At 72.8% G+C, this 48,246-nt stretch carries 51 protein-coding genes and 2 rRNA genes (2 of these 53 running past the window's edge); 28 read left to right on the top strand and 25 right to left on the bottom strand.

The features are described from left to right. Together J2S44_RS06255 and rrf are read left to right on the top strand one after the other, a co-directional pair. Window positions 1-1,818, top strand: a 23S ribosomal RNA gene (locus J2S44_RS06255) (it extends 1,258 nt beyond the left edge of the window). A gap of 82 nt (window positions 1,819-1,900) precedes the next feature. Further along, a 5S ribosomal RNA gene (gene rrf / locus J2S44_RS06250) occupies window positions 1,901-2,017 on the top strand. Window positions 2,018-2,064: 47 nt separating this feature from the next. On the opposite strand, the gene J2S44_RS06245 is transcribed toward rrf, so the two are convergent. After that, complete coding sequence (locus J2S44_RS06245; protein WP_310409775.1) at window positions 2,065-3,033, bottom strand: helix-turn-helix transcriptional regulator; 969 nt, start codon at window positions 3,031-3,033, stop codon at window positions 2,065-2,067. A gap of 97 nt (window positions 3,034-3,130) precedes the next feature. Between J2S44_RS06245 and J2S44_RS06240 the strand changes: the two genes are divergently transcribed. The 10 genes from J2S44_RS06240 to J2S44_RS06195 all read left to right on the top strand — a co-directional run bounded on the left by J2S44_RS06240 (window position 3,131) and on the right by J2S44_RS06195 (window position 11,517). Next, the gene (locus tag J2S44_RS06240; RefSeq protein ID WP_310409774.1) at window positions 3,131-3,496 is read left to right on the top strand and encodes a nuclear transport factor 2 family protein; all 366 of its coding nucleotides are present in this window, start codon (window positions 3,131-3,133) and stop codon (window positions 3,494-3,496) included. A 48-nt stretch (window positions 3,497-3,544) separates the two neighbouring features. Then, window positions 3,545-3,907, top strand: a complete 363-nt coding sequence (locus J2S44_RS06235) for a hypothetical protein (protein WP_310409773.1) — start codon at window positions 3,545-3,547, stop codon at window positions 3,905-3,907. A 34-nt stretch (window positions 3,908-3,941) separates the two neighbouring features. Further along, window positions 3,942-4,580 carry a nitroreductase family protein gene (locus J2S44_RS06230; protein ID WP_310409771.1) on the top strand — a complete coding sequence of 213 codons (639 nt, stop codon included), beginning with the start codon at window positions 3,942-3,944 and terminating at the stop codon, window positions 4,578-4,580. An 85-nt stretch (window positions 4,581-4,665) separates the two neighbouring features. Then, entirely contained in the window at window positions 4,666-5,703 is a 1,038-nt protein-coding gene (locus J2S44_RS06225) for an iron-siderophore ABC transporter substrate-binding protein (protein ID WP_310409770.1), read from the top strand. After that, window positions 5,700-6,737, top strand: coding sequence for a FecCD family ABC transporter permease (locus J2S44_RS06220; protein ID WP_310409769.1), 1,038 nt, complete (start codon window positions 5,700-5,702; stop codon window positions 6,735-6,737). Before J2S44_RS06225 ends, J2S44_RS06220 begins: the two co-directional genes overlap by 4 nt. Then, window positions 6,734-7,768: a FecCD family ABC transporter permease gene (locus tag J2S44_RS06215; RefSeq protein WP_310409768.1), complete on the top strand. Its 1,035-nt coding sequence runs from the start codon at window positions 6,734-6,736 to the stop codon at window positions 7,766-7,768. Before J2S44_RS06220 ends, J2S44_RS06215 begins: the two co-directional genes overlap by 4 nt. Further along, a complete protein-coding gene (locus J2S44_RS06210; RefSeq protein ID WP_310409766.1) occupies window positions 7,765-8,571 on the top strand; it encodes an ABC transporter ATP-binding protein in 807 nt (268 codons plus the stop codon). Before J2S44_RS06215 ends, J2S44_RS06210 begins: the two co-directional genes overlap by 4 nt. A gap of 56 nt (window positions 8,572-8,627) precedes the next feature. After that, window positions 8,628-9,458: a helix-turn-helix domain-containing protein gene (locus tag J2S44_RS06205; protein WP_310409765.1), complete on the top strand. Its 831-nt coding sequence runs from the start codon at window positions 8,628-8,630 to the stop codon at window positions 9,456-9,458. Between the two features lie 81 nt (window positions 9,459-9,539). Beyond that, window positions 9,540-10,391, top strand: a complete 852-nt coding sequence (locus J2S44_RS06200) for a helix-turn-helix domain-containing protein (RefSeq protein WP_310409763.1) — start codon at window positions 9,540-9,542, stop codon at window positions 10,389-10,391. A gap of 1 nt (window position 10,392) precedes the next feature. Next, window positions 10,393-11,517 (top strand): acyl-CoA dehydrogenase family protein, encoded by a 1,125-nt coding sequence (locus tag J2S44_RS06195; protein ID WP_310409762.1) that lies wholly within the window; start codon window positions 10,393-10,395, stop codon window positions 11,515-11,517. A 48-nt stretch (window positions 11,518-11,565) separates the two neighbouring features. Here J2S44_RS06195 and J2S44_RS06190 read toward each other — a convergent pair whose 3' ends face one another. After that, entirely contained in the window at window positions 11,566-12,078 is a 513-nt protein-coding gene (locus J2S44_RS06190) for a hypothetical protein (RefSeq protein WP_310409761.1), read from the bottom strand. After that, window positions 12,075-12,665, bottom strand: a complete 591-nt coding sequence (locus tag J2S44_RS06185) for a CDP-alcohol phosphatidyltransferase family protein (RefSeq protein ID WP_310409759.1) — start codon at window positions 12,663-12,665, stop codon at window positions 12,075-12,077. The genes J2S44_RS06190 and J2S44_RS06185 overlap by 4 nt, the downstream gene beginning before the upstream one ends. Window positions 12,666-12,828: 163 nt before the next feature. Between J2S44_RS06185 and J2S44_RS06180 the strand changes: the two genes are divergently transcribed. The 5 genes from J2S44_RS06180 to J2S44_RS06160 all read left to right on the top strand — a co-directional run bounded on the left by J2S44_RS06180 (window position 12,829) and on the right by J2S44_RS06160 (window position 18,308). Next, window positions 12,829-13,095, top strand: coding sequence for a hypothetical protein (locus tag J2S44_RS06180; protein WP_310409756.1), 267 nt, complete (start codon window positions 12,829-12,831; stop codon window positions 13,093-13,095). Further along, window positions 13,092-15,083 carry a S9 family peptidase gene (locus tag J2S44_RS06175; RefSeq protein ID WP_310409754.1) on the top strand — a complete coding sequence of 664 codons (1,992 nt, stop codon included), beginning with the start codon at window positions 13,092-13,094 and terminating at the stop codon, window positions 15,081-15,083. The genes J2S44_RS06180 and J2S44_RS06175 overlap by 4 nt, the downstream gene beginning before the upstream one ends. Next, window positions 15,056-16,567 (top strand): sensor histidine kinase, encoded by a 1,512-nt coding sequence (locus tag J2S44_RS06170; RefSeq protein WP_310409752.1) that lies wholly within the window; start codon window positions 15,056-15,058, stop codon window positions 16,565-16,567. Before J2S44_RS06175 ends, J2S44_RS06170 begins: the two co-directional genes overlap by 28 nt. An 11-nt stretch (window positions 16,568-16,578) precedes the next feature. Further along, a complete protein-coding gene (locus tag J2S44_RS06165; protein WP_310409750.1) occupies window positions 16,579-17,235 on the top strand; it encodes a response regulator transcription factor in 657 nt (218 codons plus the stop codon). 98 nt (window positions 17,236-17,333) lie between these two features. After that, a complete protein-coding gene (locus J2S44_RS06160) occupies window positions 17,334-18,308 on the top strand; it encodes a Clp protease N-terminal domain-containing protein (RefSeq protein WP_310409748.1) in 975 nt (324 codons plus the stop codon). Window positions 18,309-18,326: 18 nt separating this feature from the next. Here J2S44_RS06160 and J2S44_RS06155 read toward each other — a convergent pair whose 3' ends face one another. Genes J2S44_RS06155 through J2S44_RS06140 form a run of 4 tightly spaced genes read right to left on the bottom strand, consistent with a single transcriptional unit; the run spans window position 18,327 to window position 21,821 of the window. Then, the gene (locus J2S44_RS06155) at window positions 18,327-19,085 is read right to left on the bottom strand and encodes an ABC transporter ATP-binding protein (protein WP_310409747.1); all 759 of its coding nucleotides are present in this window, start codon (window positions 19,083-19,085) and stop codon (window positions 18,327-18,329) included. Continuing rightward, the gene (locus J2S44_RS06150) at window positions 19,082-20,101 is read right to left on the bottom strand and encodes a FecCD family ABC transporter permease (protein ID WP_310409745.1); all 1,020 of its coding nucleotides are present in this window, start codon (window positions 20,099-20,101) and stop codon (window positions 19,082-19,084) included. Before J2S44_RS06150 ends, J2S44_RS06155 begins: the two co-directional genes overlap by 4 nt. After that, window positions 20,098-20,838, bottom strand: a complete 741-nt coding sequence (locus J2S44_RS06145; protein WP_310409744.1) for a class I SAM-dependent methyltransferase — start codon at window positions 20,836-20,838, stop codon at window positions 20,098-20,100. Before J2S44_RS06145 ends, J2S44_RS06150 begins: the two co-directional genes overlap by 4 nt. After that, window positions 20,835-21,821 (bottom strand): ABC transporter substrate-binding protein, encoded by a 987-nt coding sequence (locus J2S44_RS06140; protein WP_310409742.1) that lies wholly within the window; start codon window positions 21,819-21,821, stop codon window positions 20,835-20,837. Before J2S44_RS06140 ends, J2S44_RS06145 begins: the two co-directional genes overlap by 4 nt. 91 nt (window positions 21,822-21,912) lie before the next feature. Between J2S44_RS06140 and J2S44_RS06135 the strand changes: the two genes are divergently transcribed. Next, window positions 21,913-22,629 carry a HEAT repeat domain-containing protein gene (locus tag J2S44_RS06135; RefSeq protein WP_310409740.1) on the top strand — a complete coding sequence of 239 codons (717 nt, stop codon included), beginning with the start codon at window positions 21,913-21,915 and terminating at the stop codon, window positions 22,627-22,629. 7 nt (window positions 22,630-22,636) lie between these two features. Here the strand turns inward: J2S44_RS06135 and J2S44_RS06130 are convergent, their stop codons facing one another. Then, entirely contained in the window at window positions 22,637-23,359 is a 723-nt protein-coding gene (locus J2S44_RS06130; protein WP_310409738.1) for a lysophospholipid acyltransferase family protein, read from the bottom strand. 191 nt (window positions 23,360-23,550) lie between these two features. Between J2S44_RS06130 and J2S44_RS06125 the strand changes: the two genes are divergently transcribed. Genes J2S44_RS06125 through J2S44_RS06110 form a run of 4 tightly spaced genes read left to right on the top strand, consistent with a single transcriptional unit; the run spans window position 23,551 to window position 26,786 of the window. Further along, window positions 23,551-24,039 carry a sigma-70 family RNA polymerase sigma factor gene (locus J2S44_RS06125; protein WP_310409736.1) on the top strand — a complete coding sequence of 163 codons (489 nt, stop codon included), beginning with the start codon at window positions 23,551-23,553 and terminating at the stop codon, window positions 24,037-24,039. Beyond that, complete coding sequence (locus J2S44_RS06120) at window positions 24,023-25,063, top strand: hypothetical protein (protein WP_310409734.1); 1,041 nt, start codon at window positions 24,023-24,025, stop codon at window positions 25,061-25,063. The genes J2S44_RS06125 and J2S44_RS06120 overlap by 17 nt, the downstream gene beginning before the upstream one ends. A gap of 5 nt (window positions 25,064-25,068) precedes the next feature. After that, window positions 25,069-25,944 carry an ABC transporter ATP-binding protein gene (locus J2S44_RS06115; protein WP_310409733.1) on the top strand — a complete coding sequence of 292 codons (876 nt, stop codon included), beginning with the start codon at window positions 25,069-25,071 and terminating at the stop codon, window positions 25,942-25,944. Continuing rightward, window positions 25,941-26,786 (top strand): ABC transporter permease subunit, encoded by an 846-nt coding sequence (locus J2S44_RS06110; RefSeq protein WP_310409730.1) that lies wholly within the window; start codon window positions 25,941-25,943, stop codon window positions 26,784-26,786. The genes J2S44_RS06115 and J2S44_RS06110 overlap by 4 nt, the downstream gene beginning before the upstream one ends. A gap of 77 nt (window positions 26,787-26,863) precedes the next feature. On the opposite strand, the gene J2S44_RS06105 is transcribed toward J2S44_RS06110, so the two are convergent. Beyond that, window positions 26,864-27,412: a TetR/AcrR family transcriptional regulator gene (locus J2S44_RS06105; RefSeq protein WP_310409729.1), complete on the bottom strand. Its 549-nt coding sequence runs from the start codon at window positions 27,410-27,412 to the stop codon at window positions 26,864-26,866. An 89-nt stretch (window positions 27,413-27,501) separates the two neighbouring features. On the opposite strand from J2S44_RS06105, the gene J2S44_RS06100 reads away from it, so the two are divergent. Next, window positions 27,502-28,239 carry an SDR family oxidoreductase gene (locus tag J2S44_RS06100; protein ID WP_310409727.1) on the top strand — a complete coding sequence of 246 codons (738 nt, stop codon included), beginning with the start codon at window positions 27,502-27,504 and terminating at the stop codon, window positions 28,237-28,239. A 296-nt stretch (window positions 28,240-28,535) separates the two neighbouring features. Here J2S44_RS06100 and J2S44_RS06095 read toward each other — a convergent pair whose 3' ends face one another. Continuing rightward, window positions 28,536-29,321: a class I SAM-dependent methyltransferase gene (locus tag J2S44_RS06095; protein WP_310409726.1), complete on the bottom strand. Its 786-nt coding sequence runs from the start codon at window positions 29,319-29,321 to the stop codon at window positions 28,536-28,538. A gap of 53 nt (window positions 29,322-29,374) precedes the next feature. Here J2S44_RS06095 and J2S44_RS06090 point away from each other — a divergent pair, with 53 nt between their 5' ends. After that, window positions 29,375-29,788, top strand: a complete 414-nt coding sequence (locus J2S44_RS06090) for a helix-turn-helix domain-containing protein (RefSeq protein WP_310409725.1) — start codon at window positions 29,375-29,377, stop codon at window positions 29,786-29,788. Here the strand turns inward: J2S44_RS06090 and J2S44_RS06085 are convergent. After that, window positions 29,748-32,759: an AfsR/SARP family transcriptional regulator gene (locus J2S44_RS06085; protein WP_310409724.1), complete on the bottom strand. Its 3,012-nt coding sequence runs from the start codon at window positions 32,757-32,759 to the stop codon at window positions 29,748-29,750. The genes J2S44_RS06090 and J2S44_RS06085 overlap by 41 nt on opposite strands. Window positions 32,760-32,993: 234 nt before the next feature. Continuing rightward, entirely contained in the window at window positions 32,994-33,428 is a 435-nt protein-coding gene (locus J2S44_RS06080) for a MarR family transcriptional regulator (RefSeq protein WP_310409722.1), read from the bottom strand. A 67-nt stretch (window positions 33,429-33,495) separates the two neighbouring features. Here J2S44_RS06080 and J2S44_RS06075 point away from each other — a divergent pair, with 67 nt between their 5' ends. Continuing rightward, entirely contained in the window at window positions 33,496-33,867 is a 372-nt protein-coding gene (locus J2S44_RS06075; protein WP_310409720.1) for a tautomerase family protein, read from the top strand. A gap of 171 nt (window positions 33,868-34,038) precedes the next feature. On the opposite strand, the gene J2S44_RS06070 is transcribed toward J2S44_RS06075, so the two are convergent. The 6 genes from J2S44_RS06070 to J2S44_RS06045 form a co-directional block, all read right to left on the bottom strand. Beyond that, window positions 34,039-34,950, bottom strand: a complete 912-nt coding sequence (locus tag J2S44_RS06070) for an RNA polymerase sigma factor (protein ID WP_310409719.1) — start codon at window positions 34,948-34,950, stop codon at window positions 34,039-34,041. Window positions 34,951-35,031: 81 nt separating this feature from the next. Then, on the bottom strand, window positions 35,032-35,595 hold the full coding sequence (locus J2S44_RS06065) for an NADPH-dependent FMN reductase (protein ID WP_310409717.1): 564 nt from the start codon (window positions 35,593-35,595) through the stop codon (window positions 35,032-35,034). A 310-nt stretch (window positions 35,596-35,905) separates the two neighbouring features. Then, on the bottom strand, window positions 35,906-37,174 hold the full coding sequence (locus J2S44_RS06060) for an ABC transporter permease (RefSeq protein ID WP_310409716.1): 1,269 nt from the start codon (window positions 37,172-37,174) through the stop codon (window positions 35,906-35,908). Further along, on the bottom strand, window positions 37,171-37,860 hold the full coding sequence (locus tag J2S44_RS06055; protein ID WP_310409714.1) for an ABC transporter ATP-binding protein: 690 nt from the start codon (window positions 37,858-37,860) through the stop codon (window positions 37,171-37,173). Before J2S44_RS06055 ends, J2S44_RS06060 begins: the two co-directional genes overlap by 4 nt. Further along, window positions 37,857-38,837 (bottom strand): efflux RND transporter periplasmic adaptor subunit, encoded by a 981-nt coding sequence (locus J2S44_RS06050; protein WP_310409712.1) that lies wholly within the window; start codon window positions 38,835-38,837, stop codon window positions 37,857-37,859. The genes J2S44_RS06055 and J2S44_RS06050 overlap by 4 nt, the downstream gene beginning before the upstream one ends. A 137-nt stretch (window positions 38,838-38,974) precedes the next feature. Continuing rightward, complete coding sequence (locus J2S44_RS06045; protein ID WP_310409710.1) at window positions 38,975-39,883, bottom strand: phosphatase PAP2 family protein; 909 nt, start codon at window positions 39,881-39,883, stop codon at window positions 38,975-38,977. Between the two features lie 110 nt (window positions 39,884-39,993). Here J2S44_RS06045 and J2S44_RS06040 point away from each other — a divergent pair, with 110 nt between their 5' ends. Together J2S44_RS06040 and J2S44_RS06035 are read left to right on the top strand one after the other, a co-directional pair. Further along, on the top strand, window positions 39,994-40,332 hold the full coding sequence (locus J2S44_RS06040; protein WP_310409708.1) for a PadR family transcriptional regulator: 339 nt from the start codon (window positions 39,994-39,996) through the stop codon (window positions 40,330-40,332). Then, window positions 40,329-41,720, top strand: a complete 1,392-nt coding sequence (locus J2S44_RS06035) for a hypothetical protein (protein ID WP_310409707.1) — start codon at window positions 40,329-40,331, stop codon at window positions 41,718-41,720. The genes J2S44_RS06040 and J2S44_RS06035 overlap by 4 nt, the downstream gene beginning before the upstream one ends. 89 nt (window positions 41,721-41,809) lie before the next feature. Here the strand turns inward: J2S44_RS06035 and J2S44_RS06030 are convergent, their stop codons facing one another. From J2S44_RS06030 to J2S44_RS06000, 7 genes are all read right to left on the bottom strand, one after another. Beyond that, window positions 41,810-42,565: an ABC transporter ATP-binding protein gene (locus J2S44_RS06030; RefSeq protein WP_310409705.1), complete on the bottom strand. Its 756-nt coding sequence runs from the start codon at window positions 42,563-42,565 to the stop codon at window positions 41,810-41,812. Next, window positions 42,558-43,481, bottom strand: a complete 924-nt coding sequence (locus J2S44_RS06025; protein WP_310409703.1) for an ATP-binding cassette domain-containing protein — start codon at window positions 43,479-43,481, stop codon at window positions 42,558-42,560. The genes J2S44_RS06030 and J2S44_RS06025 overlap by 8 nt, the downstream gene beginning before the upstream one ends. A gap of 82 nt (window positions 43,482-43,563) precedes the next feature. Next, window positions 43,564-44,373, bottom strand: a complete 810-nt coding sequence (locus J2S44_RS06020; protein ID WP_310409701.1) for an ABC transporter permease — start codon at window positions 44,371-44,373, stop codon at window positions 43,564-43,566. Further along, a complete protein-coding gene (locus J2S44_RS06015; RefSeq protein WP_310409699.1) occupies window positions 44,370-45,323 on the bottom strand; it encodes an ABC transporter permease in 954 nt (317 codons plus the stop codon). The genes J2S44_RS06020 and J2S44_RS06015 overlap by 4 nt, the downstream gene beginning before the upstream one ends. Window positions 45,324-45,334: 11 nt before the next feature. Beyond that, window positions 45,335-46,825 (bottom strand): ABC transporter substrate-binding protein, encoded by a 1,491-nt coding sequence (locus J2S44_RS06010; protein ID WP_310409697.1) that lies wholly within the window; start codon window positions 46,823-46,825, stop codon window positions 45,335-45,337. Between the two features lie 12 nt (window positions 46,826-46,837). After that, window positions 46,838-47,530 carry a DUF1684 domain-containing protein gene (locus J2S44_RS06005; RefSeq protein ID WP_310409695.1) on the bottom strand — a complete coding sequence of 231 codons (693 nt, stop codon included), beginning with the start codon at window positions 47,528-47,530 and terminating at the stop codon, window positions 46,838-46,840. Between the two features lie 162 nt (window positions 47,531-47,692). Beyond that, window positions 47,693-47,893: a hypothetical protein gene (locus J2S44_RS06000; protein ID WP_310409693.1), complete on the bottom strand. Its 201-nt coding sequence runs from the start codon at window positions 47,891-47,893 to the stop codon at window positions 47,693-47,695. A gap of 271 nt (window positions 47,894-48,164) precedes the next feature. On the opposite strand from J2S44_RS06000, the gene J2S44_RS05995 reads away from it, so the two are divergent. Next, window positions 48,165-48,246, top strand: partial view of an RNA polymerase sigma factor gene (locus J2S44_RS05995; protein WP_310409692.1) — the start only. 473 nt of this gene lie beyond the right edge of the window; the window shows 82 of its 555 coding nt (coding positions 1-82); the start codon lies at window positions 48,165-48,167; the stop codon falls past the right edge of the window.

The following is a 48,246-nucleotide window of genomic DNA, read 5'->3' as shown; positions in this document are numbered from 1 at the left end:
TGATCGTGGATGGGTAGGGGAGCGTCGTTCAGCGGGTGAAGCTGCCGGGTGACCGAGTGGTGGACGCTGGACGAGTGAGAATGCAGGCATGAGTAGCGAATGAAGGGTGAGAATCCCTTCCGCCGGATGACCAAGGGTTCCAGGGCCAGGCTAATCCGCCCTGGGTGAGTCGGGACCTAAGGCGAGGCCGAGAGGCGTAGTCGATGGACAACGGGTTGATATTCCCGTACCCGCGAAGGAGCGTCCCTGCCGAACCTCACTGTGCTAACCACGTGAGTTACCGGATGACTTCGGTCTGAAGGTAACGAGCCTGGGATCCTGGTGGGTAGTAGGCAAGCGATGGGGTGACGCAGGAAGGTAGCTGAGCCCGGTGAGTGGTTGTGCCGGGGTAAGCGTGTAGGCCGTGTCATAGGCAAATCCGTGGCACATATAGGCTGAGACGTGATGCCGAGCCGATTCAGGTGAAGTCAGTGATCCTATGCTGCCGAGAAAAGCCTCTAGCGAGTTCCGAGCGGCCCGTACCCTAAACCGACACAGGTGGTCAGGTAGAGAATACCGAGGCGACGGGTGAACTGTGGTTAAGGAACTCGGCAAATTGCCCCCGTAACTTAGGGAGAAGGGGGGCCGGACGCGTGAAGCCACTTGCTGGTGGAGCGTGGTATGGCCGCAGAGAGCAGGGGGAAGCGACTGTTTACTAAAAACACAGGTCCATGCGAAGTCGTAAGACGATGTATATGGACTGACGCCTGCCCGGTGCTGGAACGTTAAGGGGACCGGTTAGCTCTTCGGGGCGAGGCTGAGAACTTAAGCGCCAGTAAACGGCGGTGGTAACTATAACCATCCTAAGGTAGCGAAATTCCTTGTCGGGTAAGTTCCGACCTGCACGAATGGCGTAACGACTTCCCCACTGTCTCAACCACAGGCCCGGCGAAATTGCAGTACGAGTAAAGATGCTCGTTACGCGCGGCAGGACGGAAAGACCCCGGGACCTTTACTATAGCTTGACATTGGTATTTGGGTTGGCTTGTGTAGGATAGGTGGGAGCCGGTGAAGCTCGGACGCCAGTTCGGGTGGAGGCAATCTTGAAATACCACTCTGGTTGATCTGGGTATCTAACTTCGGGCCCTTATCGGGTTCAGGGACAGTGTCTGGTGGGTAGTTTAACTGGGGCGGTTGCCTCCTAAAGGGTAACGGAGGCGCCCAAAGGTTCCCTCAGCCTGGTTGGCAATCAGGTGTTGAGTGTAAGTGCACAAGGGAGCTTGACTGTGAGACTGACGGGTCGAGCAGGGACGAAAGTCGGGACTAGTGATCCGGCACTTGCGTGTGGAAGCGGTGTCGCTCAACGGATAAAAGGTACCCCGGGGATAACAGGCTGATCTTCCCCAAGAGTCCATATCGACGGGATGGTTTGGCACCTCGATGTCGGCTCGTCGCATCCTGGGGCTGTAGCAGGTCCCAAGGGTTGGGCTGTTCGCCCATTAAAGCGGTACGCGAGCTGGGTTTAGAACGTCGTGAGACAGTTCGGTCCCTATCCGCCGCGCGCGTAGGATACTTGAGAAGGGCTGTCCCTAGTACGAGAGGACCGGGACGGACGAACCTCTGGTGTGCCAGTTGTCCTGCCATGGGCATGGCTGGTTGGCTACGTTCGGAAGGGATAACCGCTGAAAGCATCTAAGCGGGAAGCTCGCTTCAAGATGAGGTATCCCACCCACTTCGGTGGGGTAAGGCTCCCAGTAGATGACTGGGTTGATAGGCCGGAGATGTAAGCACGGTAACGTGTTGAGTTGACCGGTACTAATAGGCCGAGGACTTGACTACACAAACTTTGAAAGTATGCTCGCGTCCACTGTGTGATATCTGAACAAACAACCGTGAAGGTACCCGGTTAAGTTCATAGTGTTACGGCGGTTATAGCGAGAGGGAAACGCCCGGTTACATTCCGAACCCGGAAGCTAAGCCTTTCAGCGCCGATGGTACTGCACTCGGGAGGGTGTGGGAGAGTAGGACGCCGCCGGACTTCTTTTAATCAGGGCCACCCCTTATGGGGTGGCCCTGATGTGTTTTTCAGGCGCCGGCGGCCGTCGCGTAGTGGGCCGCCGTCGCTGCGGCGACGGCAGCGAGGTCGGCCCGGACCTCCGCCGGGGACAGCACCTCCACGTCCGTGCCGAACGCGAGCAGCGTGCGCGCGGCCGGCACCGCCGGGAACCGCAGCTCCAACTCCACCGGCTCGTCGCCCGCCCCGGCGGGGGCGGTCCCCGGGGCCAGCTCGGCGCGGTGCAGGAGCGTGAAGCGGGCCAGCGCCGCGGGCGCCACCCGCACCCGGACCGTCAGCCGGGCCGGGAACTCGTCCACCCGTGCCCGGAGCATGTCCCATTCGGCCGCGAGCGTGGTGTGCCGGCGGCGTACCGGCTGGTCGAGAAGGTCCGCGTCGACGATGCGGTCCGCGCGGTAGAGCCGCGGGTCGCCGTCCCGGTCCGCCACCAGGTACCAGACGCCGGCCTTCTCCACCAGGCCGTACGGGTCGACGACCCGGTCGGCGGGCGTGGACGCGGCCCCGGAGTGGTAGCGCAGCCGCAGCCGCCGGTCGGTGAAGACGGCCTCCTGGAGCGTGGACAGGTCGACGGACGACGCGCCGGTACGCCACCGGACCGGGTCGACGATGATCCGGCGCGCGACCAGGTCGGCCGCCTCCCGGTGCGGCGCCGGCAACGCCGCCATGATCTTGCGGAGCGCGGACCCGGCCGCGGCACCGAGCCCGAGGGAGGCGTGCGTCTCGCCGGTGAGCAGCACGAACAGCGCACGTGCCTCGTCCGCGGTCATCCCGGTCACGTCCGTGCGGAAGCCGGCCAGCAGCGCGATGCCGCCGTGCCGCCCGCGTTCGGTGTACACCGGGATGCCGGCCGCGGAGAGCGCCTCGACGTCCCGGAGCACGGTCCGCACGGACACCTCGAGGCGCCGCGCCAGTTCGGGTGCGGGCAGCCGGCCGTGCGTCTGCAGCAGCAGGAGCAGGGACAGCAGTCGGTCGGAGCGCATCGGCGTACCCCCGGAGGTCTGTGATCGGTAATACATGACGGACTGTGTCATGTATCCGCGGCAGGATCACTCCCGAACGCACGACAGAGGGAGAGACATGAGCGAGAACACCGCGATCGCCGAGGGCTACGCGAAGGCCTGGATGGCGCGGGACCTGGACGCCGCGATGGCCTACGTGGCGGCGGACGTCGTACTGGAGGCGCCGGCCGGGCGGTTCGAGGGCGCGGACGCGTACCGCGGGTTCCTGGAGCGGTTCCTGGGGTTGATGACGTCGGCCGAGATCACGGCGGTCTACGGCGGCGAGGACGGCGCGGCCGTGCACTACGTGACGGCGACGCACCCGGTGCCGGTGAGCCGCGGCTCGGACCGCCTGCTCATCCGCGACGGGCTGATCCGCGAGGTGGTGACGATCTTCGACCGGCTGCCCTTCGACCAGGTGAAGCGGGCGGCCGGGCGCGACTGACCGTGAGTGAAAGCGCGCGCCGGCCGGGTCGCACGCTACGTTGAGAAGGTGAAGCTGAAGTTCAAGCCCAGTCGGCAGATGGTGATCATCCTGGTGGTCGCCGCCGCCGCTGTGGCCTGGGGTCTGCTCGCCGGCCGCTCGCCGCAGTCGTCGGAGCCCGGCACACTGGACGACGCGGCGCGGCAGGCGTGCGCCGACTTCGCGGCCGGCCGCGACGCCGCGGACAGCAAGGGCCCGCGGCTGGCGCTGGCGGACAACGTGATGGCGTCCGCCCGGCGCACCGACAACTCCCGGATCGCGGACAGTGCCTCCGCGCTCGGCCGCAAGGCCAACAACTCCGACCGGGAGTGGGACGAGGCGGCGGACGGACTCGCCACCGCTTGTGCGGACGCCGGATGGTCCGCCGGCTGACTCTTCCGCCCGGCGGCAGGTCTATCGTGCGGGTATGGCCCTGCTCGATCTTGACCCTGACCAGCTGCTCTCCACCACCCGCGCGGTCCGCAAGCGACTTGACCTGACGCGCCCGGTGCCGGACGACCTGATTCGCGAGTGTGTCGCGATGGCGCTGCAGGCGCCGTCCGGCTCCAATGTGGTCACCATGCGCTTCGTGGTGGTGCGCGACGAGGCGAAGCGGCGCGCGATCGGCGACATCTACCGCGAGGCCTACGCGAACTACAAGGCGTCGCCCGCCTACCCGGGCAACCCGACCGGCGACCCGGAGCGCGATCGCGTCCAGGCCCGGGTGGCACGCTCCGCGGACTTCCTCGGCGAGCACATGGGTGACGCGCCGGTGCTGGTGCTGGGCTGTGTGGAGGCGCCGAACCGGGCGTACGCGGAGGCGAGCGTCGGCAACATCATGCCCGGGATGTGGAGCTTCATGCTGGCGGCGCGGGCGCGCGGGCTCGGCACCGCGTGGACGTCGATGCACCGGGCGCGCGAGCGCGACGTGGCGGACATGCTCGGCATCCCGTTCGACACCGTGGCGCAGGCGGTGCTGACGCCGGTCGCGTTCACCAGGGGCACGGACTTCAATCCGGCGCCGCGTCCCGCGCCCGACGAGGTCATCCACTGGGACACATGGTGATCACAAACCGGGGGTTGATCATGGCCGTACGCAGGGGAGGTGTTAGGTTAGGCATCCCTTAGTGAATGAGAGTGGAGTTCCCCTTATGCGCTCACACCGGTTCCTGGCCGGGGTCGTCGCCGTCGTGGCGGCGGTCGCCCTGACCGCCTGTGGGTCCGACAGCGAAGAGACCCCCGCGGCCGGCGGTTCCGCCGCTCCGGCCGGCGACACGTTCCCCGTCACGGTCACGCACGCGCTCGGCACCACCACCATTCCGGCGAAGCCGGTGCGGGTCGCGACCGTCGCGTGGGCCAACCACGAGGTCCCGCTGGCGCTCGGCGTCGTCCCGGTCGGCCTGGCCAAGGCCAACTTCGCGGACGAGGACGGCGACGGCTACCTGCCGTGGGCCGCGGACAAGCTCAAGGAGCTCGGCGGTACCGCGCCGGTGCTCTTCGACGAGACCGACGGCATCGACTTCGAGGCGGTGGCGAACACCAACCCGGACGTCATCCTCGCCGCGTACTCCGGGCTGACCCAGCAGGACTACGACACGCTGAGCCAGATCGCGCCGACCGTGGCGTACCCGACCACCGCGTGGGCCACGCCGTGGCGTGACTGGATCAAGCTGGAGAGCAAGGCGCTCGGCCTGTCCGCGCAGGGCGACGCGCTGATCACGCAGATCGAGGGCCAGATCAAGGCGGAGACCGCCAAGTACCCGGCGCTGGCCGGCAAGTCCGCGATGTTCATGACGCACGTCGACCAGACGGACCTGAGCAAGTTCAGCTTCTACACCACGCACGACACGCGTGGCGCGTACTTCGCGGACCTGGGCCTGACCACGCCGCCGAGCATCGCGGAGCTGTCCGGCACCACCGACCAGTTCGCGCTCTCGGTCAGCGCGGAGCAGGTCGACAAGCTCGCCGACGTCGACATCATCGTGACCTACGGCGACGCCGACATGGTCAAGAAGATGCAGGCCGACCCGCTGCTGTCGAAGATCCCCGCGGTCAAGCGCGGCTCGGTCGTGGCGCTGGTCGGCACGTCCACGGTCGGCGCGGCCGCGAACCCGACGCCGCTCGCCGTGCCGTACATCGTCGACGAGTACGTCAAGCTGCTCGCCGACGCCGCCGCCAAGGTGTCATGACGCTTCTCGCCAAGGAGCCGGACGTCGCCGTGGTGCGGCGTCCGGCCCGCGTCCGCATGTTCTGGTTCCTCGTCGCGCTGGCCGTGGTCGGCGTGGCGATGCTCGCGTCCGTCGCGTTCGGCTCCCGGATCGTCGGCTGGGACGCGATCGTGGACGGCGTCGCCGGCCACTCCGAGACGATCGACCAGGCCGCGGTGCTCAAGCGCGTGCCGCGTACGGTGCTGGCCGTCATCGTCGGCGCCGCGCTGGCGGTCTCCGGCGCGGTGATGCAGGGCGTGACCCGCAACCCGCTGGCCGACCCCGGCGTCCTCGGCGTCAACATGGGCGCCTCGCTCGCGGTCGTGGTCGGCATGACCACGTTCGGTCTGGCCTCCGCGGTCGGCGTGATCTGGGTGGCGATCCTCGGCGCCGCGCTCTCCGCGCTCTTCGTCTACGCGGTCGGCTCGCTCGGCCGCGGCGGCGCCACACCGCTGAAGCTGGCGCTGGCCGGCACCGCCACCACGGCCGCGCTGACCTCCCTGATCACCGCGGTCATCCTGCCCCGCGCGGACGTCTCCGACCGGTTCCAGGACTGGCAGATCGGCGGTGTGGGCGGCGGCAGCTGGGAGAACATCCGGCTGGTCGGACCGTTCCTGCTGGCCGGGTTCGTGATCTGCCTGCTCTCCGCGCGCCCGCTGAACTCGCTCGCGCTCGGCGACGAACTCGCCACCGGGCTCGGCGAACGGGTCGCGGTCGCCCGCGGCGTCGCGGCGCTCGGCGCGGTCATCCTCTGCGGCGCGGCCACCGCGATCACCGGCCCGATCATGTTCATCGGCCTGATCGTGCCGCACGTGTGCCGGCTGCTGATCGGGCTCGACCACCGCTGGATCCTGCCGTTCGCCGCACTGCTCGGCGCCGCGCTGCTGACCGTCTCCGACGTGGTCGGCCGCGTCGTCGACCGGCCGCAGGAGGTCGAGGTCGGCATCATCACCGCGCTGATCGGCGCCCCGTTCTTCATCTACATCGTCCGCCGGCAGAAGGTACGCGAGCTGTGAGCACCACGACACTCGAGGCCGTCACGCGCGGCCGGGTCCGCCGCGCCTGGCGCCGCCGTACCGTGTTGATCGTGCTCGGCGTCCTGGTTCTCGCCATGTACGCGGTCAACATCATGTTCGGCCGGACGTTCTACCCGCCGGACGACGTGCTGCGCGTGATCCTCGGCGAGACGGTCCCCGGCGCCACGTTCACGGTCGGCACGCTGCGGCTGCCGCGGGCCACGCTCGCGCTGCTCGCCGGCCTGTGCTTCGGCCTCGGCGGCGTCACCTTCCAGACCATGCTGCGCAACCCGCTCGCCAGCCCGGACATCATCGGGATCAGCTCCGGCGCGAGCGCGGCCGCCGCGTTCGCGATCGTCACGCTGGGGCTGAGCGAGACCGCCACCTCCACGTTCGCGATCGCGGCCGGGCTCGGCGTGGCCCTGATCATCTACCTGCTCTCGTTCCGGGACGGCGTCGCCGGCACCCGCCTCGTGCTGATCGGCATCGGCATGGCCGCGATGCTGCAGAGCGCCACCTCGTACGTGCTCTCCACCGCCTCCCAGTGGGACCTGCAGGAGGTGCTGCGCTGGCTTACCGGCAGCCTCAACGGCACCAGCTGGGGCGAGACCGTCCCGGTCGCGATCGCGCTGCTCGTGCTCGGCCCGGTCCTGCTCGGCCAGGGCCGCAACCTGTTCATGCTGCAACTCGGCGACGACATGGCGGCGGCGCTCGGCATCCGGATCGAGGTCACCCGGATCACGCTGATCATCGCGGCGGTCGGCGTGATCGCGTTCGCCACCGCGGCCTGCGGGCCGATCGCGTTCGTGGCGTTCCTGGCCGGGCCGATCGCGTCCCGCATCATCGGGCCGGGCGCGTCGCTGCTCGTACCGTCGGCGCTGGTCGGTGCGCTGCTCGTGCTCGTCGCGGACTTCGTCGGGCAGTACGCGCTGGAGATCCGCTACCCGGTCGGCGTCGTCACCGGCGTGCTCGGCGCACCGTACCTGCTCTACCTGCTCATCCGTACCAACCGGGCCGGAGGCTCGCTGTGACCACCGACCATTCGCTGCAGGCCGAGAACCTCACGCTCGGCTACAAGGAGCGCGTCGTCATCAACGATCTCGACCTGGCGTTCCCGCCGGCGAGGATCACCGCGATCGTGGGCGCGAACGCGTGCGGCAAGTCCACGCTGCTGCGCTCGATGTCCCGGCTGCTCGCGCCGCGCACCGGCCACGTCCTGCTGGACGGCCGCGAGGTGCACCGGATGCCGGCCAAGGAACTGGCCCGCACGCTCGGCCTGCTGCCGCAGTCACCGATCGCGCCGGAAGGCATCACGGTCGCGGACCTGGTCGGCCGCGGCCGGCACCCGCACCAGCGCATGCTGTCCCGCTGGTCCGCCGCCGACGACGTGGCGGTCGCGGCCGCGCTGGACGCCACCCACACCGCCGAACTCGCGGACCGGGCCGTCGACGAACTCTCCGGCGGCCAGCGGCAGCGGGTCTGGATCGCGATGGCGCTCGCCCAGCAGACCGACGTGCTGCTGCTCGACGAACCCACCACGTTCCTCGACGTCAGCCACCAGGTCGAGGTGCTGGACCTGCTCACCGACCTGAACCGGTCACGCGGCACCACCATCGTGATGGTGCTGCACGACCTCAACCTCGCCGCCCGGTACGCCGACCACCTCATCGCGCTCGCCGACGGCACCGTGCACGCGGCCGGCGACCCGGCGGACGTGCTCACCGAGGACTGCGTGCGTGCGGTGTTCGGCCTGGACAGCCGCGTCATCCCGGACCCGACCTCGGGCAAGCCGCTGATGCTGCCGCTCGGCCGGCACCACGTGATGCCCGAATAACGTCACCGCCGTCCCGCGGTACGCCGGAACGCCGCCGCCGAGCAAGGATTGGGCGCATGACCATCGAGTCCCTGCCGTCGCGGCGGCTGGCCGGCAGCGACGGACTCGGATGGCGGCGGGTACACGCCGGCCTCCACGACGACCCGGCCGAGACCGAGGCGTTCACCACCCGCGTCCCGGAACTGCTGCTGGTCCTGGTCACGGACGGCCGCTACCGGATCGAGAGCCGGCACGGGCGCACCTGGCACCGGGCCGCGTACCGGCCCGGCTCGATCGGCGTGACCGCACCCGGCAACCGCAGCGAGCTGCGCTGGCGCGCCACCGAGGCCGGGCCGATGCGGTCCCTGCACCTGCGCCTCGACCCGGCACTGCTGCCGGGAGACGGTTCGGTCCCGGACGCGCTGACGGTCGACGACCCGTACGTGACCGCGGCCGCGCGTGCACTGCACGACGCGCTCCGCGACGGCGCCCCCGGCCTGTACGCGGACGCGGTCGCCCAGGGACTGGTCGCGCACCTGGCGCACCGGGTCACCGCGACCGCACCCGAACCGGCCGCGGCCACCCCGCTCGGCGCCGCCGACCGGGACCTGATCGTCGAGTACATGCGCGCGCACCTGGCCGACGACGTGGCACTCGACGACCTGGCCGCGCTGGTCAACCTGTCCAAGTACCACTTCCTGCGGATGTTCGCCCGGACCACCGGCCTGACCCCGCACCGCTACCTGTCCCGGCTCCGCCTCGAAGCGGCCGCGGACCTGCTGCGCGGCGGCACGCTACCGGTCCAGCGGATCGCGCTGCGGTGCGGCTACGGCAGCCCCAGCCGGTTCGCGGCCGCGTTCCAGCGGGCGTACGGATGCACGCCGACCGCGTACCGGCGGGGAGCCTGACGCGGATCGGTCCGAGATCGGGAACGAGGACGGCGCCGAGGGCAGCCTGGTAGTTTCCGGGCCAGGCTGGATCGGCCGGTGATGACGGATCATTTCCGGGTGATCTCAGGTAACGAACTCGGTGCCGCTCTCCGGCGCTGGCGCGAGCGTGCGACCCCGCCGCCGACCAGGTTCGGCTCGGCGGGAGGTGCACGCACACCCGGCATGCGCCGGGACGAGCTGGCCGAGGCGGCCGGGGTGTCCGCGGAGTACATCAAGCGTCTCGAGCAGGGGATCGGGCGGCCGTCCGCCCAGGTGCTCAACGCGCTCGCCCGGGCGCTGCGCCTGTCCCACCCCGAGTACGAATACCTGTGCCTGCTCGCCGGGCACCTGCCGGTCCGGGTGGGCCGGGTGCCGCACGAGGTGGGCTCCGGTCCCCGGCACCTGCTCGACCGGCTCGGTGACGTGCCGATCTGTGTCCTGGACGCGGCCTGGACGCTGCTGGCCTGGAACGCGGCCTGCGAGGCGATGTGCGGCGTGTCGATGACGGCCGACGGCCGGCGGCGGAACCTGGCCTGGCGCGCGTTCACCGAGGGGGCCGAGCCGGCCTGGCAGTCTGCGGCGGAGCGGCGTTTCCAGCACGTGATCGTCGCCGATCTGCGGGCCACCGTGCTGCGGTATCCGGACGACGGCTGGCTGGCGGATCTGGTCGCGGACCTGCGGGCGGTCAGTGAGACGTTCGCCGCCATGTGGGAGTTGCGGGTCGACTACCGGGACCGGGCCAACCGGCTCACCACGCGTCATCCGGTCGCCGGGGAGTTCACCGTCGACTACGACGTCATGACGATCCACGAAGGCGACCTTCGTGCGGTCGTGTACACCGCGGAGCCCGGCACGACCGATGCCGTACGGCTGGCCGCGACCCGTTTGAATCTACCCTTGAGGACGAACTGACATGTTGCTGGACGCTGCTCGTAAGACGGTGCCGACGCTCGCGGAGAACGCGGCACGCACCGAACACGACCTGACGCCCGCGCCGGACAGCGTGGCGGCGGTACGGGCCGCCGGCCTGTTCGGGCTCGCGGTGCCGCGCGCGGCGGGCGGGTCGGAGGCCGATCTGCGGACCCTCGTGGAGGTGCTGGTCGAGCTCGGTCGCGGCTGCCCGTCGACGGCCTGGGTCGTCGGCCTGACCGCGGCGAACAAGAGCGTGGCCCGGCTGCTGCTGCCGGACGCGGCCCAGGCCGCTATCCTGGCCGACCCGGACGCGGTGTTCTGCGCCTCCAGCGGTTTCTCGCCGGGTAACCGCGGCGTGCGGGTGCCCGGCGGGCTGCGGGTCTCCGGGCGGTGGGGGATGGCGTCCGGTGCCGAGCTGGCGTCGTTCGCGATGGTCGGCGTGCCGCTGCCGGACAGCCCGGCGCCGGCGATGACCCTGGTGCCGCTGGCCGATCTGTCGGTGGAGCGGACCTGGCGCGCGGCCGGTCTCGGCGGTACGAGCAGCCACACGCTGGTCGCCGAGGACGTGTTCGTACCGGACGGCTTCGTGAGTTTCCCGGACCCCGCCGTACCGCCGCAGGGGCTGCCGCCGACCCCGCTGTTCACCGGCGGCCTGGCCGCGCTCGCCCCGATGATCGGGGCGACGCTCGGGGCGCGGGACCTGGTCGCGGACGCGATCTCCGGCGGCCGGGCGCCGTACCTGACGACCTACGCCCGGGTCGCGGACTCCCCGCTCGGCCGGCACTGGTTCACCGAGGCGCTCCAGCGCAGCGAATCGGCCCTGCGGCGTACGGTCCGGGTGGCGGACATCCTCGACGATCTGCCGCCGGGTGGGGAGCTGCCGGTCACCGAGCGGGTGGCGCTGCGCGTGGAGTTGTCGGCGGCCGCCCGGGAGTGCCGCGAGGCGATGGAGTTGCTGCTCGATCTGCACGGGGCGAGCGGTTTTGCGGAGGGCAACCCGCTCCAGCGGTTCTGGCGGGACGTCGCCGTCGGCACCCGGCACCCGTTCTTCACGCCGTACGTCCTGGCCGAGGACCACGGACGGATCACCTTCGACGTGCTGCCGGCCGTGTCGCTCGCTCTCTGAGGTGCGAGGTCCGCCGGAGGCAGCCCTCGACCGTTCGCCCGGGACGCATCAATGCCCGGGGAACGGCAACTCCATCAGTGCCTCCGGCGCCAGCGCGATCGCCACGAAACGGGCGCACCGGCCCGCCAGGCAGACCGTGGCGAACGTCGCCGTGGGCATCGGGCCGCGGCCGGCGTAGACGGTGACCAGCAGCAGTGGTGGGAAGCCGAGGAACGCGCTGGCGAACAGGATCGGTACGGCCTGGCGGGGGCGGTCGAGTGTCTGCATGACCACCCGGGTCCGGTCGAGCACGGCCCGGGTGCGTCCGGTGGTCTCCGCCGGGCGGGCCGGCACCTTCCGGGCGATCAGCGCCCGTAGGCGTGCGGACCGTACCGCACCCCGGACGGTGCCGAACAGCAGGAGTTTGCCGGCCGTCTGCCCGATGCCGGCGGCGATGCCGAGCGGTACCGGTGGTACGTCGGTGGCGGCGACCACGCCGATCAGGTACGGCTCGACCGGGGTGATCGGGAGGATCGCGGACACCGCGCCGACGATCAGCGCCGCGAGGACGGCCGCGATCATCGGGTCCGGGACACCAGTCGGGCCACCCGGACCATGGAGGCGATCTTGATCAGGGTCACGGCGGTGGCCAGCAGTGCCGGGTAGAGCGGGGACGGGGCGACCAGGACCAGCACGACCACGGCGGTCGTGTTCAGCACCTTCGCGGGTGGGGACCAGTTCCACCGGTAGACGCGGCGGTCGACCTCGGCGAAGTAGTTCGGCGAGACCAGTGACCACATCAGGAACGACAGGCTGAGCATCGTGTCGAGGACCATGAACTGGACGAGGAAGATGGCGAGTGGGACGACCATGGCGGGTTTCATCATGAGCAGCGCGGCCAGGCACAGGGACGTGCAGGCGCGGTCGCCGACGATGTCGAAGACGGCGCCGGCCCGGGTCTCCTGCTTCAGCCAGCGTGCCACCATTCCGTCCAGCGTGTCGCCGATCCAGTAGACCGCGTACGCGCCGATCAGCAGCGGCCAGCTGTGCGCGACGATCGCGGCCAGGGCCAGCGTGACCGCGCCGACGGTCCGGACCAGCGTGATCAGGTTGGGCACGGTGGTGAACGAGATGCCGGACCGGACGAGAGGCGCGGCGGTGTTGGTCACGTTTCCCCCTGTCCACGAGATGCTGACCGAGCGTAGCGGCAGGGTTCAATGCCGCGACGACGTGCCGGGCATCGCCTCGGCAGGCGGGTCAACTAAAGTCGCAGCGCGCGGCACGACTTCCCACCGACGCGCGCGGGGCGGCCCGATCGGCAGACTTTCCGGTATGACGTTCACGATCGTTCTGGTTCTCGGTGTGACCGGTGTCCTGCTGCTGATCGCCTCGGCGGTCCTGCACCGGCGCCCGGAGCCGGGCGGCGGGCACCCGGCGGCCGACCCGGTGACGTTGCGTGCGGATGTCCGGGCCGCGCTGGACGCCGGGGCGGACGCGCGGGCGGTCCGGCTGTATCGGGAGCGGACCGGCGCCGGGTTGCTGGAGGCGCACGCCGAGGTCGCTCGGATCGCCCGGGAAAGTGGTAGTAACTATCCATGATCGCGGATTTCGAGAATCTCGGCACCTACGTGGCGTCTCCCCGGATCGGTGGGTTGCGGCTGTCGCCGGACGGCCGCCGGATCGTGGTCGGCGTCGCCACCCCGGACCCGAAGAAGAACCGGTACGTGACCGCGCTGTGGGAGGTCGACCCGGCCGGTGACCGTCCGGCCCGGCGCCTGACCCGCAGCCGCGCCGGCGAGTCCGCCGCCGGGTTCACGCCCGACGGTGACCTGCTGTTCGTGTCGTCCCGGCCGGAGCCGGACGCGACCGAGGGCGGCGAGGAGACCGCGGCGCTGTGGTGGCAGCCGGCCGGTGGCGGTGACGCGCGGGTGGTGGCCCGGCCGCCGGGCGGTGTGCGCGGCGTGGCCGTCGCGGACGACGGCGGCCTGGTGTTCGGCTCCGCGCTGCTGCCGTCGTCCACCGGCGTCGAGGACGACGAGGAGCGCCGGAAACGGCGCACGGACGCGGGCGTGACCGCGATCCTGCACGACGAGTTCCCGGTCCGGTTCTGGGACCACGATCTCGGTCCGGCCCGCACCCGGCTGCTGGCCCGCGCGGACGTCGAGCAGGGCGACCTGCGGGACCTGACCGGGCACGTCGGCTACGCGCTCGACGACGACGCGAGCTGGGACCTGAGCCGGGACGGGCGCACGCTGGTCTCCTCCTGGACCGTGGCGGTGCCGCACGGCGGGCACCGGTCGACCGTGGTCGCGATCGACGTGGCGTCCGGTGAGCGACGCACGCTCGCCTCGGCCGAGCACCTCGAGTTCGACGCGCCGCGCCTGTCGCCGGACGGGACCCGCGTGGCGGTCGGCGTGCACCGGCGGACCACGGCGGACGACCCGGGCGACGCCTGGCTGGCCGTGGTGCCGGTGAGCGGCGGTGCGGTGCGCGACCTCACGGAGCACTGGGACCGCCGCCCGCACTCGGCCCGCTGGACGCCGGACGGTTCCGCGCTGGTCGTGGCCGCCGACGACCTCGGCCGGGGCCCGCTGTGGCGGGTCGACGCGGAGGACGGCCGGGTCACCCGACTGACGCCGGACGACGCCACGTACACGGACGTGGAGGTCTCGCCGGACGGCCGGTGGATCTACGCGTTGCGCGCGACCATGGACACGCCACCGGCGCCGGTCCGGGTGCCGGCCGACGGCGGGGCACCCCAGCCGCTCCGGAGCCCGGTCGAGGCGCCGGAGGTGCCGGGACGGCTCACGGAGGTCACCGCGACCGCGGCGGACGGCACGCCGCTGCGCGCCTGGCTGGCGCTGCCCGCGGACGCCGGCGAGGAGCACCCCGTGCCGCTGGCGCTGTTCATCCACGGCGGTCCGCAGGCCTCCTGGAACGCGTGGTCGTGGCGGTGGAACCCGTGGGTGCTGACCGCGCACGGCTACGCGGTGCTGCTGCCCGACCCGGCGCTGTCCACCGGGTACGGCCGCGACTTCATCGCCCGCGGCTGGGGCCGGTGGGGCGACACGCCGTACACGGACCTGATGGCATTCACGGACGCGGCCGAGGCGCGCGCGGACATCGACGCGACCCGCACGGCCGCGCTCGGCGGCTCGTTCGGCGGCTACATGGCGAACTGGATCGCCGGTCACACGGACCGGTTCGCCGCGATCGTCACGCACGCGTCGCTGTGGGCGCTCGACCAGTTCGCCCGCACCACGGACACGTCCGACTACTGGACCCGCGAGATGACCGAGGCGATGGCCGCCGAGCACTCGCCGCACCACTCGGCCGACCGGATCACCACGCCGATGCTGGTCATCCACGGCGACAAGGACTACCGCGTACCCATCGGTGAGGGTCTTCGCCTCTGGTGGGATCTGCAATCCCGGTCGCAGGCCGGGCACCGCTTCCTCTACTTCCCGGATGAGAACCATTGGATCCTGAAGCCCGAACACAGCGCGATCTGGTACGAGACGGTGCTGGCGTTCCTCGCCGAGCACATCCGGGGCGAGGAGTGGCGACGGCCGCGCTCGCTCGGCTGAGATCGGCGGGCCCGTGGCGGCTCGCCTACGAGGCCGTCCTGCTGGTACTGGTGACCGCCGTGGTCGTGGCCGCGGCGGTGCCGGACCCGGTCTACCCGCTCGCGCCCTGGCTGGAGGGCGTCGCCGCGCCGGCCGTCCTGCTGCTGCGCCTCCGGTACCCGCTGCCCGCCTACCTGGCCGCCGCGCTGATCGGCCTGGTCACCGGCGGGGCCAGCACGATCCTGCTGGCCGTGCTGAGCGCGTCGCTGGCCTACCGGGCCGCACCGGCGTGGCAGGTCGCGGCCGGCCTGGCCGGTGGGTGGGCGGCCTTCACCGGCGCGGTCTGGTGGTGGGAGGGGCGGCCGGACCTGGCCGACCTGGTGCTCACCACCGCGTTGTTCGCGTTGTTCGCGCTGATCCCGGCCGGGGTGGCACGGGTCGTGCGGCGCCGCCGCGTGCTGCTGGCCGCCATGCACCGGCGCAACGTGCAGCTGCACTCGCAGCAGGGCGAGGTGGCCCGGGCCGCGCGGGCGCGCGAACGCACCCGGATCGCCCGGGACCTGCACGACTCGCTCGGCCACAAGCTCACGTTGATCTCGCTCTACGCCGGCATGCAGTCGACCGGCGGCGAGCACGCGGAGCTGCTGCGGGAGACGTCCGCGGCCGCGATGACCGAGCTGCGCCAGATCCTCGGGCTGCTCGGCCAGGACGACGAGCAGCCGTCCGTGCGGTCGCTGGACGGCCTGGACGAGCTGTGCGCGGGCGCGCGCGCCTCCGGCGCCCAGGTCGAGATCATCCGCGAGGGTACGGCCCGGCCGCTGGCTCCGCTGACCGAGCACGCGGCGTACCGGGTGATCCAGGAAGGGGTGACGAACGCGCTCCGGCACGCGCACGGCGGCACCATCGTGGTGTCGCTGCGCTACGAGCCGGACGCGCTGATCGCGGGCGTGACGAACACGGCCGGGCAGCGCCTGGCCCGGCAGACGTCCGGGCAGGGCCTGCTCGGCCTCGCCGAACGGGTGCGGGTCGCGCACGGCATGCTGTACCACGGGCCCACGCCGGACGGCGGGTTCCGGCTCGCGGCGACGCTGCCGTACCCGGGCAGCGCCGAGGCGCCCGCGCCCGCGGTGCCGGACTTCGCGGAGCTGGTCGAGCGGGACCGGCGCCACGCGCGGCGCACGCTGGTCGCGACCACGCTCGGCATCGCCGGGGTGCTGGTGCTCTGCTGCTCCGGCCTGTGGCTGACCGCCGCGCTGGTCGTGGTGGACCGGGACACCTACGACACGGCCCGCGTCGGCCGGCCCGAGCGGGAGGTCCGGGACCTGCTGCCGGATCCGGAGGCCGGGCTGACCGGCGCCGTCGGCGGGCGTGCCGTGCCCGGTGCGGACTGCGTCGACTACCAGGCGTCACCGCTCGACCAGGACGGTACGGACCGGGTGTACCGGTTCTGCTTCCGGGACGGCACGCTGGTAGACAAGCAGGAGTTCCTGGACCAGCGGCCGTGAGAGACGATGCGATGACCCACCCCATCCGAGTCCTGCTGGCCGACGACGACCGCCTGGTCCGTGCCGCGATCGAGACGATCCTGCGGTCGGCCGGCGACGTCGAGCTGATCGCGCAGGCCGGCGACGGCCGCCAGGCGATCGACCTGACGCTGCTGCACCGGCCGGACGTGGTGCTCCTCGACATCCGCATGCCGATCCTGGACGGTCTGGCGGCGCTGCGCGAGATCCGCCGGATCGCGCCGGCCGTGCACGTGGTCATGCTGACCACGTTCGGCGAGGACGACTACGTGGCCCAGGCGCTCAACGCGGGCGCGGCCGGTTTCCTGCTCAAGGACTCGGCCGCGGACGAGCTGGCGAACGCGGTCCGGGCCGCGGCCGCGGGCGAGGCGTTCCTCTCGCCCAAGGTGACCCGTCAGGTCCTCGACCGGCTGCCCGCGCCGCCCGTGGTGTCGCCGGAGGACCTGGCCCGGGTCGAGTCGCTGAGCAGCCGCGAGCGCGAGGTGCTGATCCTGCTGGCCCAGGGCCTGTCGAACGCGGAGATCAGCGCGCAGCTGTTCGTCACCGAGGGCACGGTGAAGACCCACCTCTACCGCGTCTTCACCAAGGTCGGCTGCGAGAACCGTGTGCAGGCGGCGATGCTCGCCCAGCGCGCCGGCCTGCTGGGCTGAGCCCGGGGCCGCGCTCCACCTTTCGTCGTGGTCCGAAACGCGGCCATCGCACTTTCGGCAGACGCGGCGGGAACGGCCCGGCTGCTGTACTCGGACGTATGGAAAGCATTCTTCTTGAGCGGTCCGACCTGCTGCTGGTGTTCGCGGCCGCGGTGCTGAGGGGAACGGAGGACGAGCCGATCAGCACGGACAACCTGCTGGTCGGCCTGGCCTCGGCGGAGGGCACGCGGGACGTCCTGGACGCGGCGGAACTGACCCGTACCGTGGCGGCCTCGGTGCGTGACCACCGGCGGACCGCCTGGGTCAGCGACGACCGGGGCGGGCCGGTCGAGGTGGTCGTCTCGGCCGGCGGCGAACCGGCCGAGTTCACCACGGCCGCCGCGGACGCGCTGCGTCGGGCCGAGCGCGCCGCCCGGGAGAACGGCCGGGACGGGTGCGACTCGCGGGACCTGCTGATCGCGTTGCTCGGCGACGAGCAGAACCGGGCCGCCGAGCTGCTGCGGGACTGCGGCGTGCCGGTCGCGGCGCTGCGCGAGAGCCTGGAGCGGGGGCGGCCGCTGCGGGTGGCCGACCCGGTGCCGCGGGAACTGCACCGGGTGCGGGACATGCTGATCGGGCGGACGCGCTACCCGCGGGTGCGGTTCTGGCGGAACCCGCTGCTGGCGATCGTGGCCCCGGCCCGGACGAACCTGGCACCGCACCCGCTGCTCTGGCAGATGCTGGAGACGCGCGAGCAGGCCCGCGAGCGCGGCCGCCGCACGCCCGGCTCGGACGACGCGCTGCTCGCGCTGCTGGCGATGTACGAGCTGGCGCGCTACTACCCGCACCTGTACGAGACCGGCGACGCCCGCTACAGCGGCGGTGCGGCCCTGGCCGCCGCCGGGGTCACCTACGCGGCACTGCGCCGCACCGCCGCGCGCACCGACCTCGGCGCCGACCCGCGTCCGCTGCGCAAGGCCGTGCCGACGGCGCCGCCGGACACGATGGAGTTGCTGCGCCTGCTGCTGGCCGACCGGGACAACCGCGCGAACCGGCTGCTCACCGCCGCCGGCATCGCCGACTTCCGGCCCTGACCGGTCCGCGCCGCGCGATCAGGGCACGACGCGGATCCGTGGGCGGCCGTCGGCGGCGACGGTCACCTCGGCCTCGACCCGGTAGACGCGCCGGATCACGGCCGGCGTGAGCACCTCGGCGGGCGGCCCGGCGGCGACCAGGCGGCCGTCGTGCAGCACCGCGACGTGGTCGCAGAACGCGGCGGCCAGGTCCAGGTCGTGCAGCGCGGTGACCACCGTGCGGCCGGCCGCGCGCAGCCGGTGGAACAGCGCCAGCCGGTGCCGGATGTCCAGGTGGTTGGTGGGCTCGTCGAGCAGCAGTACGTCCGGGTCCTGCAGCAGCGCGCGGGCGATGTCGGCGCGCTGCCGCTCGCCGCCGGACAGCTGCGACCACCGCCGGCCGCCGAGCCCGGGCAGGCCGGCCGCGTCCAGCGCCTCGTCGGCGCGGCGCTCGTCGTCCGGCGTGACCGGGGCGAGTGCGGGCCGGTGCGGGATGCGGGCCAGCAGCAGGACGTCGCGGACGGACATGTCCACGTCCGCGGGGACGTGCTGGGTGACGATCGCGATCCGGCGGGCCAGCGCGCGCCGCGGGATCGTGACGCGGTCGGCGCCGTCGACCAGCACCCGGCCGTGGTCCGGGCGCTGCAGGCCGGCCAGGACGCGCAGCAACGTGGACTTGCCGGAGCCGTTCGGGCCGAGCAGCCCGGTGATCGCGTGCGCCGGCGGCGTCAGCGTGACGTCGTCGAGCAGCGCTCGGCCGCGTACCCGCCGGGTGATGTGTTCCGCTGTGATCGTCATTCCCGGGCTCCTCGGCGGCGCAGCAGGACGGCGAAGGCGGGGACTCCGATCAGGGCGGTGACCACGCCGACCGGCACCTCCTGCGGGGCGAAGACGGTGCGCGCGGCCGTGTCGGCCCAGATCAGGAAGATCGCGCCGAGCAGCGCGCACGCGGGCAGCAGCACCCGGTGCCGGGCACCGGCCAGCGCGCGGGCCGCGTGCGGGACGGTGAGCCCGACGAAACCGATCGCGCCGCTCGCCGCGACCAGCGCGGCGGCCAGCACCGCGGTCGCGGTGAACAGCAGCGCGCGGACCCGGGTGGGGGAGAAGCCGAGCGACTGGGCGACGTCCGTGCCGAACGAGAACGCGTCCAGGGCCGGCGCCGCGGCCCAGCAGCAGACCAGTACGGCCGCACCGGCCGCGGCGCACAGCGCGACCGACGTCCAGGACGCCGCGGTCAGCGAGCCGAGCAGCCAGAACGTGATGCTGCGGGTGTTCTGCGCGGTCGCGTCGGACACCACGATCAGGCTGGTCGCGGCCGAGAACAGCTGACCGGCGGCGACGCCGGCCAGCAGGATCCGGGACGGTTCGGTCCAACGCCGGCCGGCCAGCGCGAGCGCGAGCGCGAACGCGGCGGCGCTGCCCGCGAACGCGCCCACGGACAGCGCGGCCGCGCCGGTCGCGAAGCCGAACACCAGCACCGAGACCGCGCCGGTCGACGCGCCCGCGGAGATGCCCAGCAGGTACGGGTCGGCGAGCGCGTTGCGGGTCAGCGCCTGCAGCACCGCGCCGCACACCGCCAGGCCGGCGCCGACCAGCCCGGCCAGCAGCACCCGCGGTGTCCGCAGGTCCCAGACGATGCTGTCGGTCAGCGGGTCCAGCGGCGTCACCGGCAGGTACGCGTGCCAGGCGAGCGCGCGCAGCACCTGGGCGGCGGTCAGGTCCGCGGCGCCGACCGCGACCGCCGCGGCCGTGCTGAGCAGCAGCGCGACGAGCGCGCCGGCCAGCACGGCCGATCGTCCGAGCAGAGTGATCATTTGCGGGCGAGGACCACGTAGTCGTCGAGGTACTGCCAGACCGTGCCGGTCTCGGCGAAGCCGGCCGCGTCCAGCGCGGCGAGGTGGAACGCCAGCGGCGCGAGCGGCTGCGGCGGCCGGTTCGCGAACCGTCGCTCCCGCTCCTCGGTGAGCGCGCCCAGCTCGGGGTGCCGGGCGGCCTCGTCGTACCACTGCTGGTAGTCGAGGGTCCCGGTGGCGAAGGCCGCCGCCTGGGTGTGCGCGTCGTGCCGTTCGGAGACGTCCGCGAGCGTCGGGTTCGCGGGGCCGAAGCGCAGGTGGTCCGCGTTGAGCAGCACCCCGCCCTGGTCGAGCAGCGACGCGGCCGTGGTGTAGACCGCGGACAGCTCGGTGGGGGACAGCCAGTGCAGCGCGGTGGAGCTGAGGACGGCGTCGACCGGCCCGACCGCCGCGTGCCAGCCCGGCGCGGTCAGGTCGGCGTCGATGACGGTGACGCGGTCGGTGCCGTGCCGCTCGGTCAGCGCGGTCCGCGCCACGGTCAGCAGGATCGGGTCGAAGTCGACCGCGACCACGCGCGCCTTCGGGAACGCGGTCAGCACCCGGTCGGAGATCGCGCCCGGCCCGCAGGCCAGGTCCAGCACGGTGAACTCGTCGCCGCGCACCAGCCGCAGCACCTCCAGCATCACCTCGAAGCGCTGCTCGCGGTGTGCTATGTAGGCCTCCTGCTGGCGGTCCCACGCGTCCAGGAGATCCCTCACCGGCCCAGCTCCTTCAGTCCGGCCGCGACCTGCTCCGCGGCGGTGATCGATCGGATCGACGGGTCCATCGACGAGCCGGAGACCGTGACGAACCGGTTGTTCCGGACGGCGTCGAGGTTCTTGGTGACAGCGTTCGACGTGAGGAAGTCCTTCTTGGACTGCGCGCTGTCGCCGTCGCCGCCGCGGGTGAGGTCGGCCAGCACGATCACGTCCGGGTTGCGCCGCGCGATCTCCTCCCAGCTGCCGGCCGGCCAGGTCTGGTCCGCGTCGCCGTACGCGTTGGTCACGCCCAGGTGCGCGCTGAGCGCGGCGGGGAGGCCGTTCTGCCCGGCGACGTACGGCGTGGTGGTCCCGGAGTAGTACCAGAGCACGTCCGTGTCCGGGCGGCCCGCACCGGCCGTGGCCGCTAGCCGCGCCCGCTGGTCCGCGACGACCCGCGCACCCTTCTCCGCCACGCCGAAGATGCCGGCGATCTCCTCGATCTCCGCGAAGATGCCGTCGAAACCCACCGCGGTCTCGCCGGTCGCCGGGTCCTCGCAGGCGAACCGGGACAGGTACGCCGGCACGCCCAGCTCCCGCAGGTCGGCGCGCGGCCCGGCGGCGTCCGTGGCGTAGGCGGAGGTGAACGTCGAGTAGATGAAGTCCGGCTTCGCCGCGAGCACGGCCTCCCGGTTCGGGTAGAGCTTCGCCAGCACCGGCACCGCGTCGTAGGCGGCCGTCAGTTCCGGCAGCACCGGGTCGGTCTGGTAGCTGGTCCCGGCCATCCGGTCCGCGAGCCCCAGGGTCAGCAGGATCTCCGTGGCGTTCTGCTCCAGCGTCAGCGCCCGCCGCGGCGGTGCGGTGATCGTCAGTGGCATCCCACAGCTGGTCACGGCCGGGGCACTCGGCGCGCTCGCGGCCGGCGCTGCCCCGCCCTCGCTGCGCGCGCATCCCGCCGTGACCGCGAGCGTCACGGCGAGAACGGATATGACAACGGTTTTCATGGCGGGCAAGCTAGCACGGCTGTTCAAGGTTGAGTCGCTGCGGGGTCGTTAACCGCTTGCCCGGCCGGGAACGGGCGCGGACGATCCCGGCATGGAACCGACGCTGGCGGAGCTCATCGCCGCCGCCCACGCCGCGGACCCGGAGGATCGACTCTGGGCCGCGGAGAACCTCGCGCTCGCGATGGACGACGACGACCCGGCCGGCGTCGCGGAGTTCCTGGCGCTCTCCACGGACCCGGACGTGCGCGTCCGCGACTGGGCGACCTTCGCGCTGAGCCACCTGGTCGGGCAGGACAGCCCCGAGATCCGCGCGGCGCTGTGGGCACGGATCGGCGACGCGGACGGAAGCGTCCGCGCGTACGCGCTGCACGGCCTGGCCCGCCGGCGTGACACGCGCGCGTGGCCGCTGATGCTGGCGGCGTTCGAGTCCGGCACGGTGAAGGAGCACCTGTTCGAGGCCGCGGCGTTCCTGCGCGAGCCCCGACTGGCCGCGCACCTGCGCGAGTTCGACGACGAGAAGGGCCGCGTCGCGGCCGCGCTGATCGAATGCGACCCGCGGTTACGGGCCGCCCGCGACGACCTCGTGCTCCAGGTCGTGGACCTGCTCTTCGCGCAGGCCGCGGAGTTCGCGCCGTCCGTCTACTGCGAACGGTTCAGTCCCGACATCCTTGTGGAGTCGAACGTCTACCCGCCGCACCACGTCACCCACGTCGTCTCGATGCTCCGCGCGGCCGGCGACGACCCGGCCCGCGCCGCCGCGCGGATCATCGACGGCTTCCGGTCCGGCGCCGCGGAACTGTCCCGCTGACGGCCGCCTACCGCGCCGCGGCGAGGGCTGCCTCGATGGTCTGCTGGGCCGCGTCGCGGAGGGCGCGGGCGTCGGCGAAGTCGGACGGGTGCAGCGCGGGCAGCACCTCGACGCGCGCGTCGACGTGGTCGCGGAGGACCAGGCCGTGCTTGGGCAGTGCCCGCCCGGTGCCGTGCACCGCGATCGGGTGGACCGGCACGCCGTGGCGGACCGCGAGCTCGAACGCGCCGTCCTTGAACTTCTGCAGCCGGCCGTCGTCGGTGCGCCGCCCCTCCGGGAACAGCAGCACCGGGATGCCCCGGCTGAGCAACTCGCCGCAGCGGGCCATCATCTTCCGGACCGACTCGCCGCTGCCGCGGACCAGCGGGACGTAGCCGTTGAGGTGCATGTTCCAGCCGACGAACGGGACCTTGAAGATCTCCGCCTTGGAGACCCACTTGAACGGCCGGAACAGGTCGAACAGCACCAGGATGTCGATCAGCGAGGCGTGGTTCGCGACCAGCACCGCGGCGCCCTTCCACGGCAGCAGTTCCCGGCCGGTCGTGCGCAGCCGCCACAGCGGGTTCAGCCGCACGTAGAAGACGGCCCACGCGGACGAGTACAGGTGCAGCGCCACCTTGCGCCGGTCGAACGGCAGGGTCACCGCCCAGATCAGCAGCGCGCCGACGAAGAAGACCGGGCAGGTCAGGACGATGACCGCCCAGTACACGTACGAGAGGACCCGAAGCATCCCGCGAATCTAGCGGTACGCGCCGGCGGCCCTCCACGCAGTTGTGCGCGGTGTGTGAAGGTCTCGGTCGGATCCCGCGCAACGCGCCGCCCGGACCGCCTCCGCCACCTAGCCTGCGAGGGCGAAACCGCAGCGTAGAGGCCCTGTCACAGACGACCGGGCGGCGGTGCTTCGAAGGTGTGGAGGACATTGTGAGGGCCGACCTGGAGGACATCTTCCGGGACGCCTACCCGAGGGTCGTGTCCGTCGCGGCCCGCGTGCTGGGCGGCCGGGACGAGGCGGAGGACGTGGCGCAGGAGGTGTTCCTGTCGTTCGGGCGGTCGGCGGTGCCGGCCGGCGAGGCGATCGGATGGCTCTGCGTCGCGGCGGCGCACACCGCGCTGAACCACCTGCGGTCCGGCCGCCGGCGCGTGGCCCGGGAAACCGGCGAGGCCGTGCCGGAGCCGGTACCGGACGTCGCGGACGCCGTGGTCACCCGGGAGGAGCGGCGGCGGGTCCGGCAGGCGCTGGGCCGGCTGCCGCGCAAGCAGGCGGTCGCGCTGGTGCTGCGGCACAGCGGGCTCAGCTACGCCGAGATCGCGGCGGCCCTCGACCTCTCACCCGGCAGCGTCGGCACCACGGTCCGCCGCGCCGAATCCGCACTGCGCGAGGAGTTGATCCGTCATGCGTCATCCCGCTGAGGGCACACTGCGCCGGCTCGCCGACGAGCCGTCCGCGATCACCGACCCGGACCGCGCCCACGTCGCGTCCTGTCCCGAGTGCCAGGAGAACCTTTCCACGGTACGGACGGAGGCCGCGCTGATCGGCGCGGCGCTGCACACCGAGGCGGCGCCGGACGTCGACGCGGGCTGGCGGCGGTTGTCGGCCGCGTTCGCCGCGCCGATGACCGCCGCGGAGGCGGTCCGGGTGAGCCGGCGGAGCACGCCCCGGTGGCGCGGGCCGATGGTCGCGGTCGCGGCCGCGGTCGCGCTGCTCACCGGCGCGACCGCCGCGGTCGCCACCGACTGGCTGCGCGTCTTCCACACCGAGGAGATCGCACCGATCACGATCAGCCAGGCGGACCTGCTCGCGCTGCCGGACCTCTCCGCGTACGGCGAGGTCGAGGTCGCCGAGGAACCGCACGTCCGCGAGGTGCCGGACGCGGCGGCGGCCCGCGCGGCGAGCGGCCTCGCCGTGCCGGAGGTGCCGGCGCTGCCCCGCGGCGTCACCGGCGACCCGGTCTACCAGGCCGGCGACCGGGCAACGGTGATCTTCACGCTGGACGGCGACCGGGCGGGCGCGCCCGAACTCGACGGTGCCCGCTTCCGGCTGACCGCCGGCCCCGGCGTCGCGGCGGTCTGGGCGGAGGATCGCGGCGTGCCCGCGCTCATCGTCGGCCGGGCCGTGGCGCCGGCCGCGTACTCCGACTCGGGCGCCGACTTCGCGACCGTGCGCGACCACCTGCTCTCGCTGTCCGGCCTGCCCGCGGACGTGGCGTCCCGGCTGCGGAGCTTCACCGGCGACGGTACGACGCTCCCGCTGCACGTCGTGGACGAGAAGCTGACCAGCGCGCCCGCGGACGTGAACGGCACCCCGGCCACCGTGATCACTTCCCGGGACGGCGTGCTGGCGGCCGTGGTGTGGGTGCGCGACGGCGTGGTCACGGCCGTGGCCGGCTCGCTGTCCGCGGACGAGGTGCTGACCGTGGCGCGAGACCTGCGGTGACGTCGGTGGAGAGCCCCGCGGTGTGGGCGGACGGGCTGCGCAAACGCTACCGGAAGCGGGTCGCGGTGGACGGCGTGTCGTTCACCGTCGGCCGCGGTGAGGTGCTCGGCCTGCTCGGCCCGAACGGCGCCGGCAAGACCACGGTGATCAAGATGCTGCTCGGCCTGGTCCGCCCGGACGCGGGCGAGACGATGCTGCTCGGCCGCCCGTCCCGGGAGCCGCGCTCCCGGGCCCGGGTCGGCTACCTGCCCGAGCTGTTCCGGTACCAGCCGTGGCTGACCGCGTCCGAGGTGCTGCGGCTGCACGCGCGCCTGGCCGGGACGCCCGCCGACCCGGACGTGCTCGGCGCGGTCGGGCTCGCGGACCGGGCCGGCGACCGGGTCGGCGGCTTCTCCAAGGGCATGCAGCAGCGCCTCGGCCTGGCCGTCGCGCTCGTCGCCCGGCCCGAACTGGTGGTGCTGGACGAGCCGACCAGCGCGCTCGACCCGATCGGCCGCGCCGACGTCCGCGACCTGCTGCTCGCGCTCCGCGAACGGGGCGTGGCCGTGCTGCTCAACTCGCACCTGATCGGCGAGGTCGAACGCGTCTGCGACCGGGTCGTGATCCTCGACCGGGGCCGGGTCGCCGCGTCCGGCACGCTGCCCGAACTGCTCGGCGGCCGGGAGCTGCGCCTGCACCTGGACGGCGTCGGCGACGCGGCCGCGGCCCGGCTCGGCGACGTCACCGCGCGGGACGGCGACCGGTGGACGATCGTGCTGCCGGACGACGTACCGGCGCTGATCGCTGATCTCGTGGGTCTGGGTGTGCGCGTGCACGCGGTCGAGCCCGGCCGGATCAGCCTGGAGGACCGACTGCTCACCATCCTGCGAGGAACCCGATGACCACCGTGCTCACCGTCGCCGCGCTGACGCTCCGTGAGGCCGCGCGCCGCCGCGTGCTCCGCTCGCTGGCCGTGCTGACCGTGCTGCTGCTGTCGCTGAGCGCCTGGGGCTTCGCCCGCATCGACGCCGAGTTCGGCGGCGACCTGACCAGCGGCGAATCCCGGTTCGCCGCCGCGCTCGTGCTCAACCTGGTGATGTTCGGCCTGAGCCTGATCGCCGCGCTCGGCACCGCGTTCATGGCCGGCCCGACGCTGGCCGGCGAGACCGAGAGCGGCATCGCGCTCGCCGTGCTGACCCGCCCCGTCCACCGCGCGTCCGTGCTCCTCGGGAAGTGGCTCGGGCTGGTCGGGTTCGGCACCGGTTTCGTCGCGGTCGCCGGCACCGCGCAACTGCTCATCGTGCTGGTCACCACCGGCTACTGGCCGCCGTCCCCGGTCACCGGCCTGGCCCTGCTCGCCGCGCAGGCCGTCACGCTGCTCACGCTCGGCCTGCTGCTCTCCACGGTCATCTCCCCGATGGCCTCCGGCATCGTCGCGGTCGGCCTCTTCGGCGCCACCTGGATCGCCGGCGTCATCGGCGGCCTCGGCGCCGCCCTCGGCAACGACAGCGTCCGCCGCATCGGCACGGTCTCCCAGGCCCTGCTGCCGACGGACGGACTGTGGCGCGGCGCGATGAACGCGTTCCAGGACCCGTCGCTGCTGACCAGCTTCAGCGAGGCGTTCGAGGGACATCCGTTTCTCAGCTCCGCCTCGCTCACCCCCGGCTACCTGGCGTGGGCCGGCACCTGGGTGCTGCTGACCCTGTCGCTGGCGGCGGTCGCGTTCCAGCGACGCGACCTGTAGCGCCCGCCACGCCAGATCTTCCCGCTCCGGCGCGGCCCGGCCCGCATGCCCGGAGCGGCCGGTCGCGGGTGCCGGGCTCATCGTGACGGGCGCAGGCCGTCGAGGACGACCTCCAGCATGTGCTGGGAGCGTTGTTCCCACTCCGGGTCCTGGGCGTCGCCGTGCCAGAGGAAGCTGACCAGCAGCAGCAGGTCCTCGGCGTCCACGTCGGGGCGGACGTCGCCGGCGTCCCGGCCGGCGGCGAGCAGCCGGTCGATCGCGCCGGTGATCGGCCGGTAGTGCTCGGCGGCCAGGTCGGCGCGGGTGGCCGCGTGCAGCACGGCCGCGAAGCTGTGCTTGATCCGGCCGAACGCGCCGAGCCGGCCGAGCCAGAGCCGCAGCGCCTGCCGGGGCTCGTGCGCGGCCAGCAGCGTGCCGGCCGCGTCGACCACGTCCGCGACGTCCTGCCGGTAGACCGCCATCAGCAGCGCCTCCCGGGTGGGGAAGTGCCGGTAGAGCGTGCCCTGTCCGACGCCGGCCTTCTTCGCGATCGAGTGCAGGCTCACGTCGGCCGAGCCGGTGAGCTCCTCGCGCGCGACGGCCAGCAGGCGCGCCCGGTTCTGTTCGGCGTCCGTGCGTCGCGTCATACCGTCTCCCTTGGCTAAGCGGACAGTTGTCCGCTAACGTTCGAAGCGTTGGCGGACAGTTGTCCGGTACCAATTCTAAGGGGTGCATCATGTCCGGAATCGACGGCAAGGTGATCGCGGTGACCGGCGCGTCCGCCGGTATCGGTGAGGCGACCGCGGTGCTGCTGGCCGAGCGGGGCGCGCGCGTGGTGCTCGGCGCCCGCCGCACCGACCGGATCGAGCGGCTCGCGGCCCGGATCACCGAGGCGGGCGGCCAGGCCGCGTTCGCGGCCACCGACGTGACCCGCCGCGACGACCTGACCGCGCTGGTCGCGCTGGCCCGCGACCGGTTCGGCCGGCTCGACGTGCTGGTCAACAACGCCGGCATCGGCCCGGTCTCGCCGATGGACGCGCTGCGCGTGGACGAGTGGGACGCGATGATCGACGTCAACCTGCGCGGCGTGCTGTACGGCATCGCGGCCGCGCTACCGGTCTTCCGCGAGCAGGAGAGCGGGCACGTCGTCAACGTGGTCTCCACCGCGGGCCTGCGGATCAGCCCGACGATGGCCGTCTACGCGGCCACGAAGAACGCGGTGCGCACGGTCTCCGAGGGGCTGCGCCAGGAGGCCGGCGAGCACCTGCGGGTCACCGTGGTCTCGCCCGGCATGATCCGTACCGGCTTCATCGACGGCATCTCCGACGAGCGGGTCCGCACCGATCTGGCCGTCACGGTCGACCGCGTCGCGATCCCGCCGTCCGCGATCGCCGAGGCCATCGCGTTCGCGATCGCGCAGCCCGCCTCCGTCGACGTGGGCGACATCGTGGTCCGCCCCACCGCGCAGGACTGATCCGGCGCCACCCACCCGACCGCCCCGACGGGCCGGCACCCGCCGGGCCGTGCCGGATCCACGGTGCCGGCGGGGGAGCCCTTCGAACCGGGCGGAACCACCGCAGGGCCAACCAGGGGACCGCCACGGGGCCGCGCGAGACCGCCGCAGGACACGCGCGGCAAGCCGCAGGGTCACGCGGCAGTCGTCGTCGCAGGGCCGCGCGAGACCGCCGCAGGGCACGCGCGGCAGCCGCAGGGCCACGCGGCAGCCGTCGCAGGGGCGGGCGGGAGTGCCGCAGGGGCGAGTGGGTGCCGTCAGGACGGGTCGCGGTGGGCGGTCAGGAGCCAGCAGGCGGCGGTGAAGCGGACCTGGTCGCCGTGGACGAACGGGTCGAACGCGGGGCGGACCGCCTCGACGACGGCGGCGCGGGTCGCGTCGTCCGCGCCGGCGAGCGTCAGGCCGACCGGGCCGAGCCGGGTGAAGTAGCCGGTCAGCTCGGTCGCCGGCATCACGCACTCGACGTCGACGGCGGCGAGGTCGATGCCCGCCCAGCCGGCCTCCCGGAGGATCGGCGTGACGACGGCCGGGTCGGCGAAGGCGAACTGGCCGGGCCCGTCGGGGCGGCGGACCGGCAGGCCGGGCAGCAGGGGAGCGGCGGCCCGCTCGGCGGTGGTCATGAACGGGTTCTCGGCCGCGGAGCGCCAGACGACGCAGCGCAGCGCGGCGCCGGGCCGGGCCGCACGGTGCAGGTTCGCGAACGCGCGTACCGGATCGTCGAAGAACATCACGCCGAACCGGGACATGATCACGTCGTAGTGCCCGGCCGGGAACGGATGTTCCTGCGCGTCCGCGAGCAGGTAGGTGGCGGGGCCGCCGCGCGCCCGGGCCGCGGCGATCATCCGGGCCGAGACGTCGATGCCGGTGCAGTGCCCGAGCCGGCGGGCGGCCGCGTCCGTCGTACCGCCGGTGCCGCAGCCGACGTCCAGCACGGCACCGCCGGTGAGCGGCGCCACGAGTAGATTCTCCAGCGGGCGGAAGAGCGCGTCGAGCAGGTCCTGCGCCTGCGTCCAGGCATCGCCGGAGTGACCGTTCCACTGCATGATGAGACCCCCTTGACCAGAGCGGAGCGCCCACCGTGTCACCTCAGGCGGACTTGAGGTCAAGCACGCTCGACATCGCCGAGGTCGCCGCGCGGTCCGGCCTGTCCGTCTCGGCCCTGCGCTACTACGAGGAGCGGGGCCTGATCGCGTCGTCCGGGCGGAAGGGCCTGCGCCGGCAGTTCGCGGCAGACGTGCTGGAACGGCTCGCGCTGGTCGCGGTCGGCCGGGACGCGGGCTTCACGCTGGACGAGATCGCCGGCATGTTCGGCCCGGACGGCGAGCCGGCCATCGACCGGGCGTTGCTCAGCACGCGCGCGGACGACCTCGACCGGACGATCCGCCGGCTGACCGTGCTGCGCGACGGTCTCCGGCACGCGGCCGCCTGCCCGGCGCCGCGGCACCTGGACTGCCCGACGTTCCGGCGGATCATGACGAGGGCGATGCGGCCGCGACCTGCTTCGCGATGAGCGCGTTCAGTTCCGCGACGCGCGGGGCGTGACCCAGGCCGGCGTAGATGTCCCGCGCCTCCCGCCAGGCACGGAGCGCGGCCTGCTGGTCGATCGGGGCCTGCGCGTCGCCGAGCGTGCGGAGCGCGTCCGCGAGGAACGTGCCCCAGCCGCGCTGCCGCCACAGCCGGACGGACGCGGACAGGTGGTCGACGGCGCGGCGGTGGTTGCCGTCCGCGAGTTCGACCGCGCCGAGCACGCCGAGCGCGTCCGCGGTGTGGTGCGGCAGGTTGTACTCCCGCGCGATGGTCAGCGCCTCGGTGGCGTAACCGCGGGCGGCCGGGCCGGGCAGGTGCGCGCGGGCCAGCGTGAGCAACGTCAGCACCTCGGCGTACCGGTCCTGGTACGTGCGCAGCACGCGCAGCGACTCGTCGAGCGCGACGACGGCCACGTCGGTGCGCCCGGCGCGGGTGTTGAGCACGCCGATGAACTGCAGCACGGTCGCGACGTACCGCTGGTTGCCGACCTCGCGGGCCACCCGCAGCGCCACGGTGAGGTGGTTCTCCGCGACCGGGAGGTCGAGCGACTCGCCGTGCACGACCGCGGCGGCCACGTGCGCGCGGGCCTGCCCGCCGAGGTGGTCGTGCTCCTCGGCGAGCCGGATCGCCAGGTCCGCCGCGTCCGCGGCCTCGCCGTAGGTGCCCTTGGCCGCGAGCGCCCACGCCTTCATCACGGCCGCGTCGGACAGGCCGGGACCGTGGCCGACGGAGGCGAACAGCTCCGCGGTCTGCTCCGCGTCGGCGAGCATGCGGTCCATGGCGCCGCCGGGGTGGTCGACCTCGTGCCAGGCCGCGAGCTCGGTGAGGCCGCGCAGCATCACCGCCTCGCCGAGGCGGTGCCCGGCCGCCCGGCAGGCCGCGAGCACGTAGTCGCTGGTCGAGCGCCAGTCGATGTAGATGCCGCGGATGTCGAAGTACTTCTCCATGCAGCCGGCCAGGTCGAACGCGGCCTCGATCTCGCCGGCGTCGCAGGCGTGCCGGACCACGGCCAGCAGCGCGAGCCGTTCGGCCGCGAACCACTCGATCGGGTCGACGGAATCGAGACCGTCCACGGGTACGTCCGGGAACGTGCCGTGGATGGCGGCGTAACACGGCCCGGGGATGAGCGTGGCCATCCGGCGGGCCAGGCCGAGGTAGGCGCCGAAGCCGGCGCGCAGCACGTCCGTACCCGCGGACGGCTCTTCGTCCTGGGCGCGTTCGCGCAGGTAGAGCCGGACCAGGTCGTGGAAGCGGTAGCGCCCGGTGCCGGTGGCGTCGGTGCCGGCGTCCAGCAGCAGGTGCGCGTCGACCAGCCGTTCCAGCAGGTCCTCCGCCTCCGCCGCGGGCACGCCGGCCACGGCCGGCGCCAGCCAGGACGGGAAGTCCGGCACCGTGAACAGGCTCAGCCGGCGGGCGAGCAGCTGCCCGGCCGCACCGATCGCCCGGTAGCTGGACGCGATCGACGTGCGCACCGCGAGGTCGCCGGCGACCAGGTGGTCCAGGCGCCGCTGCTCGTTCTGCAGCGCGGTGGCCAGCCGGGACATCGGCCACGCGGGCCGGGACCGCAACCGCGCACCGGCGATCCGCACGGCCAGCGGCAGCCGGCCGCACAGCCGCAGGATGGTGGCGCTCTCCGCCGGTTCGCGCGCCACCCGCTGCGGTGCGGCGACGCGGCCGAGCAGCGACGCGGCCTCGTCGTCGGAGAACACACCCAGCTGGACGCGGCGCGCACCGGCCAGCCCGTCCAGGCTCGACCGGCTGGTGACCAGCGCGACGCAGGAGCCGTCGCCGGGCAGCAGCGGGCGGATCTGGGCCTCGTCCGCGGCGTCGTCGAGCAGCACCAGCACCCGGCGGCCGGCCAGCCGGGACCGGTACGCGTCCGCGCGCTCGGTCAGGTCGATCGGGATCGCGCGCTCGTCCACGCCGAGCGCGCGCAGGAACCGGGCCAGCACGTCGCCCGGCTCGACCGGTCGCGCCTCGGTGCCGCGCAGCGTCGCGTAGAGCTGGCCGCCCGGGTAGTCGGCGGCCGCCCGGTGCGCCGCGTGCACCGCGAGCGTGGTCTTGCCGACGCCGCCCATCCCGGTGATCGTGACCACCGGCAGCGGTTGCCCGATCGGGGCGAGCGCGGCGCCGAGCCGCGCGATCTCGTCGTCGCGGCCGGTGAAGTCCACGATGTCCGGCGGCAGCAGCGCGGGCCGGACCGGGTCGGCGACCGCGCCGTCGTCCTCGGAGCGCAGGATCAGGCGTTCCGTCTCCTGGAACGCCGGGCCGGGTTCGAGCCCGTGCTCGTCGGCGAGGAAGCGGCGCAGCTCCCGGCCGGCCGCGAGCGCGTCGGCCCGGCGGCCGCAGCGGTGCAGCGCCAGCATCAGCGTGACCCAGAGCCGCTCCCGGGTCGGTTCGTCGCGGGCCGCGCGGGCCAGGTCCGGCACGATATCCCGATGCCGGCCCAGCTCCAGTTCCGCCTCGTAGAGGTCCTCGCAGGCGGTGAGCCGCTCCTCGCCGAGCTGCAGCCGGGCCGCGGCCACGTAGGCGCCGGCCGCGTCCGCGAGCGCGGGGCCGTGCCAGAGCGCGAGCGCCTCGCGCAGCAGCGGCACCCGTTCGGTGGCCGCGGTGCCCCGGGCCCGCGCGGTCAGCGCGGCGAACCGCAGGTGGTCGGCCTGGTCCTCGCGGGCGTGCAGCAGATACCCGGCCGCGCGCGTGGTCAGCTCGATCGCGCCACGGCCGGCCCGCCGGATCGCGGAGATGTCGGCCTGCAACTGGCTGCGGGCGGTGGCCGGCGCGGCGCCGCCCCACAGCGCCTCGGTCAGCGCGGACACCGTGACCACCCGGTTCGCGTTGAGCAGCAGGCAGCCGAGGACCGCGCGGTGCCGGGGACGCGGCAGCGCGGCGGGTGCGTCGTCGAGCCAGAGCTCCACGCCGCCCAGGATCCGGAATCGCACGTGCGAGGCTGACATCGAGTCCAGCCTATAGCGGTGGGCGGGACGGCACGCTGCCCGGATCCATGCCCGGGGCAGCGCGCGTCATCCGGCCAACCGATGCGGGTACGCCCCGTGTCGCACCGAATCGGCTGTCCCCCGATCGTCGGTCACGGCGCTTATACGAACGCTATACGCGCGCCGGTGTGCCAGGTCACGGCCGCGCTCGACGATCGCGGCCGGGTGCTCGGGGCCGGTTCCCTGCCGCGCCGGTCAGTCGCCGACCGCGGCCTCGTAGCGCAGCATCGTCTCGACCACGATCCGCCGCTGCTCCGCGGTGAGCGGCGCCAGCGCGGTCCGCCACGCCTCGCCGCCGCGGGCCAGCCACGCGCTGATCGCCGGCCGGCTCTCCGGTGCGATGTCGACGATGCGCCGGCGTCGATCGGCCTCGTCCTCGCGCCGGACCAGCACGCCCTTCCGGCTCAGGTCGCCGATGATCAGGCTCACCGTGGTCGGCGCGACACCCAGCGACGCGGCCAGTTCGGAGACCGTCTGCGGCCCGTCCAGCAGCAGCAACGACAGCAGCGACAGGTGCCGTGGCGCCAGGTCCAGCGAGCTGAGCGCCGGCGGCACCGGGATGCGCTTGATCCGCCCGACGATCCGCGGCATCACCAGCAGCAGCGCGCGCACCTCGTCGTCCGTTGACATGGGACGGTCCTCCCAATACCTTTGTTTGCAAATCTATTTTGCTCGGTGCGGCAACGGGAGGACTGTAATGCCCCATCTCAGCGTGGACGTGCACGAGCCCGACCTGGCCGGCCGGGAGGCCGCGCTCATCGCCCGGCTGACCGACGCGGTCGCCGAGGTCTACGGCGCCTGGGCGCGCGACGTCGCGGTGGTGCGGCTCCACGGCGTGCCGCCCGGCCGCTGGGGGATCGGTGGCGTGCCCGCGCCGGCGCCCGCGCCGGCCGTCACGTTCGGCGTCCGAGAGGGCGCGTTCGCACGTCCCGACATGATCGCCGCGCTGGCCACCGGCGTCACCGACGCGATCGCCGGGGTCCTCGGCGACCACGTCCGGGACGGCGTCACCATCGAGTTCACCGGCACCCGCGAGGGCCGATCCGCCACCGGCGGAAAACTCCGATAAGCCATCAACGGTACGGATCGGAGCACCCGATCCGCCCGCACTCACCCGATCCCGGCGGTGGTCCACGGGCTCACCGGCTCGCGGCCGGCGACGCGTGGCCCGTCGCGGGCCGGTGCACCTTTGCGGGCCGGTGCCGCCTTCGTGGGCCGGTGCCGGCTTGCCGGACCGCGTTCAGGCGGCGCGGGCGTAGGCCATCTTCAGGTGCCGGGTGCGGCCGTCGCGCACCGAGTGCACCCACACCATGCCGGGCGGGCAGTGCTCCGGATCGTCCGGCGGATTGACGAAGTCGGTCTCCCAGATCAGCAGGTCGCGGCCGGCCGTCGCCTCGCGCAGCCGGGTCCGGACGCCGGCGCCGTAGGTGAAGTCCATCATCCCGATCAGCGCCCCCGGCCCGCCGATCGGCCGGCCCTCCAGCGTCAGCCGCGCGTCCCGGTGGAAGATGCCGGCCAGCATCGCCGCGTAGTCGCCGCGCGACCCCGCCGCGATCGCGCCCGCCGCGTCCTCCCACACGTTCTCCGGCTCGCGCTCCGGATAGGACTCGGCCGTGGCCAGCAGCATCGACGTCAGCGCCCGCCGGCCGTCCCGCAGCCGGCTGCGCACCGTGCCGACCGGGACGCCGCACACCTCCGCGATCTGCCGGTACGACGAGAAGTCCGTGAAGTACCGCAGCAGCACCGTCTCGCGGATCTGTTCCGGCAGCGCGTCCACCGCGTGCCGTACCCAGTCGCGTCGCCCGGCCCGCTCCAGCGCGTCGTCCGGCCGTCCCGCCGCGCCCGCCGGCAGCAGCGGCTCCGGGTCCGCGACCGGTACGGTCCGCGTCGCGGCGCGCAGCCGCAGGCGCGCGTTGTTCCGCACGATCGCGTTCAGCCAGCTGCCCGCCGCGTCCGGGTCGCGCAGCTGACCCAGCCGGTCCAGCCCGGTCAGCAGCGCGTCCTGCACCGCGTCCTCGGCGTCGGCGCCGTAGCCGAGCAGCGCGATCGCGGTCGCCCGCATCCCGGCCAGGTGGCGGCCCGCCAGCACCGCGAACGCCGCCGTGTCACCGTCCTGCGCCGCCCGGACGACCTCCGCGTCCGTTCCGATCACCGTGCACCGCCCCCTCCCCGGAAAGCCCGTCCACGGTACCCGCCGAGGGCTTCCCGCCTCCGGGAAGCCCTCGGCGTCCCGTCAGGCGGCGCGGACCGTGGCCAGCGCCGTCGACCACGCGATGAGCTGGTCGAGCATCGTGTTGAGGGCCGGCTCCTGCTGCGGTCCCGGCGTGAACTCGGTCCAGTTCGTGAAGTCCGTGGCGAACGACAGCGACACCTGCGCCCGCACGTCCGCGACCTGCAGCTCACCCATCACCAGGCGCAGGTGCTCGACCGCCCGGGCGCCGCCGGCCGACGCGCCGTACGAGACGAAGCCCGCCGCCTTGTTGTTCCACTCGTTGTAGACGTAGTCGATCGCGTTCTTCAGCACGCCCGACGGCGCGTGGTTGTACTCCGGCGTCACGAACACGTAGCCGTCGAACTCCGCGACCTTCGCGCTCCAGCGCTTGGTGTGCTCCTGCGTGTACTGCCCCATCGACGGCGGGACCGGCTCGTCCAGGTGCGGCAGCTCGTAGTCGAGCAGGTCCACCAGCTCGAACTCCGCCCCGCCGTGCTTGCGCGCCAGCTCCAGAACCCACTTCGCCACGGCCTCACCGTTGCGCCCCGGCCGGGTGCTGCCGAGGATGATCCCGATCTTCGTCATGTTCGTCTTCCGTCTTCCTTGAGCGGCACTACGCGGTCGCCGGCCTGTACTCGACGACGACGACGATCGTGCATCCAGAAGGTTGCCGTATCAACTAATGCGCGCCCCTCGAGACGTTAACCACATCGTTCAGCCCAGCCTCCTAGGATGCGCTACGGGTGGTGAGCCACGGTGCGTCATGCATGCACCGGCCCCGGAGATGTCACCGAGGCCGGGGTGTGGGGGCGGGTGGGCCGCATGACGAGATCAAGACTGACGGCCCGGAGTGCCGCCCACCCGCCCCCACGCGACAGGCACCGTGATCGGAGACTCAGGCCCGCATCACGGTGGAGATGGGAATCCGCGCCGCCCGCAACGCCGGTACGAACCCGCCCAGCACGCCCGCGACCAGCCCCGCGACGATCCCGGCCACCGCCGCCTCCCACGGGAACTGCAGCTCCGCCAGGAACGGGTCGGACCCGCCGATGACCCCGGAGGCCACCTCCAGCGCCCCCGCCGCGAACCCGATCGCCGCGGCCGCCGTGAGCAACCCGGTCAGCAGCGTCTCCGCGAGCACGATCCCGGCCAGCAGCGACCGTGGTGTCCCCACCGCGCGGCGCAGCGCGAACTCCTCCACGCGTTCACCGACCGTCGCCAGTCCCACGTTGAGGACGCCCGCGACGCCGATCAGCAGCACGAAGGCGGACAGGCCGAGGAACAGCAGCCGCATCAGCCCGATCTGTTCCTGGAAGTCCTTACGCGACTGCACCTCGTACGGTGCGAACTCCATCCCCTTGGCCCGCAGCTTCGACGACAGCACCTGTTCCACCGGCGTCTGCCCGGCCAGCAGCACCTGGATGCCCGCGTTCTCCGTGGACGTCCACTCGGTCAGTTCGTCCATCCGGACGTACGCCTGCGGCCATCCCGTGCCGTCGTCGACCACGCCGACGAACTGCGGCGTGACGCTGTCGCCGGTGCCGCCGTCGATGCGCAGCGCCGCCGGCACCGGGTAGAGCTGGAAGCCCTCCGCCGCCTGCTTGTTGAGCACGATCCGCGGCGACAGCGACGGCACCGTGTCGAAGCTCAGCCAGTCGCCGCTGACGTGGCGGAACGGCCGGAACGACCGCACGTCGCCGGTGAGCGCGTTGAGCTGCATCGAGATGGCCCGCCCGATCGGCGGGCAGACCTGTTCGGGGCCGGTCTGGTTGCAGAAGTCGGCCGGTCCCTCGGTGATCGCGTCCTGGTACGTGCCGCTCGGTCCGGTCTGGATCGGGCTGACGCCGGATTCGCCGATGGTGGCCTGGACCTGGACGAGCGCGACCGCGTCGGCGCGGCCGGCGACGGTGTCGGCGACGACGTCGACGGTGCCGGCCGGGCCGCCGTACAGGTCGGCGACGCGGGTGCCGTCGTACCCGCTGGTCAGTTCGATGTCGGAGAGCAGCGCGCGTTCGGCGATGCTGGCCCCGGCCTGGACCGCGACGACCGCGAGGATGCCGAGGAAGAGGCTGACCATGGACAGCAGCGTGCGGAGTTTGCGGGCGCGGATGCCCTGCATGCCGATGATCAGTGCGGATCGGTTGCGCCCGGAGAGCCGCCTCACGCGCGGACCCGTTCGGCCAGGACCCCGTCGGTGAGGTCGCAGATGCGGCTCATCCGGGCCGCGTGGTCGCGGTCGTGGGTGACCAGGATCAGCGCGCAGCCGCGCCGGGTGGCGCCGAGCAGCGTGTCGATGACGGCGGTGCCGGTCTCGGTGTCGAGCGCGCCGGTGGGTTCGTCGGCGAGCAGGATGCGGGGTTCGCGGACGAGGGCGCGGGCGATCGCGACGCGCTGCTGTTCGCCGCCGGACATCTTGGCCGGCCGGTTCTTGGCCAGGTGGGCGATGCCGACCTGGTCGAGCGCGCCGAGGACGCGGCGGCGGCGTTCCCGGCGGGGGAGCCAGCCCTGGCCGTTGACCAGCGCCATCGCCACGTTCTGCGCCGCGGTGAGGTGTTTGAGCAGGAAGAAGCGCTGGAAGACGAAGCCGAAGTGGGAGCTGCGCAGCTTCGCGGCCCTGCGCTCCGGCAGCCGGTTGATCTCGCGGCCGTCGAGCAGGTAGCTGCCCTCGTCCGGCCGGTCGAACAGGCCGACGATGCTGAGCAGCGTGCTCTTGCCGGAGCCGGACCGGCCGACGATGGCGAGGCTCTCGCCGGCGTCGACGCGCAGGTCGACGCCGTGCAGGATGGTGCGTTTCTGCTGCTGGCCCTTGAGGGTCTTGGTGACGCCGGCCAGTTCGATCAGCGCGCTCATCCGACCGGCCCGGGGAGCACCACGCCGCCGCTGGCCGGGTCCTGGGCGGGCGCTTCGGCGTCGGGCAGGTTCGGGCCGGGGATCGCGATCTTCTCGTCGCCCTTCAACCCGGACTTGATCTCGATGACCTTGCCGTCGGTCAACCCCAGGGTCACGTCGACGGTACGGCGCTGCTGCTCGCCGTCGACGATGTCGACCTTGCCCTTGCCCTGACTGCCGGCGACCGCCTCGACCGGCAGGACGAGCACGTTGGTGGCCTTGCCGGTGACCATCTCGAGCGTGACGTCGACCCCGTTGATCAGCTTGACGTCCTTGGCCGCGGTGCAGACGAGCCGGAGCCCGGTGGCTTCGGAGCCGCTCTGCCCCGGCGGTTGCTGCTCCGGCGGCGTGGTGCCGGTGGGGTCGGGTGCGGGCGCCTCGGGGATGGTGCCGGCCGGCAGCGCGGAGATGGCGCCGAGCGGCTTGCAGTCGAACGGTCCGGGACCGTTCTTGATCTGCGCCTTGACGGTGCCGACGTTCGCGGCGAGCCGGTAGGCGTGCTCGGTGGTGATGTCCGCGACGATGCCGTACCCGGCGTGGGTGGCGGAGACGACCGGCATGCCGGTGGTCACCCGCGCGCCGTCGGCGAGCAGCCGGCCGGCCAGGATCGACCCGGCCGGGATGTTGACCTCGTGGGGTTCGCCGTCCTTCCAGACGCTGGCCACCCACAGGTCGGTGGTGGCCGGCTCGGTCGCGGGTTGCCGGTCGAGGTAGCGGATCTCGCCGTCGACCGGTGCGGTGATGCCGAACACCGGATCGATGGTGACCTTGCCGGTCAGGCTGATGGTGTTGCTGAGGTCCTGGCGGGTCGGGGTCACCGTGGTGAGCACTGTGCCCGGTGCCTCCAGCGTCGGTGTCTCGGCCTCGTCGTCGGCGGGGAGCGAGCATCCCGCGAGGAGCGTGAGCGCCCCCAGGATCGGCAGCCAGCGTCTACCCACATGTCCTCCATCACTGAAAGTGATCGAACGGTAGCCGGGTCTCATCGATGTACCGGCCGGGCAGACCCTACAAGAACAAGGCAATCCGGTGGGGTACGCGGGGGAGTGCCCCGCGTACCCGTCACGCTCCGTTGTGGTCAGTCCTCGACGGACGCCATGAACCAGACCGCGGCCAGGATCAGCGCGAAGCCGAGCACCACGGTGCCGATCAGCACCGTGCGCGGGTACCGGGCGAGTGGCGCCGGGCCGTCGAGCCGCCACCGCAGCGCGGGGAGCCGGTCCGCGAGCGCGACCGTGGCCAGCCAGGCGGCGCCGAGGATCCAGCCGGCCAGCACGTCCGTGGGGTAGTGCACGCCGAGGTAGACACGGGACAGTCCGATCCCGCCGGAAAGGAGCACGGCGGCCACCCACGCGGTCGCGCGGACCGTGTGCGACGCGGTGGCCATGGAGACCAGCCAGGCGACCGCGCCGAGCACGACCAGGGACGTGGTCGCGTGCCCGGACGGGAACGAGAAGCCGTCCTCCACGACCGCGCGCAGCAGCGGATCGGGGCGGTCCCGGGCGATCAGCGCCTTGATGCCGGTGACCAGCATCGCGCCGCCGCCACCGGCGAGCGCCGCGATCAGCGCGGGGCGCACCGCGCGCAGCCGGACCGCCACCGTGATCGCGGCCGCGGCCAGCAGCAGCGTGAGCCCCACCTTGCCGCCGATGTCGGTCAGGCTGATCACCAGCGTGTCCCGCCAGGCCTCGCGCTGCTCCGCGACCCAGGCCACGGCCGGGCGGTCGATCACGGTCAGGTCGTCGCCCTCCAGCACCGCGTCCATGATCTCCAGGAACACGTTGAGCAGCGTCGCGACCAGCAGCAGTGCGGCCGTCACCACCAGCAGACTCGGCGGGACGCGGGTGACGACCCAGTCGAGTGCGGTCCGGCCGCGTTCGACGTCGCGCAGCCGCCGGGCGGCCGGGCGGCCGGCGGCGACCGCGCCGAACGCGACCAGCACCGTCAGGAGCGCCAGGGCGACGCTGATGATCGTGGTTCCGCTCATCGCTCCATCCTGCCTCGTCGGTCCGCGTGACGGCGGGGCGGCCGCGTCATAGTCAGAGAGTCTGAATATCTTCTTGCGTTGATAGTCAGAGCGTCTTTATATTGGGCCGCATGCACGAAGCCTCGCTGTGGATCCTCTCCGCGCTCGCCGACGCGCCCCGGCACGGTTACGGCGTCATCCGCGAGGTGCAGCGACTCTCCGACGGCAGGGTCCGGCTGCTGGCCGGCACGCTCTACGGCGCGCTGGACCGGCTCGCCGCCGACGGGCTGATCGCGGTCGACCGCGAGGAGACGGTCGGCGGCCGCAACCGGCGCTACTACCGGCTCACCGGTGACGGCGAGGCCGCGCTCGAGGCGGAGAGCGAGCGCCTGCGCCGCGCCGCCGAGGCCGCCACCGCGCAGCTCGCGGCGCGCCGCCGGCTCGGCCACGCGCACCGGATCGCCTGGTGACGCCGCCGTCACGGCCGGGGCACCGGCTCGCCGCGCTGGCTTTCCCGCCCGGTCCGCGCCGCGCGGAACTGCTCGACACGCTCGCCGAGTCCGGCGAGCGGCTGAGCGCCCGGGAGACCGCCGACATCCTGTGGCACGGTGCCCGGGCGCGGCTCGGGCGGCCGAAGAACCCGCTGGTCGTACCGCTCGCGTTGCTGGTCATGGTCCTCGGCGCGTTCGTCGGCGGCGTGGCCTCGACCCGGGTGGCGTGGGCGGCCGTGCCACCGCTGCCGAGCGGTGACCGGGCCGCCGCGCTCAACGACGTCGTCTTCCCGGGCCTGCACGTCTACGGCGGCGGTGACGTGCCGGACTTCGTGCCCGCGCCGGACGCCGAGGGCGGGCCGATCCACGGCTACGTGACGTACCTCGCCGAGCACACCGACGCCACCCGCGACGTGGCCGGCTACACCGCGGGCGCCCGCGCACGGCTCACCGCGGCCGGCTGGACCGTCCACGATCTCGTCGTCATCCCCGGCGTGCCGGCCGAGCCCGGATTCTGGGCCGAACGCGACGGCCTGGTGCTGGAGTTCTCCGCCCGCTACTGGCCGGACCTGCCCGCCTACGACTCGGACGGGCACGTCGCCTACTCACTGAGCCGGGCCGCGCCCGAGTGGATGCGGTGGGCCGCGCTGCCCGGAGCGCCGGCCGGTGCGGTGGTCGCGTTCCTGGTGTTCGGCTGGGTCAGCCGGCGCACCGAGCACGGCGACAGCCCGATCGGGCTGCTCGCGATGATCTGGGTGCTGCCGCTGCCACTGGTGCTGCTGTTCGGCTGGGAGGCGGTGCGGATCTGGTGGCACGGCCCGGAACCGGGCTACCCGCCGGTGATCCCGTTCTGGCAACCGCTGGTGTACGACTTCGCGGCCGGCCCGACGTACGCGCTGATCTTCCTGACCCTGGGCGCGCTGCTGATCGCCGCGGCGCAGCGCCCGTTCCCGTTCCCGGTCGCCCTCGTCGCGCGGCACCCCCGCCGCTGGCTGGCGGGCGCGGCGACGGTCCTGGTCGCCGCCGGTGCCGGGTGGGCTGCCGGCGCGATCGGCCCGTGCGACCCGGACGGCGTCCCGGACCAGCCGGCCGTCGCCGCGGCCCGGGACGGCACGACGGCACGCGTCTACGTCGACCCGGCCGCCACCGAGGACCAGCGCAACCTGATCCAGGCCGCGATCGGCCGGGCCGGCGGCCTCGCCGAATGGCACGGCACCGAGACCCGCGACGGCCCCACCACGCTGTCCGTCGGCTGCCCGGTGACGACACCGTGGTTCGACGTCACCTGGACCGTCCCCGGCATGGTCGACCGGCTCCGGCACCAGGCCGGAGACGAACCCGGCGTGGTCGCGATCCGGGCGGGTTGACGCCTCGTCGTTCGGGGCGGCGACGCGGCTCGCCCGCGGACTCCGTGGCTCGCGTGCGGCGCGTTGCCGGCTCCGGTCGCCGCGCGGCGTCAGGGCAGGCGGGGCACGCTGCTCAGCAATCTCCGGGTGTACGGATGGGACGGTGCGCCGAGCACGGCCGCGGTGTTGCCCTGCTCGACGATCCGGCCGCGCTCCAGCACGGCGGTGTGCGCGCAGAGCGTGGCCACCACGCCGAGGTCGTGCGAGACCAGCAGCAGCGTCAGGTCGCGGGTGGCCCGCAGCTCGGCCAGCAGGTCGATGATCTTCACGCGGGTGGTCAGGTCGAGCGCGCTGACCGGCTCGTCGGCCAGCAGCACGCGTGGGTGACAGACGATGGCACGGGCGATCGCGATCCGCTGCCGTTGCCCGCCGGAGAACTCGTGCGGGTACCGGGTCGCGGCGTCGGCGGGTAGCCCGACCGAGTCGAGCGCCTCCGCGACCCGGGCGCCGATCTCGGCCCGGCCGGTGGCCACGCCCAGCCCGCGGAGCGGCTCCGCCACGATCCGGTCCACGCGCTGCCGCGGGTCGAGCGACGAGTACGGGTCCTGGAACACGGTCTGCACGCCGCGCCGGTAGTCCCGCAGCCGCCCCCGGTGCAGCGGTGCCCCGTCGAACCGGATCTCCCCGGTGGTCGGCCGGGCCAGGCCCAGCAGCAGCCGCAGCAGCGTGGTCTTACCCGCCCCGGACTCGCCGACCAGCGCGACACCGCGTCCACCGTGGACGGCGAGCGACACGTCGGTCAGCGCCGGAACCCCGGCCCGGTAGGCGAAACCGACGGACGCGGCCTCGATGATCGGCTCAGTCATGCGCGTTCCCGTCACTGCTCTTCCGCACCCCGTCATCGAAGACGACGCCCGGCGTGGTGCCGCTGCCCGGCGTGGTGCCGCTGCCCGGCGTGGCGCTGTTGCCCGGCGTGGCGCTGTTGCCCGGCGGCAGCGGGAGGTCGAGGGCCGCGTCGAAGCGGCGCGCGCCGGCGACCAGCGTGCGGGTGTACTCGTGGGACGGCGCGCCGATCACCGACGCGGCCGGGCCGGACTCGACCACCCGGCCGTCGCGCATGACCAGCAGCCGGTCGGCGATCCGGGCCGCGACCGGCAGATCGTGCGTGATGAACAGCAGTGCCATGCCGCGGTCGCGGACCAGCCCGTCGAGCAGGTCGAGGATCTCGGCCTGCACGGTCACGTCCAGCGCGGTGGTCGGCTCGTCCGCGATCAGCAGCCGGGGCCGGCAGGCCAGCGCCATCGCGATCGCCACCCGCTGCCGTTGCCCGCCGGACAGCTCGTGCGGGAACGACCGGGCCGCGCCCGCGGGCAGCCGTACCTCGTCGAGCGCCGCGGTGACGGCCGTGTCGAGCGCCGGGCCGCGCAGTCGCCGCCAGCGCCGCAGCGGTTCCGCGATCTGCCTCCCGACCCGCATCAGCGGGTCCAGCGCGGTCAACGGCTCCTGGAACACCACGGCCGCGACGCCGCCACGGGCCCGGATCCGCTGCCGCTCCGGCGCGCCCACCATGTCGACCGTGCCGTCGAGGACCGCGGAGCCGGTGGCGGTCAGGCCGGGCGGGAGCAGACCGGTGACGGCGAGCGCGGTCAGCGACTTGCCGGAGCCCGACTCGCCGATCAGTCCGGCCCGGGCGCCCGGCGCGACCTCGAACGACACGTCGTGGACGAGTGTGCGGCCACCGCTGCGCACGGTCAGGCCGGCGACGGACAGCACCGCGGTCATCGCGACCTCCGGCGGCCGAGGCGGCGGGAGTGCTTAGGGGTGGAGGACGGGACCGGCCGGTGCGGGCCGGCGGCTGGCGTGCTCATCGGGACCTCCGGCGGGTCGGGTCGGCGAGGTCGCGGAGGCCGTCGGCGGTCAGGTTGATGCCGACGACCAGGGCGACCAGGGCCAGGCCGGGGGCGATCGCGGCGACCGGCGCGGTGAGGACGGTGCCCTGGGCCTCGAAGAGCAGGCGGCCCCAGGACGCGTTCGGTGGGGGTGTGCCGAGGCCGAGGTAGGACAGCGACGCCTCGGCCAGCACCGCGAGGCCGGCCTGCAGCGCGAGGTTGACCAGCACGACCGGCCAGATGTTGGGCAGCACGTGGGTGAGCACGATCCGCGGCCAGGACACGCCGGAGATGCGTGCCGCGGTGATGTAGTCGCGGGACAGCACCTGCTTGACCAGGATCCGGGTCAGGCGGGCGACGATCGCGGCCATGGCCAGCCCGATCGCGAGCACGGCCGCGCCGAGTGAGGCGCCGAACCCGGCCACGATCAGCATGGCCAGCAGCAGCGTGGGGAACGCGATCAGGATGTCCAGCGTGACCGCGACCGCGTCGTCGAGCCAGCGGGCCGCGAAGCCGGCCAGCAGTCCGAACAGGACGCCGAGCAGGCCACCGACGGTGACCGCGCCGAGTGCGGTGCCGATCGCGATCCGGCCGCCGATCAGCAGCTGGGTGAACAGGTCGCGGCCGAGCTTGTCGGTGCCGAGCCAGTGGTCGCCGCCGGGTGGGGACAGCCGCCCGCCGCCGGTGTCGTCCGGGGCGAACGGCAGCCACAGGTACGACAGCAGGACCGCGCCGCCGATCACGCCGACCAGGACCAGCCCGGCGGCCAGGTGCAGGCGCCTCATGAGCGGCCGCGCAGCAGACGCGGGTCGGCGACGCGCTGGGCGACGTCGCCGAGGAAGCCGACGGCCAGCACCGCGAACGTGCTGACCAGCATGACGCCCTGGATGACCGGGTAGTCGCGCTGGGCGATCGCCCGGGTCAGCATGGAGCCCAGGCCGGGCAGGGCGAACACGCTCTCGATGACGACCGCGCCGAGGAACGTGGTGGCCAGCTCGATCGCGAGCACCGCGATGACCGGCGCGGCCGCGTTGCGCAGGCCGTGCCGCCACATCGCGGCGGGCAGCGACGAGCCGAGCGCGCGGGCGGTGCGCAGGAAGTCGCTGCCGAGCACGTCGAGCGTGGCCGCGCGCACGTAGCGGATCAGCGACGCGGACATCACCAGCGCGACCGTGACGACCGGCAGCGTCAGCGCGGTGGCGGCCGCGGCCGGGTCGGACCAGCCGGCCGGCGGGAAGCCACCGGCCGGGAGCACGCGCAGGTTCAGCGCGAAGATCGTGACGAGCAGCAGGCCGAGCCAGAACGCGGGTACGGCGAGCCCGAACTGCGCGACGCCGTTGAGCAGCGGCCCGTCCCACTTCTCCGCGCGGTAGGCGGCGAGGAAGCCGACCGGTACCGCGATCAGCACGGCCAGCACGAAGCCGGCGAGCGTGAGCGGCACGGTCACCGGCAGCCGCGCGGCGATCTCCGGGCCGACCGCCAGGTTGCTGATCAGCGACCGGCCGAGATCGAAGGTGACCGCGTCGCCGAGCCAGGAGAGGAACTGCGCGGCCACCGGTTCGTTCGTGCCCAGCTCCCGCCGGGCGGCCTCGATCTGCGCGTCGGTCGCTCCCACGGAGAGCAGCGCGTTGACCGGGTCGCCCGGCAGGAACCGGAGCAGGAGGAACAGCACCACGCTGGCGAGGGACAGCGATGCCAGCAGCAGCGCGGTCCGGCGTACCAGGTAGGTGATCATGATTGCCGAATCTAGCTCTTCACGATGTCGTACACGAAGAACTGCGAGTTGCGGCCGTTGAGCGGGTAGCCCGACAGGTCGGCCGAGGCGACCACGATCTGCGGGTAGAGGTACAGCCAGTCGCTGGCCGCCTCCGCCGCGATGATCTTGTTGGCCTGCTTCAGCAGGTCGGCCTGCGCGGCCTCGGTCTTCGCGGCCTCGGCCTGCTTCACCAGGTCGGCCACGGTGGCGTTGTCGTAGCCCCAGTAGAAGTCCGGGTTGCCGTACCAGACGACGTCGCGGTCGTTGACGTGCTCCTGCATCGTGGCCTGGAAGTCGCGCTCCTGGTAGACCTTCGTGTACCACTCGTCGGACGTGATCGTGTTGATCTCGACGGTGACGCCGATCTTGGCGAGCTCGCTCTTGATGAACGTGGCCGCGGTCGGGTGCGGGTCGTAGTTCGGCGTGTCCAGCGTGAACGTGAAGCCGTTCGGCACGCCGCCCTCGGCGAGCAGGCGCTTGGCGGCCTCGACGTCGTAGGCGTTGACCGCGGTCAGGTCCTCGTACCAGGGGTCGCCGGGCGGGACCATCGAGCCGATCAGCGTGCCGTACTCGCCCCAGATCGAGTTGAGCAGCTTCGCGTTGTCGATCGCGGCGCTGACCGCCTTGCGGACCGGCACCTTGTCGAACGGCGCGACCCGGTCGTTGAACGCCAGCAGCAGCTTCGTGGTCGACGTACCCTCGTTGATCTTGTAGGCGGGGTTGGATTCGAACTGGGCCAGCGCGTCCGGGGACTGCTCGCTGGTCACGATGTCCACCGCGTTCGTGAGCAGCGCGTTGTTGAGCGCGGTCGCGTCCGTGAAGTAGTGGAAGACCGCGCCCGCGTTCTTCGCCTTCGTGCCCCAGTACGCGTCGTTGCGGGTCAGCGACAGCGTCGCGCCGCGCTTCCACTCGCCGAGCCGGTACGGCCCGGTGCCGTCCGCGGTCGTGGTCAGGTCGCCCGCGGCGGTGTTCACGATCCACACGTAGCTGAGGTGGTAGACGAACGAGATCGACGGCGCGGACAGCGTGACCGTGACGGTCTTGTCGTCCGGCGTGGCGATCTCCTTGATCACCGCGAGGCTCGACTTCCGCGCGGACCTCGACGTCTCCGCGGTCACCCGCTCGATGCTGGCCTTCACGTCCGCGCTGGTCAGCGCCTTACCGGAGTGGAACGTCACGCCGTCGGCGAGCGTGAACGTGTAGGTCAGCCCGTCCTCGCCGACGGTGTGCGCGGTGGCCAGCAGCGGCTCGACCGTGCCGGCGTCGGTGAGCCGGAACAGCCCCTCGTAGACGTTGCCGTTGAGCGCCTCGGTGACGCCCTGGCCGCCGCCCGCGGTGTTGTCCAGGTTCTGCGGCTCGTAGACCGAGCCGATGTCGATCGTCTGTGCGGCGCTGTCGGCCGGGGTGTCGTCCCCGCCGCCACCGCAGGCCGACAGCAGCAACGCCGAGGCGGCCGCGACGGCTATCCATGCCCTTTTCACGGGATGTGTCTCCTAGTGGATGGTGAAACCGTTGGTGAAGACGGGTTGCTTCTCGCCGGCCGCGACCGGCAGGCGCAGTCGGTTCTGCGGCGGCGGCATCGGGCAATTGAAGTGCGCGGAGAACCCGCACGGCGGCACGTAGGCCCGGTTGAGGTCGAGCGTCACCGTGGTCGCGCCCGGCTCGCGCCGCACGGACAGGAACCGGCCGGGTGCGTAGACGTCGTTGCCGGTCAGGGCGTCCGCGAAGACCAGCAGCAGCGTGCCGCCGTCGTCGAAGGCGAGCAGCGTGTAGTCGCGGCCGTCCAGCGTCAGCGAGATGTCGCCGGGGACGGCCAGCTCACGCGTACCCCCGTTGTCCTTGATGTGTTCGAACGGGACCTTCCGGGCGCCGGGCACCTCGGTGTAGCGGGCCTCGAGCACCCACGCCGGGTCGTAGTCGAAGCGGGCCACATGGTCGAAGGCGTTGATGGCGGCGGAGTCGGCGTCCCAGAGCCGCACGCCGCGCTCGGTCTCGCCGGTCAGCGGGTCGGTGCGGCGCAGCCGGGTCGCGGTCACCGTGTCGCGCTGCCCGGCCAGGGCCGCGTCCGGGTCGTCCGCGCCCCACCGGGTCTCGATCAGCGCGAGATTGCCCTGCGGTGCCGTCAGCCGCGCGTGCCGCGCCCGCTGCCACTCCAGAAAATCATCCGGCGGTACGACGAGCGCCATGCCTTCCACGCCTCCCAGCTGCGGTTCCTGTCTGCGACGCCGAGAAACCTACAACGTTGGTAGGTTTAATTGACAGTCCGCGCCACGGTTAGTGACGCGGACGACTCGACTAGAGATCAGCAACGCGTGGCAGGCGACGTTCTTCCTGGTCGGCGACGTGATTCAGGACGCAGCGTGGCGAATCGTGCGCCCGTGCGGCCAGTCCGGATCGGTGGTCTTCGGCGGCGTCGGCTCCTCCGGGTCGTCGAGCGGCGGCGGCCACTCGGGGTCGGTCGGCGTCGGCGGCGGTGGCGGCGGTGGCGTGGGCTCGTCGGGATCGGCCGGCGGTGGATCCGACAGTACGGTCATGTCCAGTGTGTCCATCGCATCGACGATAGTCATGGTCGGCAAATGGGAACGGTGTGTGCGCATGCTGACTACGACGTGCGATTCATGCACGCAAAGACTCCGGCCGAACACCGACTGTAGCCAGACGAATTTCGCGGTGAAAGCGCAGTTCACGCACGTGATCACAGATCTTGGCGAAGAAATCGAGCCGGATGGCATCTACATTCCGCGCCCCACAGAGAGTTATATGCGAACGGGGACGACTTTCTTGTGGGGGATCAATGATCGAGATGGGGGAGCGGGCGGCGTGAGCCAGTCGGATCACGCCGCCCGATGGGACGACACCGGGCGCCTCGACGCCGCACGCCTCGACGCGCAGTACGACGCCG

The sequence above is a fragment of the Catenuloplanes niger genome (genome assembly GCF_031458255.1).
In the GTDB taxonomy this organism is placed as follows: domain Bacteria; phylum Actinomycetota; class Actinomycetes; order Mycobacteriales; family Micromonosporaceae; genus Catenuloplanes; species Catenuloplanes niger.
Note: the sequence above shows the minus strand (reverse complement) of the source record. Positions and strands in the feature narration are given on the sequence as shown.

Bases quoted from the DNA above. Each gene is read 5' to 3' on its own strand.
- J2S44_RS06230 (WP_310409771.1), top strand. From the start codon at position 3,942: ATGGCCCTGCTCGATCTTGACCCTGACCAGCTGCTCTCCACCACCCGC.
- J2S44_RS06095 (WP_310409726.1), bottom strand. From the start codon at position 29,321: ATGCAGTGGAACGGTCACTCCGGCGATGCCTGGACGCAGGCGCAGGAC.
- J2S44_RS06020 (WP_310409701.1), bottom strand. From the start codon at position 44,373: ATGAGGCGCCTGCACCTGGCCGCCGGGCTGGTCCTGGTCGGCGTGATC.
- J2S44_RS06130 (WP_310409738.1), bottom strand. From the start codon at position 23,359: ATGCTTCGGGTCCTCTCGTACGTGTACTGGGCGGTCATCGTCCTGACC.
- J2S44_RS06040 (WP_310409708.1), top strand. From the start codon at position 39,994: ATGCACGAAGCCTCGCTGTGGATCCTCTCCGCGCTCGCCGACGCGCCC.
- J2S44_RS06080 (WP_310409722.1), bottom strand. From the start codon at position 33,428: ATGTCAACGGACGACGAGGTGCGCGCGCTGCTGCTGGTGATGCCGCGG.
- J2S44_RS06200 (WP_310409763.1), top strand. From the start codon at position 9,540: ATGACGGATCATTTCCGGGTGATCTCAGGTAACGAACTCGGTGCCGCT.
- J2S44_RS06240 (WP_310409774.1), top strand. From the start codon at position 3,131: ATGAGCGAGAACACCGCGATCGCCGAGGGCTACGCGAAGGCCTGGATG.
- J2S44_RS06120 (WP_310409734.1), top strand. From the start codon at position 24,023: ATGCGTCATCCCGCTGAGGGCACACTGCGCCGGCTCGCCGACGAGCCG.
- J2S44_RS06155 (WP_310409747.1), bottom strand. From the start codon at position 19,085: ATGACGATCACAGCGGAACACATCACCCGGCGGGTACGCGGCCGAGCG.
- J2S44_RS06180 (WP_310409756.1), top strand. From the start codon at position 12,829: ATGACGTTCACGATCGTTCTGGTTCTCGGTGTGACCGGTGTCCTGCTG.
- J2S44_RS06105 (WP_310409729.1), bottom strand. From the start codon at position 27,412: ATGACGCGACGCACGGACGCCGAACAGAACCGGGCGCGCCTGCTGGCC.
- J2S44_RS06025 (WP_310409703.1), bottom strand. From the start codon at position 43,481: ATGACCGCGGTGCTGTCCGTCGCCGGCCTGACCGTGCGCAGCGGTGGC.
- J2S44_RS06015 (WP_310409699.1), bottom strand. From the start codon at position 45,323: ATGATCACCTACCTGGTACGCCGGACCGCGCTGCTGCTGGCATCGCTG.
- J2S44_RS06245 (WP_310409775.1), bottom strand. From the start codon at position 3,033: ATGCGCTCCGACCGACTGCTGTCCCTGCTCCTGCTGCTGCAGACGCAC.
- J2S44_RS06075 (WP_310409720.1), top strand. From the start codon at position 33,496: ATGCCCCATCTCAGCGTGGACGTGCACGAGCCCGACCTGGCCGGCCGG.
- J2S44_RS06045 (WP_310409710.1), bottom strand. From the start codon at position 39,883: ATGAGCGGAACCACGATCATCAGCGTCGCCCTGGCGCTCCTGACGGTG.
- J2S44_RS06150 (WP_310409745.1), bottom strand. From the start codon at position 20,101: ATGATCACTCTGCTCGGACGATCGGCCGTGCTGGCCGGCGCGCTCGTC.
- J2S44_RS06005 (WP_310409695.1), bottom strand. From the start codon at position 47,530: ATGGCGCTCGTCGTACCGCCGGATGATTTTCTGGAGTGGCAGCGGGCG.
- J2S44_RS06065 (WP_310409717.1), bottom strand. From the start codon at position 35,595: ATGACGAAGATCGGGATCATCCTCGGCAGCACCCGGCCGGGGCGCAAC.
- J2S44_RS06205 (WP_310409765.1), top strand. From the start codon at position 8,628: ATGACCATCGAGTCCCTGCCGTCGCGGCGGCTGGCCGGCAGCGACGGA.
- J2S44_RS06100 (WP_310409727.1), top strand. From the start codon at position 27,502: ATGTCCGGAATCGACGGCAAGGTGATCGCGGTGACCGGCGCGTCCGCC.
- J2S44_RS06000 (WP_310409693.1), bottom strand. From the start codon at position 47,893: ATGGACACACTGGACATGACCGTACTGTCGGATCCACCGCCGGCCGAT.
- J2S44_RS06135 (WP_310409740.1), top strand. From the start codon at position 21,913: ATGGAACCGACGCTGGCGGAGCTCATCGCCGCCGCCCACGCCGCGGAC.
- J2S44_RS06190 (WP_310409761.1), bottom strand. From the start codon at position 12,078: ATGATCGCGGCCGTCCTCGCGGCGCTGATCGTCGGCGCGGTGTCCGCG.
- J2S44_RS06160 (WP_310409748.1), top strand. From the start codon at position 17,334: ATGGAAAGCATTCTTCTTGAGCGGTCCGACCTGCTGCTGGTGTTCGCG.
- J2S44_RS06055 (WP_310409714.1), bottom strand. From the start codon at position 37,860: ATGAGCGCGCTGATCGAACTGGCCGGCGTCACCAAGACCCTCAAGGGC.
- J2S44_RS06195 (WP_310409762.1), top strand. From the start codon at position 10,393: ATGTTGCTGGACGCTGCTCGTAAGACGGTGCCGACGCTCGCGGAGAAC.
- J2S44_RS06140 (WP_310409742.1), bottom strand. From the start codon at position 21,821: ATGAAAACCGTTGTCATATCCGTTCTCGCCGTGACGCTCGCGGTCACG.
- J2S44_RS06225 (WP_310409770.1), top strand. From the start codon at position 4,666: ATGCGCTCACACCGGTTCCTGGCCGGGGTCGTCGCCGTCGTGGCGGCG.
- J2S44_RS06175 (WP_310409754.1), top strand. From the start codon at position 13,092: ATGATCGCGGATTTCGAGAATCTCGGCACCTACGTGGCGTCTCCCCGG.
- J2S44_RS06220 (WP_310409769.1), top strand. From the start codon at position 5,700: ATGACGCTTCTCGCCAAGGAGCCGGACGTCGCCGTGGTGCGGCGTCCG.
- J2S44_RS06165 (WP_310409750.1), top strand. From the start codon at position 16,579: ATGACCCACCCCATCCGAGTCCTGCTGGCCGACGACGACCGCCTGGTC.
- J2S44_RS06110 (WP_310409730.1), top strand. From the start codon at position 25,941: ATGACCACCGTGCTCACCGTCGCCGCGCTGACGCTCCGTGAGGCCGCG.
- J2S44_RS06030 (WP_310409705.1), bottom strand. From the start codon at position 42,565: ATGACTGAGCCGATCATCGAGGCCGCGTCCGTCGGTTTCGCCTACCGG.
- J2S44_RS06085 (WP_310409724.1), bottom strand. From the start codon at position 32,759: ATGTCAGCCTCGCACGTGCGATTCCGGATCCTGGGCGGCGTGGAGCTC.